The organism is Streptomyces xingningensis (genome assembly GCF_054957865.1).
Genome location: NZ_JBDJPF010000046.1, coordinates 1 through 56,137, shown reverse-complemented (window position 1 = coordinate 56,137; position 56,137 = coordinate 1). Strand labels below are relative to the sequence as shown.

Below are 56,137 nucleotides of genomic sequence, written 5' to 3'. Positions count from 1 at the left end.
GAACCAGTGACCTCTTCCGTGTCAGGGAAGCGCTCTCCCGCTGAGCTAATCGTCCTTGGAGGTGGAGACGGGATTTGAACCCGTGTAGACGGCTTTGCAGGCCGTTGCCTCGCCTCTCGGCCACTCCACCAACGGAGCGGGGGTTCGGGAAGATCCCCCACAGAGCGGACGACGAGATTCGAACTCGCGACCCTCACCTTGGCAAGGTGATGCTCTACCAACTGAGCCACGTCCGCATGCCTCCCTCGGACCCGGTCCGAGAGGTGCCTTTGCCGTTTCGCTTCCGCGTCCCGGCGACGTGTTGAACTCTAGCGGATTCCAGCGCCAGCTCAAATTCCGTTTCCGCAGCGTGCTGCCCTGTTCTCCGGCGTTCTTCGGCGTTCTTCGGCCCGGTCCACCCCTGATGGCCGCGCCATAGACTCTTTGACGTGCACTACCTTCCCTCGATGGCCCGCTTCCGCGGCCTCCTCGCCACCGATCTACGCGATGTCACCAGCGACCCGGCAGCTCTGGAGTCCAGGGGCTGGTGGGCGGTGGTCGTGGATTTCGAGGGAGGCATCACCTGCGCCCGCTTCGGTGACGTGCGCCCCGCCCCGCCCACTGCCGCGGATGGATGGCGGGGGCCTGCCCCCGAGACCTGGATCAGCTCCCTCGACCACGGCGCCTACACCGCGGGCGTGCGGCGCATACGCGAGCACATAGCCGCCGGTGACGTATACCAGGCCAATCTCTGCAGGGTGCTGAGCGCGCCGTTGCCCGACCCACCCACCGCCGATGTGGACGCCCTCGGCGCGCTGCTCGCCGTCGGCAACCCCGCCCCCTACGCCGGCACGGTCCGGCTGCCCGCTCATGGTGTGGAAGTGGCCACCGCCTCCCCCGAGCTGTTCCTGCGCCGAGCCGGTGACACCGTGGAATCCGGACCGATCAAGGGCACCGGCCGCATCGCCGCCGACCTGCTGGAAAAGGACCACGCCGAGAACGTGATGATCGTGGACCTGGTCCGCAACGACCTGGGGCGCGTCTGCGCCACCGGTTCGGTGACCGTCCCTGGACTCTGTGTGGTCGAGCAGCATCCCGGCCTGGTTCATCTCGTCTCCACCGTGCGGGGCGACATAGCCGATGGCGTCGGCTGGGCAGAGCTTTTCGCCGCCGCCTTCCCACCGGGCTCGGTGACCGGTGCACCCAAAACCAGCGCGCTGCGGATCATCGAATCCCTGGAGACCATGCCCCGCGGGCCCTATTGTGGGGGAATCGGCTGGGTCGACGCCGACCGGGGCACGGGCGAGCTGGCGGTGGGTATCCGCACCTTCTGGATCGACCGCACCGCACCCGGTGGTGCCGCGCTGAGATTCGGCACCGGAGCAGGTATCACCTGGGGCTCCGATCCGGAGCAGGAATGGGCCGAGACCGAACTCAAGGCGGCCCGGCTGCTCGCGATAGCTTCGGGCACACACCGGCTGCTGGGAAGGACGAAACGGTGACGACGATCTGGCTCGATGGCGCGCTCCATGACGAGCGCAGTGCTCGAGTCTCGGTGTTCGATCACGGGCTCACGGTCGGCGACGGGGTTTTCGAGACCATCAAGACCGTGCATGGCCGTCCCTTCGCCATGACCCGTCATCTCGCCAGACTCGGCAACTCCGCTCGCGGCCTGGGGCTGCCCGAGCCGGACCTCGAAGAGGTACGCCGGGCCTGCACGGCGGTACTCGAGGCCCGCCCCATGCCGCTGGGCCGACTGCGGATCACCTACACCGGCGGCGTCTCCCCACTGGGTTCCGACCGCGGCACCACCGGTCCCACCCTCCTCGTCGCTCTCGGCGAGGTCCGGCGCAGGCCCGACACGACGGCCGCCATCACCGTCCCTTGGACCCGCAACGAGCGCGGCGCCCTCGCCGGTCTCAAGTCCACGTCATATGCCGAGAACGTCGTCGCCCTTGCCAGAGCGAAGGAGCACGGCGCCACCGAGGCGCTGTTCTCCAACACCGTGGGCGAGCTCTGTGAGGGCACCGGTTCCAATGTCTTTGTTGTCGTCGACGGGGAGCTGCACACTCCGCCGATTGCCTCGGGTTGCCTGCCCGGGATCACCCGCGCACTCGTCCTGGAATGGGCCGACGTCAAGGAGACCGAGCTGCCGATGGAGGTGCTGGACCGGGCCGATGAGGTCTTCCTGACCTCCAGTCTTCGCGACGTCCAAGCCGTCCAAGCCGTCGACGGCCGTCGGCTCTCCGGTGCACCGGGCCCGGTGACCGCGAAGGCCATGCGGATCTTCGACGAGCACGCCGCGGCCGATCTCGATCCGTAGACCCGATCCGACAAAGCCCATGACGTGGCGGGCATGGGGCAGGTACAACACCAACGTGACCACTACCCTGCGGCCCACCGCACCCGAGCAGCGCACCGACGACGGCGGCAGGTCTCGTTCGTACGACGTCTGTGTCAACGGAAGGCCCGTCGGGCGGGTCGACCTCGCCGCGAGCACCGCTTTCGGGCCACGAACCGGCCGGATAGCGCGGCTCGACATCGACGAGCAGGACCGGCACCGAGGGCGTGGCACGGTTGCCGCCCTCGCCGCCGAGGAAGTACTGCGCGACTGGGGCTGCGGCCGGGTGGAAGTGAGCATCCCGGCCGCCGCGGAGCCCGCGCTGGAGCTCGCCGCGACGCTTGGCTACACCGAGAGCAGTCGCGAGCTGGCGAAGTCGCTCACCACCTCGCCCGACCTGCCCGCGGGCAGTGTCGTACGGCCCATGAGCCAGGCCGAGTTCCCGGCCTGGCAGACGGCCGTGAAAGCCGGCTATGTGCAGGCCTGGCTGGACCGCGGGGTGGCCCGGATGGACGCCGAGGCCAAGGCGGAGCGGGACCACGCCACCTTCCTGCCGCTCGGCCTCGCCACGGCCGGCACCGCCCTGCGTATCCTGGCCCACCATGGCACGGACGTCGGCACGCTCTGGCTGGCGCAAACGGACCGTGGCGGCTACGTGATGTACGTCGAAGTCACCCCCGGGCACCGCGGCCACGGGCACGGCCGGACCCTGATGCTCGCCGCCGAGCGCGAGATCCTGGCGGCCGGAGCGCCCACCCTCGCCCTGAATGTCTTCGCCGGCAACACCCCGGCCCTGCGGTTGTATGCGTCACTCGGCTACGAGCCGACGCACCACTATCTGCACAAGGTTCTGCTCTAACCGTCCAGCAGCCGGTCGGCGATCTCCTCGATCCGCTCGCGCAGTCCCTCCTGGCTCTTGCCGCCGTCCAGCCGCTCCCCGTCGATGACATAGGTGGGCGTGCCCGTCACGCCGATTGCCTTGCCTTCGGCCTGGTCCGCGTCGACGATCAGCAGATGCCGGCCGTCGATCAGCGCGGTGTCCACTTCCTCGGGGTCCAGCCCCAGCTCGCCTGCCACCTGGACGAGCAGTTGCTCGCCCCGGGTGTCCAGCTCCTCGGTGCGAGCCAGGACCGCCTCGATGTACGGCCACCCCTGCCCCTGCTCGGCAGCCTCCTCGGCGGCCTGGGCGGCGGCGTACGCGTGCCGGTGCTTCTCCAGCGGAAAGTGCCGCAGCCGGATCTCCAGCCGCGCCCCATAGCGGGCGCGCAGCGCACGGAGGTCTTCGAGGGCCGCACGGCAGTCGGGGCACTGCAGCTCGCACCAGACGTCGAGTACGGCACGGGAGGTGTTGGTGTCGCTCATGGGGTCAGTCTCCCAGTCCGTACGGAGGAACGGGATCTAGGCCCAGGGGAGGAGAGAGCCCCTTACTCGACCCGGAGTTCTCCCTGAGCTCCCATCTGATCGTGGCATGTATGGCTCCGGCAGGTGCAGGATGGAGGAGGAGACCAACATCGGCAGGAGGATCGGATGCTGACCGAGACCGTATGCGCCGCGGTGTCCGCGGGCGGCCTGGGCATCGCCCTGCTGACGGCGTACCGCAAGCGCTTTCTCACCGCGACCCGGATAGCGGCCTACTCCCTCATCCCCATCGGGCTGGTCATGACGGGGATCGTCAAGGCGGTCACCAAGCTGGCCTTTGACCCGGTGGCCTGGGTGGGCGTCGGTATCCTGGCGCTCTCCGCCTTGCTGTTCCTGGCGAGCAAGGCAGCCGGGCGCCGTGGCACCGGCAGCCGGAAGGAGCGCAAGGCGATGGCCGCCGCACGCGACGATGCCGTGGCACCCGCGGCCTCCGCGGCCTTGCCGGGGTCGGCCCAAACGCCGGAGCGCTCGAAGAGCAAGGCTCGGCCCAAGTCCGGCGGCGAGGACTTCTCGGACATCGAGGCCATCCTCAAGAAGCACGGGATCTGACGAACTCCCGCGCACAGCTGGCGTGTTGGTAAAACGGTCGCGGCGCGCTGCGCCATGATCTGCCGGAGATGAACGACGAACCAGCAGACACGGCCGAGGAATCGCGCGGCTGTCTCTTCGCCTTGTCCCAGCCGCCGTTGATGTTCTTCCTCGCCTTTGTGGCCACGCTGATCCTGCTGACCGCCGTCCATGACCTGTACCGCTGGTGACGCGCACGCTCAGTCCGCGGCCTCCCGTTGGCGTGCCCGGTATGCGGCGACGTGGAGTCGGTTGCCGCATATGCGGCCATCGCAGTAGCGGCGCGAGCGATTGCGGGACAGATCGACGAAGGCGCGCCCGCAGCCCGGTGCCTCACAGCGCCGCAGTCGTTCACGCTCGCCCGCGACGACGAGGAACGCCAGCGCCATGCCACCGTCCGCCGCGAGGTGCTGGGCGAGGGAAGCGCCGGGCGCGAAGTAGTGCACATGCCAGTCGTAGCCATCGTGGTCGGTCAGCCGAGGTGTGGTCCCTGCCTCGGCGACCAGGGAATTGAGCAGCGCAGCGGTGGCGGGGGTGTCAGCAGCATCGAAAACTTGAGCGAACCTGGTGCGGATCGATCGCACGGCGAGCAGATCCGCATCCCGGAGGTCATCGATGCCGCTTATGGCGTTGCGCTCGATGAACGCCCGCAGCGCGGCGAGATCCACCAGGCTGTCACCGTTGGGATCTCCCGGAGCTCGAGGAGTTTTGGGTGCGGTGTTCAGGAGGTCGACGACGGCGTCGAGCGCGCACCGGGTGTCGTGGTTGATCAGCACGGTTCGTTCGCTCCCTGGCCGGACGGATAGGGCGGCAATTGTTCGACTGCGAGCCACTGACCTTACTGGTTCCGGCCGTGCCACCACGCGAAGGTGCCGTCACCGCGACGGATTCCGCGGTGACGGCACTGGTGGGATGCCCTTATGCGAGACGAGTGCGTGTGCTGGGTGCGGGCCGCCTCCCCGAGTGGGCGGCGCGCTGTGAACTGTTTCGCCCGGTTTCAGCTCTCGGCCAGAATGTGCGAGAGCTCGGTGTCCAGATCGAAGTGCCGGTGCTCGGTGCCGGGTGGGACGGCTGCGTCGGTTCGCTTCAGAAACGACTCCAGGGCTCGCGCCGGAGCCTCCAGCAGGGCCTCGCCCTCGGGGGAGCTGAGCGCGATGCACACGACGCCCTGGCCGTGGCTGCGGGACGGCCATACACGGACGTCGCCGGTGCCGGTGGGCCGGTGCAGGCCCTCGGCGAGCAGATCCCGGGCGAAGACCCACTCGACCGTCTCTTCGGCTCCGGTATGGAAGGTGGCGTGCACGGCATACGGATCGGAAGTGTCGTACCGCAGGCCTGCGGGTACAGGCAGTGACGATTCACTCGACACAACGAGGCGCAGGTGCAGCTCACAGCTGACCGTGGTGTTCATAAGCGCCAGGGCCTTTCGCTCAGTGTGCGCTCGGGGGTTCGCACGTCGGCGAAATCGACATGCCACCTACGGTGCCGTTGTAAACCCCTCTGCCCGTTTTGGGGCTCTTCGTATACCCCGGACGGCCGACCGTCTCCATCGCGAATGCACCCATTCCGGTGAGATCGCAGAGCTCCACCGCATTGACCCCCCGGACACGGAGAGTGATGGCTGCTGGTTTGCGCCCGGAGCGGATGGTTCTGGGCATCGCCTGACATGCGGTAATGTTTGCGATGCGCCCGGGTGATTAGCTCAGCGGGAGAGCGCTTCGTTCACACCGAAGAGGTCACTGGTTCGATCCCAGTATCGCCCACACCAATGGACCGAGGGTCCGACAAGGGCAACTTCCTTGCGGACTCTCGGTTTTTCGTATGCGCTGGCACGCATGGTCCGGCATCCGAAAATCGCGCTCAACCACTACCGCTTCCGTGACGATTGGCCGCTCGACGTGCCGCCGGACACCGTCTACGCGGCCCTGGAAGCGGTGGCCGGCTATCCCTCCTGGTGGCCGCAGGTTCTGGAGGTGGCCCAGGTGGACGAGAAGAGCGGTCTGGTGCGCTTCCGCTCCTTCCTGCCGTACGAGCTGGCCGTCACCGTTCGAGAGAGCCGCCGCGATCCACGCACCCGGGTACTGGAGATCACCCTGTGCGGCGATCTGGAGGGGTGGGTGCGCTGGACGGTGCTGCCGTGCGGTGCCACCGGAGCCCTGGCCCGGTTCGAGCAAGAGGTGGACGTACGCAAACCGTTGATGCGGCGCCTGGCAATGCCGGGGCGGCCGCTCTTCATCGCCAACCATGCCTGGATGATGCGGGGCGGGCGGCGCGGACTGCGGGCGCTGTTGGGCCGCGGCCCCCGGGAGATTTGATGGGGAGCCGCCGCGCCCTGTATTGTTCAGTGCGTTCCGAGGGCTGGCGAAAGCTTCCAGGACCCGGCGGAAATCCGGGCGATTAGCTCAGCGGGAGAGCGCTTCGTTCACACCGAAGAGGTCACTGGTTCGATCCCAGTATCGCCCACCCCGGGAGGCCGGTCCGTCAATTGACGGACCGGCCTTGTGCGTTGCCGTCACCTCAGGCGGCCGCAGGCAGCCGTGGCCGTAGCGGCCAGGCCGGATCGCACTCCTCGTTCGAGCCGTTCCGTGCGAACCAGGCCTGCAGGCCACGAGCCTGCGCCGCATGCCAGACCATCTGCCGTGAGTGCAGCTCGGCCGGGCTCAGCCGCTCCAGACGCGACGCGAACCGGCGGCCTATGGTCCGTACGACCTCCAGAGCCGCCGTTGCATCGGCGGCGGCATCGTGTGCCCCCGTCAGTTCCACGCCGTAGTGCGCGCACAGATCCGTCAAGGTGCGATGGCCCTTGCGATAGCGGTCGAGGTGTTTGTCGAGCACCCAGGGATCCAGGACGCATAGCGCGATGCTCCCGAGATAGCCGGCCAGCGGCTGGGCCCGGTGCCGCCGCAACTCGCGGTCCAGCAGGGTCAGATCGAACGGCGCGTTCATCACGACCAGGGGAACGCCACCGGCCGCCTGGTCGGCCACCGCCCGGGCCAGCTCCTCCATCACCGGTGCGGGCCACCGTCCGTACCGCTGCAGATGGGTGTCGGTCAGACCGTGTATCGCGGTCGCCCCCTCGGGGACCGGAACTCCCGGATTGATCAGCCAGCGGGTGGCCACCGGCGAGGCCCCTGCCTGTGACTGCATCACGACGGCCGCCGACACGATCCGGTCGTGCTCGACATCGACCCCGGTCGTCTCGGTGTCGAAGGCGGCGAGTGGTCCCTCGAACCAGCACGGCATGTCACAACTCCTCGCGCTTGCCCGGCAAATGGCGTGTTTCCCCCTCCCCGCGAGGTGATACCCGGTCATCCGGCGAGTCGAACCGCCCCCGTTTGCCGGGGAGTTCGGGTGGAGACAACACACTTGTACGGACCAATGGACCGGTGAGCCCGGAAGGTGTTTCGGACATGGCGCTCGCGCAGCCCGACCCGGCCGCGCCGGCGAGGAGGCTGCCGACCGGGCGGCCCGCACCACGGCGCGGCGCTCTCGCCACCACCGCGTGCATGGAGACCCTGCAGGTCGGCTATTTGCACGCGGTCGCCGCGGCGGCGGGCTGCTCCCTCGCGCAGCCCTTCCCCGACTACGGCATCGACTGGCACGTCAGCCACAGCGCCCCCGGCCACACCATGGACGACGAGGTCACCATCAAGGTGCAGCTCAAGTGCACCTACCAGCTGAGTCCTCGGCTGCCCGGCCGGTCCTTCCCGTTCACTCTCGACAACGATCACCTCGCCAAGCTGGCCCGCACCCCGGTATCGGTGCACAAGATCCTGGTGGTGATGGTGGTGCCGCGTACCCGGGACGACTGGCTGCTGGTCGGGCACGACCGGCTTGAACTGCGGCACTGCTGCTACTGGGCCAATCTGGCGGGGCGTCCGGTGACCGGCCGGCGCAGAACCACGGTGCGCATCCCCACCTCGCACGTCTTCGACGACCACGCCCTCTGCGAGATCATGACGCGGGTCGGGGCGGGAGGGAGACCCTGATGCCACGGCCCGCTGCCGACCCGGTGGACCCCGCCGTCCTGGGCGCCCTGCTCGCCCGTCATGGCTGGCGACGGCGCGGGGGAGCCGCCCGGCACTACAGCCGCTGGACACCGCCCGAATCCACCGGGACCAGCGTGCTCGTCCCGGAGAGCCATGCCTTTCCCGACAGTGCCGATCTGCTCACCGAGGCCCTCACCGCCCTGGAGCGCAGCGCCTCTCCGTCGGCCCGTCAGATCCTCGTTGCACTGCGCGTGCCCAGCGATGAGATCCGCTGGTGCCGAGACATCCCCGAGCCCCAGGCCCCGGCCGTCGCGTGGACCGCGCAGGAACGGTTACGGGCCGGTGCCCGCGCGATGCTGCTCGCCGGGGCGCTGGCCGCCGAGGGCCGGGCCGGCTACCACGGCGCCCGGCACCGCCACCGGGCCGAGGCCGTGCTGGACCGGCTGCGGGCGGGTCCCGTCCGTTCCGGCCGTGAGCTGGCCGTCTTCCTGCCGATCGGGCCCGACGACCCGGATGGGCGCCCGGCCGTCGCCGCCCTGCTGCGCGCGCTGCACGCGGCCCGCGACGCCACCGACTACCAGCGGGCCACCGGGCGGTCGGAGGCGTTCGACGCGGCGGTGGAGGCAGGGGTGTGCCAGGAACTGACCGAGGCCATTGCCATGCTGGTCAGCGGCTCGGAGGGGATCCGGGTCAGGGTGGACTGGGCCCCGGCCGCCGGACCACCCCGGGGTTTCGCGGCCCGGCCCGAGCCGGTGGAGTTCTCTCCGGGCGATCTTCAGGCGCTGCGGGAGGCCGGGGCCCGGTACATACGGGACGAACCATCGGTGCCTGTACGGCTCACCGGAACCGTGGTGCGCATGGGGCGTGAAGCCCCGTGTGGGGCTGGAGTGGTCCGATTGCGGGTGCTCTCGGGGGCGGAGGTGACCGAGGTGCGCGTGGAGCTCGGCGAGGACGACTACCGGATCGCGGGCCAGGCCCATCTGGTGGGCCTGCCGGTCAGGATCAGCGGCAGACTCCAGAGCCGGGGCGGCTTCCGGAGGCTGACCGAAGGAGGTGAGGTGACGCCCGTACAGGTCGATGAGGCGGAGCGGGACCGGCTGCTCAAGTCGCTCCAGGCGAGCTTCGACGTCTTCGGGGAGCGGAACGACGGCGTCTGACCGCTTCGCGACCACGGCACCGGGCTCGGTACGATTCAGGCGCGCAGCATCCGCTGCCGCATCCCATGAGTCAGGAGAGTCCGGTGTCAGACGTCCGTGTGATCATCCAACGCGATTCCGAGCGGGAAGAACGCGTGGTGACCACGGGCACCACGGCGGCCGATCTCTTCGCCGGCGAGCGCACCATCGTCGCCGCACGCGTGGCGGGCGAGCTGAAGGACCTGGCCCACGAGCTCGCCGAGGGCGATGAGGTCGAGCCCGTGGAGATCTCCTCCACGGACGGTCTCGATATCCTGCGGCATTCCGCCGCGCACGTCATGGCCCAGGCCGTGCAGGAGCTGTTCCCCGAGGCCAAGCTGGGCATCGGCCCGCCGGTCAAGGACGGCTTCTACTACGACTTCGACGTCGAGAAGCCTTTCCATCCCGATGACCTCAAGCTCATCGAGAAGAAGATGCAGGAGATCATCAAGCGGGGGCAGAAGTTCTCCCGCCGTGTGGTGACCGACGAGGCGGCGCGCGAAGAGCTGGCCGACGAGCCGTACAAGCTGGAGCTGATCGGGCTCAAGGGCTCGGCCTCGCACGACGACGGGGCGGACGTCGAGGTGGGGGCCGGAGAGCTCACCATCTACGACAACCTGGACGCCAAGACCGGGGAGCTGTGCTGGAAGGACCTCTGCCGGGGGCCGCACCTGCCGACGACCCGGGTGATTCCGGCGTTCAAGCTGATGCGCAACGCGGCCGCGTATTGGCGTGGCAGCGAGAAGAACCCCATGCTGCAGCGCATCTACGGCACCGCGTGGCCGTCGAAGGACGAGCTGAAGGCGCACCTGGAGTTCCTGGCGGAGGCGGAGAAGCGGGATCACCGCAAGCTCGGTGCCGAACTCGACCTGTTCTCCATCCCGGAGCAGATCGGCTCGGGCCTGGCGGTCTTCCACCCCAAGGGCGGCATCGTCCGCCGGGTCATGGAGGACTACTCACGCCGCCGGCACGAGGAGGAGGGGTATGAGTTCGTCTACACCCCGCACGCCACCAAGGGGAAGCTCTTCGAGCAGAGCGGCCACTTGGAGTGGTACGCGGACGGTATGTACCCGCCCATGCAGCTCGACGAGGGCGTGGATTACTACCTGAAGCCCATGAACTGCCCCATGCACAACCTGATTTTCGACGCGCGGGGGCGGTCGTACCGCGAACTGCCTTTGAGGCTGTTTGAGTTCGGGACCGTCTACCGGTACGAGAAGTCGGGCGTGGTGCACGGCCTGACCCGGGCCCGCGGCTTCACCCAGGACGACGCGCACATCTACTGCACTCGCGAGCAGATGGCGGACGAGATCGACCGGGCGCTCAACTTTGTGCTGGGTCTGCTCCGCGACTACGGCCTGAACGACTTCTACCTGGAGCTGTCCACCAAGGACCCGGAGAAGTTCATCGGCTCGGACGAGGTCTGGGAAGAGGCCACCGAGACGCTGCGCAAGGTGGCGGAGAAGCAGGGCCTCGAGCTGGTCGCCGACCCCGGTGGCGCGGCCTTCTACGGCCCCAAGATCTCGGTGCAGGCGCGGGACGCGATCGGCCGCACCTGGCAGATGTCCACCATTCAGCTGGACTTCAATGTGCCGGAGCGCTTTGACCTGGAGTACACCGCGGCGGACGGCTCCAAGCAGCGTCCGGTCATGATCCACCGTGCGCTGTTCGGATCGATCGAGCGGTTCTTCGCGGTGCTGCTGGAGCACTACGCGGGCGCGTTCCCGGCGTGGCTGGCGCCGGTGCAGGCGGTCGGCATCCCGATCGGTGACTCGCATGTGCCGTACCTCCAGGAGTTCGCGGCCATGGCGAAGGCCAAGGGGCTGCGGGTGGACGTCGACGCGTCGGACGACCGGATGCAGAAGAAGATCAGGAATGCCCAGCGCAGCAAGATCCCGTTCATGATCATCGCTGGCGATGAGGACATGGCCAACGGCGCCGTGTCCTTCCGCTACCGCGACGGTTCGCAGAAGAACGGGATTCCGCGTGACGAGGCGTTGCAGGAGATCATGGATGCGGTGGAGCGGCGGATCCAGGTGTGACCTCGGCTCCGCGCCGGCGGAGAGGATCCGTTGAGGGGCGGCCCAAGGCGGGCCGCCCCTCTCTGCACCCACCCCCACCCGGGCGAATATGCTGCTCAACATGACGAGTGAGCCGGAGCAGCAGATCGGAGTAGGGTCCCCGGACGCCTTTCAGCGCCTGTGGACGCCCCACCGGATGGCGTACATCCAGGGGGAGAACAAGCCGACCGGCCCGGGGGCCGATGACGGCTGCCCGTTCTGCGCGATCCCGGCCAAGTCCGATGAGGACGGGCTGATCATCGCCCGAGGTCAGCGGGTGTATGCGGTGCTCAATCTCTATCCGTACAACGGCGGCCACTGCATGATCGTGCCGTTCCGCCATGTCGCCGACTACACGGACCTCGACGAGGCCGAGACCGCCGAGCTCGCCGGATTCACCAAGCGGGCGATGACCGCGCTGCGTGCCGCTTCCGGGGCGCACGGCTTCAACATCGGTATGAACCAGGGCGTGGAGGCCGGTGCCGGCATCGCCGCCCACCTGCACCAGCACATCGTGCCCCGCTGGGGCGGTGACACCAACTTCATGCCCGTCGTGGGCCACACCAAGGTGCTGCCCCAACTCCTCGCGGACACCCGGAAGATGCTGGCCGACGTCTGGCCGGCGGCCTAGGCATCCTCCGAGCCCGCAAAGGACACGAATTATAGCCAAACCGAGAAAATCGCTTAAAAACTGGACATAAACGCTCTAATGGTGCGGTGACCTTCCTTCACCGCCGTACCGTGCTGCGTGCAGCCGCGAGCGGTGTCCTCGCCGGAGCGGCGGGGGCACCGCTCGCGGGCTGTGACGAGGAACAGCAGGCCCGGCCCGTTCGGACCGGCCGGGTACGGGCGCCCGTTTCGCCGGTACCGGCAGTGCCGCCCCGGCTGCCTCCACTGCCCGCCGGGCTTCCCGCGCAGATCGACCACGGTTCCCGCCGGAGCAAGGCGGTGGCGCTCACCTTTCACGGCCGCGGAGACCCGGGATCGGCCACCAGCCTGCTGACGGAGGCGGAACGGGCCGGGGCGCGCATCACCGTGCTGGCCGTCGGCGACTGGCTGGACGCGCAGCCGCAGCTGGCGCGCCGGATCCTCGACGGCGGGCATGAGCTGGGCAATCACACCATGCGCCACCTCGACATCTGCTCGATGAGCGGCAAGGCCGCCTACGCCGAGATCACCGAGTGCGCCGACCGGCTGCGGCGGCTCACGGGTGGCATCGGGCGCTGGTTTCGCCCTTCGCGCGCTCGGCGCGCCACCGATCAGGTGCTCCGGCTGGCGCGCAAGGCCGGTTACCCGCACGTCCTCTCGTACGACGTGGATTCCCTCGACTTCACCGACCCGGGTGCGACCGCGGTCCGGCGTACCGTCCTGAACGCGGTACGGCCCGGGTCGGTCGTGAGCCTGCACTTCGGGCACGCCGGCACGGTCGCCGCGCTGCCCGCGATCCTCGACGGCCTGCACCGCCGCGGTCTGCGTGCGGTGACGACTACGGAGCTGCTGACCCGATGATCCCGTTCTCGCACGTTCGTCCCCGTCCACGTCGGGTCCGCCAGGCCGTGCTGCTGGCCCTCGCCGGCGCGCTGTTGGCCGTCTCCGGCTGTGGTGATCACGACAGCGGTTCCGAGGCGGCCGACCGGCAGTCGCGTCAGCACCCCAGTCAGGGAGCGGCGCGGGGCATGCCGCAGGGGCTGCCGGGGATGCCGCCGCTGCTCGATCCGAACGACCTCTATGCCGCCGACCGGCCGAACGCCCTGTCGCCGGTGGTCAGGAATTTCCCGTCCCGGGTCTATGTACCCAACACCGAGTCGGACACGGTCAGTGTCATCGATCCCAGGACCTACAAGGTGGTGGAGACGATTCCGGTCGGCTCCCAGCCGCAGCACGTGGTGCCGTCCTGGGATCTGAAGACGCTCTGGGTCAACAACGACCGCGGCCATACGCTCACTCCGATCGATCCGGCCACCGGCAAGGCGGGCAAACCGGTCGACGTCCATGATCCGTACAACCTCTACTTCACCCCGGACGGCAAGTATGCGGTGGTGATGGCCTCGATGGACCGTGAGCTGGTGTTCCGGGACGCGCACACCATGAAGCGGATGAAGACGGAGCCGGTGAGCTGTCTGGGGGTCAACCACGCGGATTTCTCGCCGGACGGGCGGTACTTCATCGTCTCCTGTGAGTTCTCCGGGGAACTGCTCAAGGTCGACACGGCCCGGATGAAGGTCATCGGGCAGCGGAAGCTGCCGTTCGACGGCGCGATGCCCCAGGATGTGAAGATCTCCTCGGACGGCAAGACCTGGTATGTCGCCGACATGATGGCCGACGGGGTGTGGGTGCTGGACGGCGACAGATTCACCGAGCCCTGGCTGATGCCGACGGGCAAGGGCGCGCACGGACTCTATGTGAGCCGGGACTCCAAGTCGATGTACATCTCCAACCGGGGCGAGGGCTCGATTTCCGTACTCGACCTGGCCAGCCGCAAGTTGGTGCACAAGTGGGAGCTGCCGGAGGGGGGAAGCCCGGACATGGGCGGTGTCTCGGCGGACGGCAAGGAGCTGTGGCTGTCGGGTCGTTACAACAGCGAGGTGTATGTGATCGACACCAGGGACGGGCATCAGATCGCCCGGATCCCGGTGGGAGCCGGTCCGCACGGACTCGCCGTCTATCCACAGCCGGGCCGCTACTCGCTGGGCCACACCGGGATCTTCCGATAGGCCCAACTCGACTCCTGCTCCGGGCAGGCCAGGACACCGGCTCCGATCCGCGATGCCTGACCGAGGGCATCGGCCACCGGGACAAGCTCCGCCACGGTTCCGCTATGCGTTGTAGACGTCGGCCTGGCGCGGTGCGGGGTCCTGGACGGCACCGCTGAGGAAGTTCGCCCGGTTGCCGAAGCGTTCGATGTTCACGCCGTGGTCGCCGAGCACACGCAGTGCCGCTTCGTGCACCACGCGCAGGACCGGGGTGGCGGCGCGCAGCGCGTCATCGGCCATGAACCGGTGGCGCCAGGGCTTGTCGGCCCAGGAGTGGCGCAGGCCGAAGGGCTCGGGAAGGACCAGCTTGCCTCCCCAGTGTTCGAGCAGGGGCGGGAACCAGGTGAGGGGCGCTCGTGCGGCGAGACGGACGACCTCGCGGGCCTCCACGACGGGGAGGGTGCGCTCCCAGGTCTCCCAGAACTTGATGCCCTTGCGAAAGGACTTGGTGCGGTTCTTGGGCTTGCCGTTGAAGACAGGGTGGATGGGGCCCAGAGCGTGGCCGGTGACCTCGATGCGCAGGGTTTTGTGGAGGACGGTGACATTGATGAGCAGGGTGATCACCAACTGTCCGTCCCAGAGTACGAATTGGACGCCGAGGTAGTGGCGGTCGCCGCTGCCGAAGTGCTGTTCATTGCAGATCTTCTGGAGCTCGGCGCCGCGTATCTGGTAGGAGCCCTCCTCGGTGCCGGCCGGGCGGGACACCGCGCCGGCGCCCTCGCCGATGGGGGAGACCACCCAGTGCTCCACGAACGGCGGGGTGAGGCCGCCGGTGTTGACGGGGGTGCGTTCCAGCAGTCGCAGCTGGTCATGGACGGCGCGCATGATGTCCCAGCTGCGGAAGGGATTGATCTCCTTCTCGGGGTCGGCGGGCACCAGTTCCTCGGCGAGCTGCCAGCTGCCCCACCGGGTGCCCATGCCGAGTATGCCCTTGGGCCCGGCGTAGAAGACGACATTGCTCTTCTGCTCGGCGGAGAGCCGCTCCAGGCCCTGGCGCAGCTGCTCGGCGGCGCTCTCGCCGGGGGCCTGTGGCACGGCCTCGGGGATCTTCGCGCCGACGCCGCCGCCCTCGAGCAGCCCGGTCCAGCGCTCGCGCAGGTCCCGGGCGGTGCGTTCGCAGATGATCTTGGCCCAGGCCCAGCCGATGACGGGGGCGACCAGCATGGCGCGCAGATAGATGCCCAGGAAGCCGGTGAACGGCAGCTTGATCATAAAGATGACGGCGAGTACCGCGAGGACGCCCAGCAGGGCGATGCCGAAGGCGCCGACGCGCTTGTTCTGTGCTCCGGCGATCCAGCGGCGCAGCTGGAAGGCGGCGAGCCAGAGCAGTACGCCGGGCAGGAAGAGCAGCCCGAACAGGACCATGAGCAGGGTGAGGCGGACGTCGCGCAGTTTGCGGATGCGGGTGGCGGCCAGGCAGTGCTCGACGATGACCTGGGGTTCGGTGCCGAAGGACTGGATCAGCGGTTTGCGGCCGCTGCCGAGCATGCGGGTCTGCACGGCGCGGGAGAAGGCCTCGCCCAGGTTGGGTTCGAAGAGCGATATGCGGGGTGCCTTGACGGAGGAGGTGGCCCAGTCGGAGTTGGCCTTGAGGAGTTCATCCATCGGGCCGTCGCGGTAGGCGGCCGAGGCCAGTGCCTGGGTCGCCGCGGTCTGGCCGGCGCCGCCCGCGATCGGGACCTGTGCACCCGGGCTGAAGTCAAAGCCGTCTGCCACTGCTGCCCCCCAATGCCGCGTGCACCCACTGCGGCGGCGTGCTCCCGTCCGCCGTCCGCGGCAGATGCCGCGGGCCGCCTGCTCAGCGTAATGGCGTGAGCGGCCGTCTGTCGTCGGAGATCGGAAAGCCGCCCACCTCGACCCGGCCGGGGTGGGCGGCTTGTGAACTATGCGCCGTTCTCGGCTTGTTCACGGATGCGGTCCGCGAGCTGTGGCGGCATCGGTTCGTGCCGGGCGTACGAGCGGCTGAACCGCCCGGTGCCGTGCGACAGGGAACGCAGGTCCACCGCATACCGGCCGATCTCGATCTCCGGGACCTCGGCCCGTACCAGGGTGCGGCCGCCCGCGGACTGCTCGGTGCCGACCACTCGGCCGCGCCGCCCGGACAGGTCGCTCATGATCGGGCCGACGTATTCGTCGGCCACCAGCACCCGTACCTCGGCGACCGGTTCGAGGAGGTGGATGCGGGTCTCGGCGGCGGCTTCGCGCAGGGCGAGGGCGCCGGCGGTCTGGAAGGCGGCGTCCGAGGAGTCCACGGAGTGCGCCTTGCCGTCGAGGAGGGTGACCCGCACGTCGACCAGGGGGTGGCCCGCGGCGACACCCCGGGCCGCCTGGGCCCGTACGCCCTTCTCCACGGAGGGGATGAACTGCCGGGGCACGGCGCCGCCGACGACTTTGTCGACGAATTCGATGCCGGATCCGCCGGGCAACGGCTCGACTTCGATCTCACAGATGGCGTACTGGCCATGGCCGCCGGACTGTTTGACGTGCCGTCCCCGCCCGGACGCCTTGGAACCGAAGGTCTCGCGCAGCGAGACCAGGTGGGGCACCACATCGACCTGTACGCCGTAGCGGGTGCGCAGCCGCTCGAGTGCCACTTCCCGGTGCGCCTCGCCGAGGCACCACAGGACCACCTGGTGGGTGTACTGGTTGTGTTCGAGCCGCATGGTGGGATCTTCGGCGACCAGCCGGGCCAGGCCCTGGGACAGTTTGTCCTCGTCGGCCTTGCTGTGTGCCTGGATGGCGACGGGCAGCAGCGGGTCGGGCATGGCCCAGGGATCCATGCGCAGCGGGTTGCCGGTCGCGGACAGGGTGTCGCCCGTCTCGGCCTGGCCGAGTTTGGCGACGCACACGATGTCGCCGGCGATGGCCTGGCCGAGCAGCCGCTGGTGTTTGCCGAAGGGTGAGGACAGGGCGCCGATCCGTTCGTCGGCGTCGTGGTTCTCGTGCCCGCGCTCCTCCAGGCCGTGTCCGGAGACATGGACGGTCTCGTCGGGGCGCAGGGTGCCGGAGAAGACCCGCACCAGGGAGATCCGGCCGACATACGGGTCCGATGAGGTCTTGATCACCTCTGCGCCGAGCGGGCCCGCCGGATCGCAGGTCAGCGGGGGGCGTGGGGTGCCGTCCAGGGTGGTGACGGCCGGGGCCTCGCGCTCGGTCGGGGTGGGGAAGCCGCCGGTGACCAGCTCCAGCAGTTCGACGGTGCCCAGGCCCTGGCGGGCGCCCTCCGGCGCGGGGGCGGCGGCCAGCACGGGGTGGAAGGTGCCGCGGGCCACGGCGCGCTCCAGGTCCTCGATCAGGGTTTTGACGTCGATCGCCTCGCCGCCGAGGTAGCGGTCCATCAGGGTCTCGTCCTCGCTCTCGGCGATGATTCCCTCGATGAGCCGGTTGCGGGCCTCCTCGAGCAGCGGCAACTGTCCGTCGTCGGGCGCGCTCTCGGTTCGTTCGCCCGAGGAGTAGTCGAAGATCCGCTGGGTGAGCAGTCCGATGAGACCGGCCACGGGACGGTGTCCGTCGGGGCCCTCCGGGCCGTGCAGGGGAAGGTAGAGCGGCAGCACACTGTCGGGGGAGTCGCCACCGAAGGCGGTACGGCAGGTCTCCGTCATCTGTTCGAAGTCCGCCCGTGCCGCTTCCAGATGCGTCACCACGATGGCGCGCGGCATGCCCACTGCCGCGCACTCCTCCCAGAGCATGCGCGTGGCACCGGTGACGCCCTCGGTGCCCTCCGCCGCCGAGACGACGAAGAGTGCCGCGTCCGCCGCGCGCAGCCCGGCCCTCAGCTCGCCGACGAAGTCGGCGTAGCCGGGGGTGTCGAGCAGGTTGACCTTGATGCCGGCCCAGTCCACCGGAACCACGGCCAGCTGTACCGAGCGTTGTTGACGGTGTTCGATCTCGTCGTAGTCGGACAGTGCCCCGCCGTCCTCGACGCGGCCCGCCCGGTTCACCGCGCCGGTGGCCAGCGCCAGCGCCTCGACCAGGGTGGTCTTGCCGGATCCGCTGTGGCCGACCAGCACCACATTCCGTATGCTGCCGGGCCGGTCGGCCGTCACTGCTCTGCCGGCGGCCCCTGGGTGGGTAGTCGTCTTCTCGCCCATGTGTCTCGCCTCCCGGTTGACACCTGCGGTCCTTCGAGCTTTCCACCACGGTCACGCTGCGTCCATACGTCGAACACGGAGGCGCAACCATCCGCCCCCGGCGTGAGCTGCCGACGGGCTCCGGCGGGCGGTGCGGCCATGGGCGTGACCTGCGCCATGGCGTGCGGGAGCGGAGTGTGCGCGGAGCGCCGTGGCGGCCTGGCTACGATGGGCCAGCCGGTGGCCCACCGACCACCCGGCCCGCACACGACCCTCCGGGAAGGCCATGCTGAACAAGTACGCGCGTGCGTTCTTCACGCGTGTTCTCACGCCGTTCGCCGCCCTGCTCATCCGAATCGGCGTCAGCCCCGACGCGGTGACCCTCATCGGTACCGGTGGTGTGGTGGCGGGTGCGCTGGTCTTCTACCCCCAGGGGGAGTTCTTCTGGGGCACCGTTGTCATCACCCTGTTTGTGTTCTCGGACCTGGTGGACGGCAACATGGCCCGCCAGCTGGGCCGTTCCAGCCGATGGGGGGCGTTCCTCGACTCCACCCTCGACCGGGTCGCCGACTCGGCGATCTTCGGTGGGCTCGCCCTCTGGTACGCGGGGCGCGGTGACAGTCTCCTGCTGTGCGCGGTGGCGATCTTCTGCCTCGCCAGTGGCCAGGTGGTCTCGTACACCAAGGCGCGCGGTGAGAGCATCGGGCTGCCGGTCAAGGTCAACGGCCTGGTCGAGCGGGCCGAGCGGCTGGTGATCTCGCTGGTGGCCTGTGGCTTCTCCGGACTGCACAAGTTCGGCGTGCCGGGCATTCAGGTGCTGCTGCCCATCGCGCTGTGGATCGTGGCCGTCGGCAGCCTCATCACCCTGATCCAGCGCGTGGTCACCGTGCGCCGAGAGGCCGCCGAGCTGGACGCCGGACCGGGTGGTGGGGGATCCGCCGACCAGGGCGGTGGAGGAGGGACAGCGTGAGGGAGGGGCTGACCGACGCGTTGTACGGGCTCGGCTGGGGGGCGGTCAAAAGGCTCCCCGAGCCGGCGGCGACGGGGCTGGGACAGCTGGTCGCCGACCTCGCCTGGCGACGGCGCGGCAAGGGTGTGCTGCGGCTGGAGGCCAATCTCGCCCGGGTGGTCCCCGATGCCGGGCCCGGCCGGCTGGCCGAGCTGTCCAGGGCGGGCATGCGCTCCTACCTGCGCTACTGGATGGAGTCCTTCCGGCTGCCCGCCTGGAGCAGGGACCGGGTCCGCGGCGGCTTCGCGCCGCAGGATGTGCACCATCTGGTGGACGGCCTGGCGAGCGGGCGCGGTGTGGTGCTGGCCCTGCCGCACATGGCCAACTACGACCTGGCCGGGGCCTGGGTCACCACCAGACTGGGGGTGCCCTTCACGACCGTGGCCGAGCGACTGAAGCCCGAGACGCTCTACGACCGGTTCGTGGCCTACCGCGAGGGGCTGGGCATGGAGGTCCTGCCGCACTCGGGGGGCAGTGCCTTCGGCACGCTCTCCCGGCGGCTGAGGGCCGGGGGGCTGGTCTGCCTGGTCGCCGACCGCGATCTGTCGGCGTCCGGGGTGGAGGTCACCTTCTTCGGCGAGGCAGCCAAGATGCCGGCCGGCCCGGCCCGGCTCGCCCTGCAGACGGGGGCACTGCTGCTGCCGGTCACCCTCTGGTACGACCGGTCACCGGTGCTGCAGGGCCGCGTCCACCCGCCCGTCGAGGCGCCCGGCACCGGCACCCGGGCGGAGCAGGCCGCGGTGATGACGCAGCGGCTGGCGGATGTCTTCGCCGAGGGCATTGCCGCCCACCCGCAGGACTGGCACATGCTGCAGCGACTCTGGCTCGCCGATCTCGAACCGCGGGCCGGACGCCACCCCGACCAGAGCTCCGGAACGGAGAAACCTTGAGGATCGGGATCGTCTGTCCGTATTCGTGGGACGTCCCCGGCGGCGTCCAGTTCCACATCAGGGACCTTGCCGAGCACCTCATCCGGCTGGGCCACCAGGTGTCGGTGCTCGCCCCGGCCGACGACGAGACGCCGCTGCCGCCCTTTGTGGTCTCGGCGGGCCGGGCGGTGCCCGTCCCGTACAACGGCTCGGTGGCCCGGCTCAACTTCGGCTTCCTCTCCGCCGCACGCGTCCGCCGCTGGCTGCACGAGGGCGACTTCGACGTCATCCACATCCATGAGCCCACCTCACCCTCGCTCGGGCTGCTGTCGTGCTGGGCCGCCCAGGGACCCATCGTGGCGACCTTCCACACCTCCAATCCCCGCTCCCGGGCGATGATCGCGGCCTATCCGATCCTGCAGCCCGCGCTGGAGAAGATCAGCGCCCGGATCGCGGTGAGCGAATACGCGCGAAGGACCCTGGTCGAGCACCTCGGGGGCGATGCCGTCGTCATCCCCAACGGTGTCGACGTCGGGTTCTTCGCCCAGGCGGAGCCCAAGCCCGAGTGGACGGGCGGTGCGGGCACCCCCGGGGACGGCCGGCCGGGGACGATCGGCTTCATCGGCCGGATCGACGAGCCGCGCAAGGGCCTGCCCGTCCTGATGCGGGCCATACCCAAGATCCTCGCGGCCCGCCCCGGAACCCGGCTGCTGGTCGCCGGGCGGGGCGACGAGGAGGAGGCCGTCGCCGGGCTGCCCGCCGGGATGCGCGACCGCGTCGAGTTCCTCGGCATGGTCAGTGACGAGGACAAGGCGCGGCTGCTGCGCAGCGTCGATCTCTATGTGGCTCCCAACACCGGTGGCGAGTCCTTCGGCATCGTCCTCGTCGAGGCGATGTCGGCGGGTGTGCCCGTACTCGCCAGCGACCTGGACGCCTTCGCTCAGGTGCTCGACCAGGGCGCGGCGGGCGAGCTGTTCGCCAACGAGGACGCCGACGCGCTCGCGGCGGCCGCCGTACGGCTCCTCGGCGACCCCGCCCGCCGGGCCGAGCTCAGCGAGCGGGGCAGCAAGCATGTCCGCCGTTTCGACTGGTCCACGGTCGGGGCGGACATTCTCGCCGTCTATGAGACGGTGGCGGCCGGGGCGGCCTCGGTGGCCGCCGACGAACGCATCGGGCTGCTGGCCCGGTTGGGGCTTGCCCGGGACTAGCGGGCGGTTCGGGGCCGGTTCAGCCCGTCGGTCCGATGGGCTGATGGGCTGAACCGGCCCCGAACAGAGGTATTCCGTGCTGCTCCCGGAAGCGGCGGCTGCGGCGCACCGTGATCACCGCGACCAGGCCGATCAGTGCGAAGGACTGGAACCGGCCGATCACCGGGACCGAGTCGACGGGAAGCGCCAGTGCCTCGACGGTACTCAGACCGGCGTCCAGGAACTGACCGCAGGCCCACAGCAGGGTGAGCGAGCGCAGCGCCGTCCTGAACGCGGGTGCGCCCAGCCAGTGTTGCTCGGCCGACTCGGAGGCGGCCCCGGAACGGAGCTGCCGGCCGAGCCGGAAGGCGAAGGGCCGCTCGGCGAACAGCGTGCCCGCCATCCACAGCCCCAGCGCGGCCGGGATCGCGGCGTCCTTCAGCAGCAGCGTCCTCGGGTCGCCACCGATCGGCGAGGTCGCCGCCGACACCGCGAGCAGTACCGGGACGAAGAGCCCGAAGAACTCGGCGCGGCGCTGGGTGACGGCCGTGACCAGCGCGTGCACCGCGGGTGGCGCACTGCTCAGCAGCAGTGCCTGCCACTGGGGAGTGCCCTGACCGCGGAGCAGGTAGTACAGCATGAGCGGCAGCAGGATGTTGACGGTCAGTGCGGTGAGGAGAGCGCGTCCGGCGCGCGCCCGGCCGCCCTCGTGGTGTTCTTGCCTTTCCATGGAGTGCTTCCCCTGCCTGGGTGGATCCGGTAGCTCGTTGCCCCACCGACGCTAGGTGCCGGGCGGGTGCAGATGGATCGGAGCACGGGCCGAGGCCGGCCCGGGTACCGCTCCACCCGGGCCTCCACCCCCGGGTGGAGCGGCACCCGGGGGAGATCCCGGTACTGTGGCCCGGCGTGACTGGTTCTCTGTGGGGTCTCATCTGGATCGCGGCCGCCCTCGTCGTCATCGGCCTCTACCTGAGCTGGACCGCGGGCCGTCTGGACCGGCTGCACAGCCGCATCGACGCGGCCCGGGCGGCCCTCGACGCCCAGCTGCTGCGGCGCGCCTCGGTGGCCCAGGAACTCGCCACCGCCGGTGTCCTCGATCCGGCCGCCTCGATCGTCCTCTACCAGGCCGCGCACGCCGCCCGCCAGGCCGAGGAGGAGCAACGGGAAGTCGCCGAGAGCGAGTTGAGCCAGGCGCTGCGGGCGGTCCTCGCCGAGTCCCCGCAGGTCGAGGCCGTCCGGCAGGCACCGGGAGGCGAGGAGTCGCTGGGGGAGCTCAACCAGGCCGTGCGCCGGGTACCGATGGCCCGGCGGTTCCACAACGACGCGGTGCGTGCCGCGCGTGCGGTGCGCACCCACCGGGTGGTGCGCTGGTTCCGGCTGGCGGGCCATGCCCCGTTCCCGCTGGCCTTCGAGATGGACGACGAACCACCGGTGGCGCTGGCCGAACCGACAAGCCACTGACCTCGGATTGGCTCTTTTTCCCTCACTCGCGGGATGGGTTTGATGACGCTGCAGCATCGCCGCCCTTGATAGTGAGGTCACATCGTGTCCAGCCCCTCCACCCAGACCCCTGAGACCGGTACCGCGCGCGTCAAGCGCGGCATGGCCGAGCAGCTCAAGGGTGGCGTGATCATGGACGTTGTCACGCCCGAGCAGGCCAAGATCGCCGAGGACGCCGGTGCGGTCGCGGTGATGGCCCTGGAGCGGGTGCCCGCGGACATCCGCAAGGACGGCGGGGTGGCCCGCATGTCCGACCCGGACATGATCGAGGGCATCATCGACGCCGTCTCCATCCCCGTGATGGCCAAGTCCCGCATCGGCCACTTCGTCGAGGCCCAGGTCCTGCAGTCGCTCGGGGTCGACTACATCGACGAGTCCGAGGTCCTCACCCCCGCCGACGAGGTCAACCACAGTGACAAGTGGGCCTTCACCACCCCCTTCGTCTGTGGCGCCACCAACCTGGGCGAGGCGCTGCGCCGCATCGCCGAGGGCGCGGCCATGATCCGTTCCAAGGGCGAGGCGGGCACCGGCAACGTGGTCGAGGCCGTGCGCCACCTGCGCCAGATCAAGAACGAGATCGGCCGGCTGCGGGCCTTCGACAACAACGAACTCTACGCCGCGGCCAAGGAGCTGCGGGCCCCGTACGAGCTGGTCAAGGAGGTCGCCGGGCTCGGCAAGCTGCCGGTCGTGCTGTTCTCCGCCGGCGGCGTCGCCACGCCCGCCGATGCTGCGCTGATGCGCCAGCTCGGTGCCGAGGGCGTGTTCGTCGGCTCCGGCATCTTCAAGTCCGGCGACCCGGCCAAGCGCGCCGCCGCCATTGTGAAGGCCACCACCTTCTACGACGACCCGAAGATCATCGCCGATGCCTCCCGCAACCTGGGCGAGGCCATGGTCGGCATCAACTGCGACACCCTCCCCGAGGCCGAGCGCTACGCCAACCGCGGTTGGTGACCCACGCCTTCACGGATGGGCGGCCCGCCCGGCGGCGGCCCGCCCGGCGGCGGGCCGCCCGCCGGCGTCCACCAGCCAACTCCGAAAGGCAGTACCCGTGTCCACCCCCACCATCGGCGTCCTCGCCCTCCAGGGCGACGTCCGCGAGCACCTGGCCGCCCTCGCGGCGGCCGACGCGGTGGCCCGCCCGGTCCGCCGTCCCGAGGAACTCGCCGCGGTCGACGGGCTGGTGATACCCGGTGGCGAGTCCACCACCATGTCCAAGCTCGCGGTCGCCTTCGGAATGCTGGAACCGCTGCGCGAGCGGATCCGGGCCGGCCTGCCGGTCTACGGCACCTGCGCCGGCATGATCATGCTGGCCGGCAAACTGCTGGACGGCCGGGACGACCAGCAGACCCTCGGCGCCATCGACATGATCGTCCGCCGCAATGCCTTCGGCCGCCAGAACGAGTCCTTCGAGGCCGCGGTCGAGATGACCGGTGTCAACGGCGGCCCGGTGGAAGGGGTCTTCATCCGCGCGCCCTGGGTCGAGTCCACCGGCGCGGCGGTCGAGGTGCTCGCGGCGCACGACGGCCACACGGTCGCCGTGCGCCAGGGAAACGTGCTGGCCACGTCCTTCCATCCGGAGCTCACCGGCGATCACCGGGTGCACGGCCTGTTCGTGGAGATGGTGCGCGCCGCGCACCCGGAAGGCGCGCGTGCCGGCACTCCATGAGGAGAGGCGGCCGGGCGACGGGTGGGCCGGATCCCGGTAGGATCACACGCGTTCGTACAGAAACATGGTTACGCGAAGGAGACAGGCGGATGTCCGGCCACTCTAAATGGGCTACGACGAAGCACAAGAAGGCCGTGATCGACGCCAAGCGCGGCAAGCTCTTCGCGAAGCTGATCAAGAACATCGAGGTCGCGGCCCGCACCGGCGGCGCCGACCCGGACGGCAACCCGACGCTCTACGACGCCATCCAGAAGGCGAAGAAGAGCTCGGTCCCCAACAAGAACATCGACAGCGCCGTCAAGCGCGGCGCCGGTCTCGAGGCGGGTGGCGCCGACTACGAGACGATCATGTACGAGGGCTACGGCCCCAACGGTGTCGCGGTGCTCATCGAGTGCCTCACCGACAACCGCAACCGCGCCGCCTCCGACGTCCGCGTCGCCATGACCCGCAACGGCGGCTCGATGGCCGACCCCGGCTCGGTGTCGTACCTCTTCAACCGCAAGGGTGTGGTGATCGTCCCCAAGGGCGGGCTCACCGAGGACGACGTGCTCGGCGCGGTCCTGGACGCCGGTGCGGAAGAGGTCAACGACCTCGGCGAGAGCTTCGAGGTCCTCAGCGAGGCCACCGATCTGGTCGCGGTCCGCACCGCGCTGCAGAAGGAGGGCATCGACTACGACTCGGCCGAGGCCAACTTCGTGCCCACCATGCAGGTGGAGCTCGACGAGGAAGGCGCCCGCAAGATCTTCAAGCTGATCGACGCGCTGGAGGACAGCGACGACGTCCAGAACGTCTTCGCCAACTTCGACGTCTCCGACGAGGTCATGGCCAAGGTCGACGTCTGAGAGTGACCTGGGCGAACGGGCCGACGGGAACACATCCCCGTCGGCCCGTCGGCGTCCTGAGCCATTGTCAGTGGCAGCCGCTAGCCTGCGAGAGCAGACGACCGAAGGGAGGGGCGCAGTGCGCGTGCTGGGAGTGGACCCGGGGCTGACCCGCTGCGGGGTGGGAGTGGTGGAGGGCGTTCCCGGCCGCCCCCTGCGCATGGTCGGCGTCGGAGTGGTACGGACCCCGGCGGAGGCCGACACCGCCGAGCGGCTCGTCCTCATCGAGCGCGGCATGGAGCAGTGGCTCGACGAGCACCGGCCCGAACGCGTCGCCGTGGAGCGGGTGTTCAGCCAGCACAATGTGCGTACGGTCATGGGCACCGCCCAGGCCAGCGCCGTCGCCATGCTCTGCGCCGCCCGCCGCGGGCTGCCCGTCGCCCTGCACACCCCCAGTGAGGTCAAGGCCGCCGTCACCGGCTCCGGCCGGGCCGACAAGGCCCAGGTCGGCGCCATGGTCACCCGGGTGCTGCGGCTCGACGCACCCCCCCGGCCCGCGGACGCCGCGGACGCACTCGCCCTGGCCATCTGCCACATCTGGCGCGCCCCGGCCGCCGGCCGGCTGCAAGAGGCGGTCGCCGCCCATCGCCGCGCCACCGCTCCCGCACGACTTCCGAAGGGCACCCGATGATCGCGTTCGTCTCCGGCCCCGTAGCGGCCCTCGGCCCGGACACCGCCGTCGTCGAGGTCGGCGGCATCGGCATGGCCGTCCAGTGCGCGCCGAACACCCTCTCCGGCCTGCGGGTCGGCCAGCCGGCCCGACTCGCCACCTCCCTCGTCGTCCGCGAGGACTCCCTGACGCTCTATGGCTTCGCCGACGATGACGAGCGGCAGACCTTTGAACTGCTGCAGACCGCCAGCGGCGTCGGCCCCCGGCTGGCCCAGGCCATGCTCGCCGTGCACTCTCCGGACGCGCTGCGCCGGGCCTTCGCCTCCGGCGACGAGAAGGCGCTCATCGCCGTGCCCGGCATCGGGAAGAAGGGGGCGCAGAAGCTGCTCCTGGAGCTGAAGGACCGCCTGGGCGCGCCGCTTGCCGCCGCCGTGCCGTCGGCCAGGCCCGCGGCCGGCGCGGCCTGGCGGGAGCAGCTGCACACGGCACTCGTCGGCCTCGGCTATGCCGCCCGCGAGGCGGACACGGCCGTCGACGCCGTGGCCCCCCGGGCCGAGGCGGCCCTGGCGGAAGGCACCCAACCGCAGGTCGCCCAGCTGCTGCGGGCCGCATTGCAGACCCTGAACCGGGCCCGCTGAGATGGACACCGAGACCGGCGGACCGACCGCCACCGACCGTGAGGCTTCCCCCGTGCACCGGGATGACGAGTCCGTACCCACGACCACCACCGGCCTGTCCGCGGGCGAGCGGCTCGTCGGGTCCGACGCCGATGGGGAGGACCAGGCCGTCGAGGCCGCGCTGCGGCCCAAGGACCTCGGGGAGTTCGTCGGGCAGGAGCGGGTCCGCGAGCAGCTCGACCTCGTCCTGAAGGCCGCCCGCCGCCGTGGCGCCACCGCCGACCACGTCCTGTTGTCCGGCGCCCCGGGGCTCGGCAAGACCACCCTGTCGATGATCATCGCCGCCGAGATGGCGGCCCCCATCCGCATCACCTCGGGCCCCGCCATCCAGCACGCAGGCGATCTGGCCGCGATCCTCTCCTCGCTCACCGAGGGAGAGGTGCTCTTCCTCGACGAGATCCACCGCATGTCCCGGCCCGCCGAGGAGATGCTCTACATGGCCATGGAGGACTTCCGGGTCGATGTCGTCGTCGGCAAGGGCCCCGGCGCCACCGCCATCCCCCTGGAACTTCCGCCCTTCACGCTCGTCGGCGCCACCACCCGCGCCGGACTGCTGCCGCCCCCGCTGCGCGACCGGTTCGGCTTCACCGGGCACATGGAGTTCTACAGCCCGGCCGAACTCCAGCGCGTGATCAACCGCTCGGCCCGGCTGCTGGACGTCGAGACGGCGGACGAAGGCGCGGCCGAGATCGCCGGCCGGTCCCGCGGCACCCCGCGCATCGCCAACCGTCTGCTGCGCCGGGTCCGCGACTACGCCCAGGTCAAGGCCGACGGAGTCGTCACCCGTGCGGTGGCCGCCCAGGCACTCCAGGTCTACGAGGTGGACGGCCGCGGCCTCGACCGCCTGGACCGCGCCGTGCTCACGGCACTGCTCAAGCTCTTCGGCGGCGGGCCGGTCGGGCTGTCCACCCTCGCCGTGGCCGTCGGCGAGGAGCGTGAGACGGTGGAGGAGGTCGCCGAGCCCTTCCTGGTGCGGGAGGGGCTGCTGGCGCGTACCCCCAGGGGCCGGGTCGCCACCCCGGCGGCCTGGTCACACCTCGGACTGGCGCCCCCCCAGCAGGTCATGGGCGGTCCCGGCCGGCGGGAACTCTTCGGCGAGTGACGGCGCGGGGGCTGGTCGGGTCAGGAACCCGGGTGCCATGCTGGGCGTTGTTCCATAGGCGCGGACTCGCTTAGACTCCGCCGATGCCGTCCATATCGTGCGGCATACCACCCCGTAGACCAGGCCGCGTCCCCCCTGCGGTCGTGTGAAGGAAATCCCGTCCCGTGAATATCATGACTCTCCTGCCGTTCATCGTGCTTATCGGGGCCATGTTCCTGATGACCCGCTCGGCCAAGAACAAGCAGCGCCAGGCTGCGAATATGCGCGAGCAGATGCAGCCGGGCACCGGTGTGCGGACGATTGGCGGCATGTACGCCACCGTCAAGGAGGTCAGCGAGGACTCGGTCCTCCTCGAGGTCGCCCCGGGCGTCCACGCGATCTATGCCAAGAACTCCATCGGCGCCGTGCTGGAGGACGAGGAGTACAACCGCATTCTCCACGGGATCGAGGCGGCGGAGTCCGGCGCCCCGGTCGTTCCGGACGATGTCTCCTCGCTGACCGAGGACGAGGCCCCGGCCGGTGAGAAGGCCGAGGACAAGAAGATCGACCTCGGCAAGGACACCACGGAGAAGGCCGCCGAGGACACCTCGGAGCGGGCCGGCAAGGCCGGTGAGGCGGAGCAGGCGGAGACCAAGGACGCCCAGCGGAACGGCAAGGGCGACGGCGGCACCGACGCCAAGTAGTCCCTTGCGGGAACCGCGGCGCACCCACCGCTCGGTGCGCCGCGGTTCCCTGACGGTCTAGGCTCCGGCGGGGGCAGTCCCCACAAATTTCGTGGCCGCCCGGCGAACAACCCGATGCCCGGCGGTTGGACAGGGAGAAACGACAAGGTGGCAGCACCGAAGAAGGGCCGCAGGTCCCCGGGCGGCCAGGGCAGGCCGGGCAGAGTCCTGGCGCTGATCCTGATCGCGATGGTGGCGCTCACCGGGGGAATGTTCGCCTCCGGACACGTCACACCGCGGTTGGGCATCGACCTCGCGGGCGGCACCAGCTTCACGCTTGAGGCCAAGAATGATCCGGGCAAGCCCAATGCGATCAATTCGACCAATATGAACACCGCCGTCGGCATCATCAACCGGCGTGTCAACGGGCTCGGTGTTTCCGAGTCCGAGGTCCAGACGCAGGGCAAGAACCACATCATCGTGAACATCCCCAAGGGGACCAACCCGGACCAGGCGCGCCAGCAGGTCGGTACCACCGCCCTGCTCACATTCCGGCCGGTGCTGACCTCCGCTCCCGGCGGCAAGATGCCCGAGCCCGCACCGAGCAGCTCGGCGGGCGACAAGGGCAAGAAGGGCGACGACAAGAAGGGCAAGGACGACAAGAACAAGCCGTCCGGCACGCCCAGCGCGTCCGCGCCCGGGTCCTCGGCCGGCCCGTCGGCACAGGGCCGGGCCGTCACCGACGCCCTGAAGGCGCCCCAGGCTCCCAAGCCGCCCGCGCCCTCCGACGACCTGCAGAAGCAGTTCGCGGCCCTCGACTGCTCCACCCCCAAGGCGCGTTCCGAGGCGGCGAAGAAGGCCGGCCTCGCCAAGGCGACCGACAATGTGGTGGTCTGCGAGAAGGACGGCCGGGAGAAGCTCCTGCTGGGCCCGGTCGGCATCGAGGGCAAGACCGTCACCGGCGCCAAGGCGGTCCTCGACACCCAGCGGGGTGCGGGCTGGATCGTCACGCTGAAGTTCAACAGCAGCGGCGCCAAGAAGTTCGCCGACATCACCGGCCAGCTCGCCACCAAGACCGACCCGCAGAACCGCTTCGCGATCGTCCTCGACGGCGAGTCGGTCTCCTCTCCCCGGGTGAGTTCCTCCATCGCCGGCGGCAGCGCGGAAATCAGCGGCAGCTTCACCCAGTCCAGCGCCGAAGACCTGGCCAACGTCCTGGCCTATGGCGCCCTGCCGCTGTCGTTCAAGATCGTCACCGAGACCACCGTCAGCGCCGCACTCGGCGGCGAGCAGCTGCACGCGGGCCTGATCGCCGGTGCCATCGGCCTCGGTCTCGTGATCATCTACCTGGTGGCCTACTACCGCGGCCTCGCGCTCGTCGCCCTCGCCAGCCTCGCCTGCTCGGCGGTGCTCACCTACACGATCATGGTCCTGCTGGGCCCGGCCATCGGCTTCGCGCTGAACCTCCCGGCCGTCTGCGGTGCCATCGTGGCGATCGGCATCACAGCCGACTCGTTCATCGTCTACTTCGAACGGATCCGGGACGAGATCCGCGAGGGCCGCACGCTGCGCCCCTCCGTCGAGCGAGCCTGGCCGCGGGCCCGCCGCACCATCCTGGTCTCCGACTTCGTATCCTTCCTGGCGGCCGCGGTGCTCTTCATCGTCACCGTCGGCAAGGTGCAGGGCTTCGCCTTCACCCTGGGACTGACCACGCTCCTCGACGTGGTGGTGGTCTTCCTGTTCACCAAGCCGCTGATGACGCTCCTCGCCCGCCGCAAGTTCTTCGCCAGCGGCCACCCGTGGTCCGGCCTCGACCCCAAGCGGCTCGGTGCCAGGCCCCCGCTGCGGGCCTCCCGCCGCCGTCCTTCCGCTCCCGTCGACCCGAAGGAGGCGTGAGATGTCGCGACTCGGCACTCTCGGCGCCCGGCTCTACCGAGGCGAGGTCGGCTATGACTTCGTCGGCAAGCGGAAGATCTGGTACGGCATCTCGATCCTCATCACCATCACGGCCATCGTCGGCCTGGCGGTGCGCGGCCTGAACATGGGCATCGAGTTCTCCGGCGGCGCGTCCTTCACCACGCCCAAGACCTCGGTCAGCGCCGACCAGGCCAAGCGGGTGGCGGAGGATGCCTCGGGCCACACCGCCACGGCCCAGAAGCGCGGGAACGGCACGCTCATGATCCAGGTGAGCGAGCTGGAAACCAAGGATTCCCTCAAGACCCAGGCGGCCCTGGCCAAGAAGCTCGACGTCCCGACCAAGGACATCAACACCGACATCGTCGGCCCGAGCTGGGGTGACGAGATCGCCAACAAGGCCTGGACCGGCCTGGTGATCTTTATGATCCTGGTGGTGGTCTACCTCGCTGTCGCCTTCGAATGGCGGATGGCACTCGCCGCCCTGATCGCCCTGATCCACGACCTCACCATCACCGTCGGCATCTATGCGCTGGTCGGCTTCGAGGTCACCCCCGGCACCGTCATCGGTCTGCTGACCATCCTCGGCTACTCGCTCTACGACACCGTGGTCGTCTTTGACGGCCTCAAGGAGAGCGCCAAGGACATCACCAAGCAGACCCGCTGGACCTATGGCGAGATCGCCAACCGCAGCCTCAACGGCACCCTGGTGCGCTCCATCAACACCACGGTCGTGGCGCTGCTCCCGGTCGCCGGTCTGCTGTTCATCGGCGGCGGCTTCCTCGGCGCCGGCATGCTCAACGACATCTCCCTGGCGCTGTTCGTCGGCCTCGCGGCCGGCGCCTACTCCTCGATCTTCATCGCCACCCCGCTGGTCGCCGACCTCAAGGAGCGCGACCCGCAGATGAAGGCCCTGGCCAAGCGGGTGCGCGCACGGCGCGCCGCCCAGGCGGCCAAGGCCGACTCCGGTCCGGAGGACGCCGTACCGGAGGAGGCGCCGGACGCGGACGACGAGCCGGACGACGCATCCCCGGCCGGAGTCGTCGGCCAGCGCCGTCAGCCGGCGAGCCGCAGCCGCGGTGGCCGCGGCCGTACCCAGGGGAAGCGCCGATGAGCGTCAAAAACGCCGACCACACCCTTCGTGACCTGCTGCTCAGCCGAATCCACGATGTGCCCGACTACCCCAGGCCGGGGGTGGTCTTCAAGGACATCACCCCGCTGCTCGCCGACGCCCAGGCGTTCGCCGCACTCACCGACGCCCTCGCCGAGCTGTGCGAGCGCCACCACGCCGACAAGATCGTCGGCCTGGAGGCCCGCGGTTTCATCCTGGCGGCCCCGGTGGCGGTCCGCGCCGGAGTCGGCTTTGTACCCGTGCGCAAGGCGGGCAAGCTCCCGGGCGCGACGCTGTCCCAGGCGTATGAGCTGGAGTACGGCACGGCCGAGATAGAGATCCACGCCGAGGCGCTGGGAGCGGGCGAGCGGGTGCTCGTCATCGACGACGTACTGGCCACCGGCGGCACGGCCGAAGCGTCGCTGAAGCTGATCCGCCGGGCCGGTGCCGAAGTGGCGGGCGTCGCCGTGCTGATGGAGCTCGGTTTTCTGAACGGCCGCCGACGGCTGGAAAACGTCCTCGACGGGGCGCCGCTGGACGCACTGATCCAGATCTGACCGGCCCCACGACGGACAGGCGGGCCCCGGGAGAGAACCCCGGGGCCCGCCTGCTGCGTCCTTACCGGTTGCCGGGCAGGCGGCAGTCCGGTGGCCGGGATCGATACCATGGCAGTCCGGACCTGTTCGGGGGACCGGACCCCGCATGAGGAGTGCTCTTGCCAGACAAGGCCCAGCCGCTCACCGCCGCACAACCGGAAAAGCAGACGTCCCAGGCCGCGGCGGTCACGGGCACGCCCAGCGGACCGGGCGAGCCGCAGGCCGCACCCACGGCCGAGAAGCCCACGGCCGAACCGAAGGACAAGCCCGTCCCGCAGCCCCCCGCGTCCGCCGGCCCGGCCCGGCCGACCCCCTCGGGCTCCCCGTCCCGCTCCGGCTCCTCCAGCCGGGTACGGGCCCGCCTCGCCCGCCTCGGCGTCCAGCGCCAGAGCCCGTACAACCCGGTCCTCGAGCCGCTGCTGCGCATCGTCCGCGGAAACGATCCCAAGGCCGACGCCACCACCCTGCGCCAGATCGAGCGGGCCTACCAGGTCGCCGAGCGCTGGCACCGCGGCCAGAAGCGCAAGAGCGGCGATCCGTACATCACCCACCCGCTCGCCGTCACCACGATCCTCGCCGAGCTGGGCATGGATCCGGCCACCCTGATGGCGGGCCTGCTGCACGACACGGTCGAGGACACCGAGTACGGCCTGGACACGCTGCGCCGCGACTTCGGCGACCAGGTCGCCCTGCTGGTGGACGGCGTCACCAAGCTCGACAAGGTCAAGTTCGGCGAGGCCGCCCAGGCCGAGACCGTGCGCAAGATGGTCGTCGCCATGGCCAAGGACCCGCGGGTCCTGGTCATCAAGCTCGCCGACCGGCTGCACAACATGCGCACCATGCGCTACCTCAAGCGGGAGAAGCAGGAGAAGAAGGCCCGCGAGACCCTCGAGATCTACGCCCCGCTGGCGCACCGGCTGGGCATGAACACCATCAAGTGGGAGCTGGAGGACCTCGCCTTCGCGATCCTCTACCCCAAGATGTACGACGAGATCGTGCGGCTGGTCGCCGAGCGGGCCCCCAAGCGGGACGAGTACCTGGCCATTGTCACCGACGAGGTCCAGGCCGATCTGCGCGCCGCCCGGATCAAGGCCACCGTCACCGGCCGCCCGAAGCACTACTACAGCGTCTACCAGAAGATGATCGTGCGGGGCCGGGACTTCGCGGAGATCTACGACCTGGTGGGCATCCGCGTCCTGGTCGACACCGTCCGCGACTGCTATGCGGCACTCGGCACCGTCCACGCCCGGTGGAACCCGGTGCCCGGGCGGTTCAAGGACTACATCGCGATGCCCAAGTTCAACATGTACCAGTCGCTGCACACCACGGTCATAGGTCCCAGCGGCAAGCCCGTCGAACTGCAGATCCGCACCTTCGACATGCACCGCCGCGCCGAGTACGGCATCGCCGCACACTGGAAGTACAAGCAGGAGGCCGTGGCCGGTGCCTCCAAGATCCGTACGGATGTGCCGAAGAACGCCGGCAAGAACCAGGACACCGTCAATGACATGGCCTGGCTGCGGCAGTTGCTCGACTGGCAGAAGGAGACCGAGGACCCGGGCGAGTTCCTGGAGTCCCTGCGCTTTGACCTCTCGCGCAACGAGGTCTTCGTCTTCACGCCGAAGGGCGATGTCATAGCACTCCCGGCCGGTGCCACCCCGGTCGACTTCGCCTATGCGGTGCACACCGAGGTCGGCCACCGCACCATAGGCGCCCGGGTCAACGGGCGGCTGGTACCGCTCGAATCGACCCTGGACAACGGCGACTTGGTGGAGGTCTTCACCTCCAAGGCGCCCGGTGCCGCCCCGTCGCGGGACTGGCTGGGCTTCGTCAAGTCCCCCCGCGCCCGCAACAAGATCCGCGCCTGGTTCTCCAAGGAGCGCCGCGACGAGGCTATCGAGCAGGGCAAGGACGCCATCGCCCGGGCGATGCGCAAGCAGAACCTGCCGATCCAGCGGATCCTGACGGGCGACTCGCTGGTCACCCTCGCGCACGAGATGCGCTACCCCGACATCTCCTCGCTCTACGCGGCCATTGGTGAGGGCCATGTCGCGGCCCAGGGCGTGGTGCAGAAGCTGGTCCAGGCCCTGGGCGGCGAGGACGCGGCGACCGAGGACATCGAGGAGTCCGCCCCGATCCGCACCCGCTCCAAGCGGCGCTCCAGTGCCGACCCGGGCGTGGTGGTCAAGGGCGTGGACGATGTGTGGGTCAAGCTGGCCCGCTGCTGTACGCCCGTGCCCGGCGACCCCATCATCGGCTTTGTCACCCGGGGCAACGGCATCTCCGTCCACCGGGCCGACTGCGTCAATGTCGACTCGCTCTCCCAGCAGCCCGAGCGCATCATCGACGTCGAGTGGGCGCCCACCCAGTCGTCCGTCTTCCTGGTGGCCATCCAGGTGGAGGCCCTGGACCGGTCCCGGCTGCTGTCGGACGTCACCCGAGTGCTGTCTGACCAGCATGTCAACATCCTCTCCGCCGCCGTACAGACCTCCCGCGACCGGGTCGCCACCTCGCGCTTCACCTTCGAGATGGGGGACCCCAAGCACCTGGGGCACGTTCTCAAGGCGGTGCGCGGTGTGGAGGGCGTCTATGACGTCTACCGCGTGACGTCGGCGCGCAGGCCGTAGGCCACAGGACAGCGCAAGCGGGCCCCGGTGCACACCGGGGCCCGCTTTTTTTGTGACGGCTCGTCAGCCGCCGAACTCCTCAAGGCCCTTCAGCGCCTGGTCCAGCAGCGCCCTGCGGCCCTCCAGCTCTCTGGCCAGCTTGTCGGCCTTGGCGGCGTTGCCCGCGGCGCGCGCCTTGTCGGCCTGCTCCTGCAGCTTGTCGACCGCCGCCTGGAGCTGCCCGGTCAGCCCGGCCGCACGGGCCCGTGCCTCCGGGTTGGTCCGCCGCCACTCGGTCTCCTCGGCGTCCTGGATGGCGCGCTCGACCGTGTGCATCCGGCCCTCGATCTTCGGCCGGGCGTCCCTCGGCACATGCCCGATGGCCTCCCAGCGCTCGTTGATCGAACGGAAGGCCGCCCGCGCCGCCTTCAGGTCGGTGACCGGGAGCAGCTTCTCGGCCTCGGCGACCAGCCCCTCCTTGAGCGTGAGGTTGCCCTGCTGCTCGGCGTCCCGCTCGGCGAACACCTCGCCGCGCGCCTGGAAGAAGACGTCCTGGGCGCCGCGGAAGCGGCCCCACAGCTCGTCCTCCGCCTCGCGCTGGGCCCGGCCCGCGGCCTTCCACTCGGTCATCAGATCGCGGTAACGCGCGGCGGTGGCGCCCCAGTCCGTGGATCCGGACAGCGCTTCGGCCTCGGCGACCAGCTTCTCCTTGGCCTTGCGGGCCTCCTCGCGCTGGGAGTCGAGCGAGGCGAAGTGCGCCTTGCGCCGCTTGGAAAACGCCGAGCGGGCGTGCGAGAAGCGGTGCCACAACTCGTCATCGGTCTTGCGGTCCAGCCGGGGCAGGCCCTTCCAGGTGTCGACCAGTGCACGCAACCGCTCGCCCGCCGACCGCCATTGCTCGCTGGCGGCCAGCTCCTCGGCCTCGGCGACCAGGGCCTCTTTGGCCGTGCGGGCCTCCTCGCCCTGCTTCGCCTTCGCGGCCTTGCGCTCCTCGCGGCGGGCGTCGACCACGGACACCAGCTTGTCCAACCGCCCCCGCAGCGCGTCCAGATCGCCGACCGCGTGGTGCTCGTCGACCTGGCCGCGCAGATGCTCGATGGCGGTCATCGCGTCCTTGGCGGACAGGTCGGTGGTCCTGACCCGGCGCTCGAGGAGGCCGATCTCGACGACCAGGCCCTCGTACTTGCGCTCGAAGTAAGCGAGGGCTTCCTCGGGACTCCCCGCCTGCCACGAGCCGACGACCTTCTCGCCGTCGGCCGTACGCACGTACACCGTCCCCGTCTCGTCGACGCGGCCCCATGGGTCGCTGCTCACAGCGCCTCCTCCACATGATGCCGGGGCCGGTGTACGGCCCACGCGCATCGTCCACAGTTGTCCCGGCAGGGCCGTGCCCCAGCCGGTCCGGCGGCTTGATCAATTGAGTACTGATTCGCGTGTTGACCGGGTGCCCGCAGCCGTCGGACCAGGCACCCCACACAACGCCAACATAGGCGACCGGCGGCCCGGCTGTCCGTATCCCGCGCGACCGAAATTTCTCGGTGCGGGATCCGGACGCCGGGGTTCAGGACTTGGCGACGGTCGCCTTGTCGATCACCACGGTGGCGTTGGGCGGACCGTCGGGGGCACCGCCCTGCACACCCGCGTCGGCGACCTTCTGCAGCGCCTTCATGCCCTCGGTGCCGATGGTGCCGACCGGTGTGTAGTCCGGCTTCAGCGGGCTGTCCCGGTAGACCAGGAAGAACTGGCTGCCGGTGGAGTGGGGTTGCTGGGTCTTGGCCATGGCGATGGTGCCGGCCGGATAGATCTTGAACCCCTCCTTCTTCATCGCCGGGTCCGTGGGCTCCTTGAGCCGCGCGTCCTTGAGGTTCTCCTCGGCGAGCGTGTAGCCCGGGCCGCCCTCGCCGGTGCCCTTGGGGTCGCCGCACTGGAGGACGAAGATGCCCGCGCCCTCACCGGTGAGCCGGTGGCACCTGGTGTGGTCCAGATATCCCTGGCCGGCCAGGAAGTTCAGGGAGTTGACCGTGTGCGGTGCGGCCTTGGCGTCCAGTTTGAGGTCGATGTCCCCGCAGGTCGTCCGGAGGTTCATCGCATACGAGGCCGAGGTGTCGATGCCCATCGCCGGTTCCGACTTCCACGTCTTCGCGGCGGGGGAGCCGGGTGCCGGCTTCTTGCAGGGGTCCGGCCCCTTGCCGGGGGTGGACGGGTCGCTGGGCGCGGCGTCGGCGCTGTCCTTCTTGTCCTTGTCGCCGCCCAGGGCTCCCGTGGCGTACGCCGTGGCGCCGCCCGCGAGCACCACGGCGAGGCCGGCGGCGATCACCGCGTTCCGGAGGCGGGCCTTGCGCCGCGCGGCCTCCCGGCGCTGCTGCTGCCGCTCGAACTTCTCCCGGGCGAGCTGCCGCCGCCGCTGCTCGTTATTGACCACCGGGTCGTCTCCTCGTGCCGTCTCGTCTGTCGTGGGCCCTGTGTTGCGAGTGTGCCCGTACCGTATACGGGTTCGCGACGGCGGGACCGCCGCCGGTAGGCTCTGAACCGGCCGGTCCGGCACAACCGGGACCATGCCTTGCCGATATCTGATCCGACCTTTAAGGACGAATGTGCTCATTGCCGGGTTCCCCGCCGGGGCCTGGGGCACCAACTGCTACCTGGTGGCCCCCGCCGCAGGCGAGGAGTGCGTGATCATCGACCCGGGCCACCAGGCCGCCCAGGGCGTCGAGGAAACGCTCAGGAAGCATCGGCTCAAGCCCGTCGCCGTCGTCCTCACCCATGGCCACATCGACCATGTCGCCTCGGTCGTCCCGGTGTGCGGTGCCCATGACGTCCCCGCCTGGATCCACCCCGCCGACCGCTACATGATGAGCGACCCGGAGAAGGCGCTCGGCCGCTCCATCGGCGCGCAGCTGCTGGGCGAGCTGACGGTCGGGGAGCCGGACGACGTCAAGGAGCTCTCGGACGGCAGCCGGCTGCAGCTCGCGGGGCTGGAGTTCACCGTCGCGCACGCGCCCGGCCATACCAAGGGGTCGGTGACCTTCCGGATGCCCGGGACACCGGAGATCCCCCAGGTGTTCTTCTCGGGCGACCTGCTGTTCGCCGGCTCCATCGGACGCACCGACCTGCCCGGTGGCGACCACGCCGAGATGCTCCGGTCGCTGGCCCGGGTGTGCCTGCCACTCGACGACTCGACCGTGGTGCTGTCCGGCCACGGCGCCCAGACCAGCATCGGCCGCGAGCGCGCCACCAACCCCTACCTGCGGGAAGTCGCGCAGGCGCAGCACGGCCCCGGAGACGGCACCGCCGCTCCGCGACGAGGAATGTGACGAGAGACCCCCAGTGAGCACCTTCAAGGCCCCCAAGGGCACCTACGACCTGACCCCGCCGGAGTCCGCGGTCTACCTCGCAGTGCGCGAGGCCATCGCCGCGCCGGCCAGGCGCGCCGGATACGGCTATGTGGAAACCCCCGGCTTCGAGCACGTCGAGCTGTTCTCCCGGGGTGTCGGCGAGTCCACCGACATCGTCAGCAAGGAGATGTACACCCTCACCACGCGCGGTGGCGACGAGCTGGCGCTGCGTCCCGAGGGCACCGCCTCGGTGCTGCGCGCGGCACTGGAGGCCAACCTCCACAAGTCCGGGAACCTGCCGGTCAAGCTCTGGTACTCCGGCTCGTACTACCGCTATGAGCGCCCGCAGGCCGGCCGGTACCGCCACTTCTCCCAGGTCGGCGCGGAGGCCATCGGTGCCGAGGACCCGGTGCTCGACGCCGAGTTGATCATCCTGGCCGTGGACGCCTACCGGTCGCTGGGCCTGAAGAACTTCCGGCTGCTGCTCAACTCGCTGGGCGACAAGGAGTGCCGCCCCGTCTACCGGGCCGCCCTGCAGGACTTCCTGCGCGGGCTCGACCTCGACGAGGACACCCGGCGGCGCGTGGAGATCAACCCGCTGCGGGTCCTCGACGACAAGCGTGCGGCCGTGCAGAAGCAGCTCGTCGATGCTCCCCTGCTCCGCGACCACCTGTGCGAGGCGTGCAAGGAGTACCACGAGCAGGTGCGCGAGCTGCTGACCGCGGCCGGCGTCGGGTTCCAGGACGACGAGAAGCTGGTGCGCGGCCTGGACTACTACACCCGCACCACCTTCGAGTTCGTCCACGACGGCCTGGGCTCGCAGTCCGCTGTCGGCGGCGGCGGCCGCTACGACGGCCTGTCCGAGATGATCGGCGGCCCGGCGCTGCCGTCCGTCGGCTGGGCGCTGGGCGTGGACCGTACGGTGCTGGCGCTCAAGGCCGAGGGGATCGAGCTCGAACTGCCGCGCCCCACCGAGGTCTTCGCCGTGCCGCTCGGCGAGGAGGCCCGCCGGGCGCTGTTCGGCCTGGTGACGCAGCTGCGCCGGGCGGGCGTGGCGGCGGACTTCGCGTTCGGCGGCAAGGGGCTGAAGAACGCCATGAAATCGGCCAACCGCTCGGGCGCCCGCTATGCGCTCGTCGCGGGCGAGCGGGACCTGGCCGAGGGCGTGGTGCAGCTCAAGGATCTGGAGAGCGGGGAGCAGACGGCTGTCGCATTCGACACTGTCGTGAGTGAACTGCTCACCAGGCAGGGCTGATTGCCGGGGCCTTGAGGCAAAATGAGCGGCACCGACCGACTGATGGGATGCACGGCGCTATGACCACCTCGGCACTTGACCGGTCCGACACCGACGGCGCGGAGCGGGACGGCCCCGCCACGGGTGCCGTGGGCGGCAGCCGGGCGTTCGGCCTGATGCTGGTGATCACCGGCGCGATGGGGCTGCTCGCCTCCTGGGTCATCACCCTGGACAAGTTCAAGCTGCTGGAGAACCCGGACTTCGTGCCGGGCTGCAGCCTGAACCCGGTGGTCTCCTGCGGCAACATCATGAAGAGCGAGCAGGCCCATGCCTTTGGGTTCCCCAACCCGATGCTGGGCCTGGTCTGCTACGGCGCGATCATCGCGATCGGGCTGGGGCTGCTCGCCGGGGCCCGCTACCACCGCTGGTACTGGCTGGGCATGGAGGCCGGCTGCCTCTTCGGTGTCGGCTTCGTCAGCTGGCTCCAGTACCAGTCGCTGTATGTCATCGGCTCGCTCTGCCTGTGGTGCTGCCTGGCCTGGGTCGCCACCATTGTGATGTTCTGCTACGTCACCGTGCAGAACGTCCGGCATGGCTTCATTCCGCTGCCGGGCGGGCTGCGGCGCGGGCTGCTCGAGTTCCACTGGGTGCTGCCCGTGCTCTGGATCGGTGTCATCGGCATGCTGATCCTCACCCGCTGGTGGTCCTTCTGGACGGGCGGCACTGCGTAACGCGGCCCGGGCCGCGTTGTCAGTGGAGTGGCATAGGGTTTCGGCGTGGAACCCGACTTGTTCACCGCCGCAGCAGAGGACCGCCAGGAGAAGGATCCGGCAGCCAGTCCGCTGGCTGTGCGCATGCGCCCCCGCACCCTCGACGAAGTCGTGGGGCAGGGGCATCTGCTCAAGCCCGGTTCTCCGATGCGCCGACTTGTCGAGAAGGGCGCGGAGGGGAGCGGTGGCCCCGCCGGGCCGTCCTCGGTGATCCTCTGGGGCCCGCCCGGCATCGGGAAGACGACGTTGGCCCATGTCGTCAGCCAGGCCACCAACAAGCGCTTTGTCGAGCTGTCCGCGATCACCGCCGGGGTGAAGGAGGTGCGGGCCGTCATCGACGGCGCCCGCCGCGCCTCCGGTGGGTACGGCAAGGAGACCGTGCTCTTCCTCGACGAGATCCACCGCTTCAGCAAGGCCCAGCAGGACTCCCTGCTGCCCGCCGTCGAGAACCGCTGGGTCACGCTCATCGCGGCCACCACGGAGAACCCCTACTTCTCGATCATCTCCCCGTTGCTGTCGCGCTCCCTGCTGCTGACCCTGCAGGCGCTGACCGACGACGACCTGCGCGGCCTGCTGCGGCGGGCGCTCACCGACGAGCGAGGGCTCGGCGGCGCGGTCACCCTGCCCGAGGACGCCGAGGCCCATCTGCTGCGCATCGCCGGAGGTGATGCGCGGCGCGCCCTCACCGCGCTGGAGGCCGGGGCCGGTTCGGCCATCGCCAAGGGCGAGGCCGAGATCAGCCTGGAGACCCTGGAGGCCGCGGTCGACCGGGCGGCCGTGCGGTACGACCGGGCCGGCGACCAGCACTATGACGTGGCCAGTGCGCTCATCAAGTCGATCCGCGGCTCGGATGTGGACGCCACGCTGCACTATCTCGCCCGGATGATCGAGGCGGGGGAGGACCCGCGGTTCATCGCCCGGCGGCTGATGATCTCGGCGAGCGAGGACGTCGGCCTGGCCGATCCGACCGCGCTGCAGACGGCGGTCGCCGGGGCCCAGGCCGTGGCGCTGATCGGCTTTCCGGAGGCCCGGATCGTGCTGAGCCAGGTGGCCGTGGCGCTGGCCCTCGCGCCCAAGTCCAACGCCGCCTATCTGGCGATAGACGCGGCCCTCGCGGATGTCCGGGCGGGGCTCGCCGGTCCGGTGCCGCCGCAGCTGCGCGACGGTCACTACAAGGGTGCCGAGAAGCTCGGCCATGCGCAGGGCTATCTCTATCCGCACGACCTGCCGGGCGGGATCGCCGCCCAGCAGTACGCTCCGGACGTCATCCACGGCAAGCGGTATTACGAGCCGACGCGGTACGGCGCGGAGGCGCGCTATGCGGATGTGGTGGAGCGGGTGCGGGCCCGGCTGCGCGGTGAGCAGCCGTCCGCGGAGTAGTCCGCTCAGCCGGCCGCCGACTCGAAGAGCCGGTGCATCGCCCCGCGCAGCTGCGCGATGTCCCGCACCGGTTCGGGGAACTCGAAGCGGGCGTCGAAGGAGCGCTCGGCCGGGGTGCCCCGGCCGTGCTCCCGGGTGAAGCGCACCCGCAGCCCGTACCGGTCCAGTGCCAGCGGAACGGCCCGGTCGCCCGCCGTCCGTACCCCGTTCTCCCGCTCGCCCAGCAGCCCCCACAGGGTGCGCACCTGGTCGCCGTGGCCGGAGTGCAGATGCTGGAGCAGCTCCGTCTCGTACGCCACCAGGGGGTCGGCCTGGGCGTGCGCGAATGCGGCGGGCTCGACATGTTCCGCGCCCCACAGATCGTCCAGGCTCAGCTCGCCGAGCTCCAGGCGCAGCATCATGCGGCCGGGCTCGGCCACCCCGGGCACGCAGGTCAGCCAGCCGCTGAGCCAGGCGCGGCCCCGGATGCGGTTGGGCACGGAGACCGGTGCGACATCGGTGATCTCCAGCACGGCGGGCACCTCGTCGTCCTGGGCGTGGGTGGCCGCGCGCACCGCGGGTGATTCCGCGGGGAAGACCAGGAACACCTCGCCGTCGGGCCCCACGCTGCGCGCCTCGGGGGAGGGCTGCTGTCCGGGGTGGTCCAGACCGGGGATCAGCAGTACCGCCGAGCATGTACTCTGTACGAGAGTTCGTGTGCGCTCGGCTGCTGACGGCATCCGGGCGGTTTCAAGCCCGCTGGGACGCGGCTGACCACGATCTGATCGGACCTCCGTCGAATCGACGCCTTGTGCTGCGTCGGCGTTGTCTGTGACGTGTGTGGTGTTCCCAGGGCGAGACATGCGATCTCCTTGAGTAAGGTGAGCCTAACCTAACCTACAACGGAGGTCTGGAGAACGTGCCTAACCAGTCGCGTCCCAAGGTCAAGAAGTCTCGTGCGCTCGGCATCGCCCTGACGCCGAAGGCCGTCAAGTACTTCGAGGCCCGTCCCTACCCGCCGGGCGAGCACGGCCGCGGCCGCAAGCAGAACAGCGACTACAAGGTCCGGCTGCTCGAGAAGCAGCGCCTGCGCGCCCAGTACGACATCAGCGAGCGCCAGATGGCCCGCGCCTACGACCGCGCCAAGAAGGCCGAGGGCAAGACGGGCGAGGCGCTGGTCGTCGAGCTCGAGCGCCGTCTCGACGCGCTGGTCCTGCGTTCGGGCATCGCCCGCACCATCTACCAGGCCCGCCAGATGGTCGTCCACGGCCACATCGAGGTCAACGGCAAGAAGGTCGACAAGCCGTCCTTCCGTGTCCGTCCCGACGACGTCGTGATGGTCCGTGAGCGCAGCCGCGCCAAGCACCCCTTCCAGGTCGCCATGGCCGGTGGCTACGACACCGAGGGCGAGACCCCGCGCTACCTGCAGGTCAACCTGCAGGCGCTGGCCTTCCGCCTGGACCGGGAGCCGAACCGCAAGGAGATCCCGGTGATCTGCGACGAGCAGCTCGTCGTCGAGTACTACGCCCGCTGATCCGGTCGTAGGACTCCTCTTCGCCCAGCCCGTCGACTGCCCGGCCCCCGTGGCCGGGAAGCCGGCGGGCTCGCGCGTTTCCAGCCCCCGCCAACGCACGGAAAACGCGGTACGGGCGCCGGTGCCCGGCGCGATAAGGTCGGTATCCGACGTCCAACGACCAGCGACGATCTGACGATCAGCAGGGAGCGGTGCAGCGTGTCCGGTGGAGAGGTGGCCGGGATCCTCGTGGCCGTCTTCTGGGCGATCCTGGTGTCCTTCATCGCCCTGGTGCTGGTGCGCCTCGCGCAGACCCTGAAGGCGGCCACCACACTGGTCGCCGAGGTCACCGAGCAGGCCGTGCCGCTCCTCGCCGACGCCTCCGCGACCGTGCGCTCCGCCAACACCCAGCTCGCCCGCGTCGATTCGATCGCCGCGGATGTCCAGGAGGTGACGGCCAATGCCTCCGCGCTCTCCTCGACCGTCTCCTCCGCCTTCGGCGGGCCGCTGGTCAAGGTCGCCGCGTTCGGCTACGGAGTGCGGCGCGCCATCGGCCGCAAGGCAGAGCCGGCGGAGCGGCGGAGCACCGTGATCGTCGGCAAGAAACTGCCGTCCGCCCGGCGCGGCAGCCGCCGTACCCGTGGGAAGGGTTGACCCAGAAATGTTCCGCCGTGCTTTTTGGTTCACCTCCGGTGTAGCAGCCGGTGTCTGGGCCACCACCAAGGTCAACCGCACACTGAACAAGCTCACCCCGGAGAGCCTGGCGCTCCAGGCGGCGGACCGCGCGGTGCTCGCGGGCCGCCGGGTCAAGCTCTTCGCCCTGGACGTCCGCGACGGCATGGCGCATCGCGAAGCGGCGCTCAAGGACGCGCTCGGTCTCACCACCACCGGGCCGGACGCCGAGCGCCCGGAGCTTCCCGAGCAGCGCCGGCTGATCGCGCTCGAACAGCCCTCACCCCACCATTCGCTCACCCGGAAAGAGGACCACTGATGGAGTCGGCCGAAATCCGCCGCCGCTGGCTGCGCTTCTTCGAGGACCGCGGGCACACCGTCGTCCCGTCGGCGTCGGTCATCGCGGACGACCCGACCCTGCTGCTGGTCAACGCGGGCATGGTGCCCTTCAAGCCGTACTTCCTGGGCGAGGTCAAGCCGTCCTTCTCGCGTGCCACCAGCGTGCAGAAGTGCATCCGCACCCCGGACATCGAAGAGGTCGGCAAGACCACCCGGCACGGCACGTTCTTCCAGATGTGCGGCAACTTCTCCTTCGGCGACTACTTCAAGGAAGGCGCCATCAAGTACGCCTGGGAGCTGCTGACCTCTCCCGTGGCGGACGGCGGCTACGGGCTGGAGCCGGAGAAGCTCTGGATCACCGTCTACCTCGACGACGACGAGGCCGAGCGGATCTGGCGGGAGGTCATCGGGGTCCCCGCCGAGCGCATCCAACGGCTGGGCAAGCAGGAGAACTTCTGGTCCATGGGGGTGCCCGGCCCCTGCGGTCCGTGCTCCGAGATCAACTATGACCGGGGCCCCGAGTTCGGTGCCGAGGGCGGCCCGGCCGTCAACGACGAGCGCTATGTGGAGATCTGGAACCTGGTCTTCATGCAGTACGAGCGCGGTGCCGGCGAGGGCAAGGAGGACTTCCCGATCGTCGGCGACCTGCCCGCCAAGAACATCGACACCGGTCTCGGCCTCGAGCGCCTGGCGATGATCCTGCAGGGCGTGCAGAACATGTACGAGACCGACACCCTGCGCGTCGTCATCGACAAGGCCACCGAGCTGACCGGGATCCGCTACGGCGCCGGCCAGGAGACCGACGTTTCGCTGCGGGTGGTCGCCGACCACATGCGCACCTCCGTGATGCTCATCGGCGACGGTGTCACCCCCGGCAACGAGGGCCGCGGCTATGTGCTGCGCCGCATCATGCGCCGCGCCATCCGCAACATGCGCATGCTGGGCGCCACCGGCCCGGTCGTCGCCGAACTGCTCGACGTGGTCATCGAGAAGATGGGCCGGCAGTACCCGGAGCTGGAGACGGACCGCAAGCGCATCGAGACCGTCGCGCTCGCCGAGGAGGCCGCCTTCCTCAAGACCCTGAGGGCCGGCACCAACATCCTCGACACCGCCGTCACCGAGACCAAGGCCGCCGGCGGCAAGGTCCTCGCCGGTGACCAGGCGTTCCTGCTCCATGACACCTGGGGCTTCCCGATCGACCTCACCCTGGAGATGGCCGCCGAGCAGGGCCTGTCCGTGGACGAGGACGGCTTCCGCCGTCTGATGAGGGAACAGCGGGAGCGCGCCAAGGCCGATGCCAGGGCCAAGAAGACCGGCCATGCCGACCTGTCCGCCTACCGCGAGGTGGCCGACAGCGCCGGTGCCACGGACTTCACCGGCTACACCCTCACCGAGAACGAGGCCACCGTCGTCGGCCTGCTGGTCGACGGGGTGCCCTCGCCCGCCGCCTCCGAAGGCGACGAGGTCGAGGTCGTCCTGGACCGTACGCCCTTCTATGCCGAGGGCGGCGGCCAGCTCGCCGACCAGGGCCGGATCAGGTTCGACAGCGGTGCCGTGGTCGAGGTCCGCGATGTGCAGAAGCCCGTTCCGGGCGTCCATGTGCACAAGGGCGTCGTCCAGGTCGGCGAGGTCACCGTGGGGGCCTCCGCCTATGCCGCCATCGACGTCCGGCGCCGCCGGGCCATCGCCCGCGCCCACAGCGCCACCCACCTCACCCACCAGGCGCTGCGCGACGCCCTGGGCCCGACGGCCGCCCAGGCCGGTTCGGAGAACTCGCCGGGCCGCTTCCGCTTCGACTTCGGTTCGCCGACCGCCGTACCGGGCACCGTCCTGACCGATGTCGAGCAGCGCATCAACGAGGTGCTCTCGCATGAGCTCGACGTCCACGCCGAGATCATGAGTCTGGACGAGGCCAAAAAGCAGGGCGCCATCGCCGAGTTCGGCGAGAAGTACGGTGAGCGGGTACGCGTAGTGACCATCGGCGACTTCTCCAAGGAGCTGTGCGGCGGTACGCATGTGCACAACACCGCCCAGCTGGGTCTGGTGAAGCTGCTCGGTGAATCCTCCATCGGCTCCGGTGTGCGCCGGGTCGAGGCGCTGGTCGGTGCCGACGCCTACAACTTCCTGGCCAAGGAGCACACGGTCGTCGCCCAGCTGACCGAGCTGGTCAAGGGCCGTCCGGAGGAGCTGCCGGAGAAGATCTCCGGGATGCTCGCCAAGCTCAAGGACGCCGAGAAGGAGATCGAGCGGTTCCGTGCCGAGAAGGTGCTCCAGGCCGCCGCCGGTCTCGCCGAGGGCGCCCAGGACATCCGGGGCGTGGCCCTGGCCATCGGCCGGGTGCCGGACGGTACGGGCGCCGACGACCTGCGCAAGCTGGTGCTGGACGTCCGCGGCCGGATCAATGGCGGCCGCCCGGCCGTGGTCGCCCTGTTCGCCGTGGCCAACGGCCGTCCGCTGACCGTCATCGCCACCAATGAGGCGGCTCGTGAGCGCGGGCTCAAGGCCGGTGACCTGGTGCGCACGGCCGCCAAGACACTCGGCGGCGGAGGCGGCGGCAAGCCGGACGTCGCCCAGGGCGGCGGCCAGAACCCGGACGCCGTGAGCGAGGCCATCGCCGCCGTCGAGCGGCTCGTCGTGGAAGCGGCCTGACGCGTGCGACGGGGCAGACGCATCGCCGTGGATGTCGGGGACGCCCGGATCGGGGTCGCCTCCTGCGACCCCGACGGGGTCCTCGCCACCCCGGTCGAGACGGTGCCGGGGCGGGACATCCCCGCGGCGCACAAACGGCTGGCGGCCATCGTCGAGGAGTACCAGCCCATCGAGGTCGTCGTCGGCCTGCCCCGCTCGCTCAGCGGGCGGGAGGGCCCGGCGGCGGCCAAAGTGCGCACCTTCGCCAGGGAACTGGCCCGGCGCGTCGCCCCGGTGGGGGTGCGACTGGTGGACGAGCGCATGACAACCGTCACAGCCGCCCATGGACTGCGCGCCTCCGGCGTCAGCTCCAGGAAGGGCCGCTCGGTGGTCGATCAGGCGGCAGCGGTGATCATTCTGCAGAGCGCCCTCGAAGCGGAGAAGACCTCCGGCCGCCCCCCCGGCGAACCTGTCGAAGCGGTCATCTAATCGCGATACGGTAACCTTCCGCGCGACATGGCAGCTGTTCGAACGCCATCCGTACAGGACCAGACGCTCGGACCCGTGCTCCTCGGAGTGCCCACCGGCTGCCGCTGTGCGGCTCTAGGGGATTGATGACTGAGTATGGCCGGGGCTCCGGCTCCCAACCGTGGCATCCCGGCGACCCCCACCAGGGGGAACAGGGGTACGACGGACAGCAGTACCCGCAGCAGCCGCAGCAGCCCTACTACGGTCAGCAGCAGTACCCCGCCGAGCAGCAGTACCCCGGACAACAGCACTACCCCGCCGAGCAGCAGCAGTACGGCTGGGATCCCGCGCAGGGCGCGGGATCCGGGTATGGCACCGCTCCCGGCGGGCAGTACGCCGGGGCGGGCGATCCCTATGCGGGCGGCTCGCCCGACTACTACGGTGCGCCCGGTTCGTATCCGCCGCCCCAGCAGGGCCCGCCGCCGCAGCACCAGCAGCCTCAGCAGCCGCACCAGGAGTGGCACGGCGAGCCCGACACCGGTGAACTCTCCTTCTTCTCCGGCCTCTCGGGCACGGCGGAGGCGTCGCCCGGGCCCCCCGCGGGGGTGGACGACGAGCCGGCCGAGGAGGCCCCCCGCGGCCGCGAGCGGCGCGGCAAGGAGAAGAAGAGCAAGCGCCGCAGCGGAACCGCCTGTCTGGTGGCCGCCGTGGCGCTCGTCGGCGCCGTGGGCGGCGTCGGCTACCTCGGCTACGACTACTGGCAGAGCCACTATGGCCCCGCGCCCGACTACCAGGGCGAGGGTTCCGGCCAGGTGCGGATCGAGGTTCCCAAGGGTGCCGGTCTCACCCAGATCGGTGATCTTCTCCAGCAGAACGACGTGGTCAAGAGCGCCCGCGCCTTCTCCGAGGCGGCGAACGGCAAGACCATCCAGCCGGGCCCCTACACCCTGCACAAGCAGATGTCGGGCGAGGCGGCGGTCGGGATGATGACCAACTCCGCGAATTTCCTCACCCTTCCCGAGGGGCTGCGGGCCGGCCAGGTCTATGACGCGATCGACAAGAAGCTCACCCTCAAGCCGGGTACCACCAAGGACATCGCCAGGAGCCAGGCGAAGAACCTCGGGCTGCCCGACTGGGCGGGCGGCGATCCGCAGATCAAGGACCCGCTTGAGGGCTTCCTCTTCCCGTCCCAGTACGCCGCGGGCAAGGGCACCAAGCCGGAGGACCTGCTGCGGCAGATGGTCGACCGGGCGAAGCGGACCTACGAACAGCAGGACCTGGCGGGCAAGGCCAGGGAACTGGGCCTGAAGTCGCCGCTCCAGGTGATCACGGTCGCCAGCCTGGTCCAGAAGGAGGGCAAGTACCAGCACGACTTCGACAAGATCGCCCGGGTCATCTACAACCGGCTCAAGCCGGACAACAAGGAGACCTATGGCCTGCTGGACTTCGACTCCACGGTCAACTACGCGAAGAGCCGGAGCACGCTGGACACCGGTGCCGTCAACGATCTGCGGAAGTTCAAGGACCCGTACAACACCTACAACGTCAAGGGCCTGCCACCCGGTCCGATCAGCAACCCCGGCAAGGACGCCCTCCAGTCGGCGCTGAAGCCCGCCTCCGGGCCCTGGTACTACTTCGTCTCGGTCAACGAGAACGAGACACTCTTCGCCGTGACCAATGAAGAGCAGAACAAGAACCGGCAGAAGTACGAGCAGGAGCACAAGAAGGCCGGCCAATGACCACCCGTCACCGTGCGGCCGTGCTCGGCTCGCCCATCGCCCACTCGCTCTCCCCGGTCCTGCACCGAGCCGCCTACGCCCAACTGGGGCTGCGGGAGTGGACATACGACCGGTACGAGATGGACGAGGCGGGGCTGCCCGGCTTCTTCGACGGGCTCGACGGCAGCTGGGCGGGGGTCTCGCTGACCATGCCGCTCAAGCGCGCAGTCATCCCGCTGCTGGACGAGGTCAGCGCCACCGCCCGGTCGGTCGAAGCGGTCAACACCGTCCTCCTCGCCGCCGACGGCCGCCGCGTCGGCGACAACACCGACATCCCCGGCCTGGTGGCGGCGCTGCGCGAGCGCGGCGTCGGCACGGTCGGCTCGGCGGCCGTGCTCGGCGCCGGGGCGACCGCCTCCTCGGCACTCGCCGCGCTCGCGGTGATCTGCACCGGAGAGGTCACCGCCTATGTCCGCGGCGCCGGGCGGGCCGCCGAGATGCGTGGCTGGGGGGAACGGCTCGGGGTGACCGTCCGTACCGCCGACTGGGCGCGGGCCGCCGAGGCCCTGGCCGCGCCGCTGGTCATCGCCACCACCCCGGCCGGCGCCACGGACGCGCTCGCGGCGGCCGTGCCGGACCGGCCGGGCACGCTCTTCGATGTGCTCTACGAGCCGTGGCCGACCCCGCTGGCCGCCGCCTGGGCGGCGCGCGGCGGAGCCCTGCTGGGCGGCCTCGACCTGCTGGTGCACCAGGCGGTGCTGCAGGTCGAGCGGATGACCGGCCACCTGCCCGGCCCGCTCGCCGCGATGCGCGCGGCGGGTGAGGCGGCGCTGGCGGCTCGCCGCGGGTGAACCGGCCCGGCGGTCCGCACCCGTCTCACCCTTGCGTCCGTACTCTGGACCCGGCCCCGGTCCCACCGGCGGCCCATGGGAGGATCGGAACCAGCATTTCGCAGGCCAAGGCTACTGAGGAGCACCGTTGAGCAGGTTGCGCTGGCTGACTGCGGGGGAGTCGCACGGCCCCGCACTGGTGGCGACGCTGGAAGGCCTTCCGGCCGGCGTGCCGGTCACCACGGAGATGGTGGCGGATCACCTGGCCAGGCGGCGCCTCGGCTATGGGCGCGGTGCGCGCATGAAGTTCGAGCGCGACGAGGTCACCTTCCTCGGCGGTGTGCGACACGGTCTCACCCTGGGTTCCCCGGTCGCGGTCATGGTGGGGAACACCGAGTGGCCCAAGTGGGAAAAGGTCATGGCGGCCGACCCGGTGGACCCGGCGGAGCTGGCCGAGCTGGCCCGCAACGCCCCGCTGACCCGGCCGCGCCCGGGCCATGCCGACCTGGCGGGGATGCAGAAGTACGGCGTGGCCGATGCCCGGCCCATCCTCGAGCGCGCCTCCGCCCGGGAGACCGCGGCCCGGGTGGCCCTCGGCGCGGTGGCCCGCTCCTTCCTCAAGGAGGCCGCCGGGATCGAGATCGTCTCCCATGTGGTCGAACTGGCCTCGGCCAGGGCGCCCTACGGCGTGCTGCCCGTGCCCTCCGACGTCGAGCGCCTCGACGCCGATCCGGTGCGCTGCCTGGACGAGGCCACGAGCCGGGCGATGGTCGCGGAGATCGACCAGGCGCACAAGGACGGCGACACCCTCGGCGGCGTGGTCGAGGTGCTGGCCTACGGGGTGCCGGTGGGCCTGGGCTCGCATGTGCACTGGGACCGGCGGCTGGACGCCCGGCTGGCGGCGGCGCTGATGGGCATTCAGGCGATCAAGGGCGTCGAGGTCGGCGACGGCTTCGAGCTGGCCCGGGTGCCGGGATCGAAGGCACACGACGAGATCGTGCTGACCGAGGACGGCATCCGCCGCAGCTCGGGCCGGTCCGGCGGCACCGAGGGCGGCCTGACCACGGGTGAACTCCTGCGGGTGCGGGCCGCGATGAAGCCGATCGCCACCGTGCCCCGCGCGCTGGCGACCGTGGACGTCGCCACCGGCGAGCCGACCCGGGCACACCACCAGCGCTCGGATGTGTGCGCGGTGCCGGCCGCGGGCATCGTGGCCGAGGCCATGGTCGCGATGGTGCTGGCCGACGCGGTGGTGGAGAAGTTCGGCGGCGACAGCGTCCCGGAGACCCGCCGCAACCTCCGGGGCTACCTCGACAACCTGGCCGTCAAGTGACCGGGCCCCGGGTGGTGCTGGTGGGCCCGCCGGGAGCCGGCAAGTCCACCATCGGCACCCTGCTCGCCCGGCGGCTGGGCGCCGGCTACCGCGACACCGACGCCGATGTCGAGCGCACCGCGGGCAAGCCGATCCCGGAGATCTTCATCGACGACGGCGAGCCGCACTTCCGTGAGCTGGAGCGGCAGGCCGTCCGGGCCGCGGTGGCGGAACACGACGGGGTGCTGGCCCTGGGCGGCGGCGCGGTCCTGGACGCCGGGACCCGCGCCCTGCTCACCGGGCTGCCGGTGGTCTTCCTCGAGGTCGAACTCGCCGACGCCGTCCGCCGGGTGGGCCTGGACAAGCCCCGCCCGCTGCTCGCGGTGAACCCGCGGCAGCGGTGGCGGGAGCTGATGGACGCGCGCCGTCCGCTCTACACCGAGGTCGCCCGGGTCACCGTCGCCACCGGCGGCCGTACCCCGGCCCAGGTCGCCGATGCGGTGATCGAGGCGCTGGGCTTGTCCCAGGGCACCCCCGAGACCACGCAGTGAGGAACGCATGACCGACGCCCCCACCCGTATCCATGTCGCAGGCAGCGCGGGCACCGCACCGTATGAGGTCCTGGTCGGCCACCAACTGCTGGGCGAACTGCCCGAGTTGATCGGCGGGGCCGCGAAGCGGGTGGCCGTGGTGCACCCCGAGGCGCTCGCCGCGACCGGTGAGGCGCTGCGCGAGGACCTGGCCGCGCAGGGCTTCGAGGCCGTCGCGATCCAGGTGCCCAACGCGGAGGAGGCCAAGACCGCCGAGGTCGCCGCCTACTGCTGGAAGGCGCTGGGGCAGAGCGGCTTCACCCGCACCGATGTGATCGTCGGCGTCGGCGGGGGAGCGACCACCGATCTCGCGGGCTTCGTCGCCGCCACCTGGCTGCGCGGGGTGCGCTGGGTCGCGGTGCCCACCACCGTGCTGGCCATGGTGGACGCGGCGGTCGGCGGCAAGACCGGCATCAACACCGCCGAGGGCAAGAACCTGGTCGGCGCCTTCCACCCGCCGGCCGGGGTGCTGTGCGACCTGGCGGCGTTGGAGTCGCTGCCGGTCAACGACTATGTCAGCGGTCTCGCCGAGGTCATCAAGGCCGGTTTCATCGCCGACCCGGCGATCCTGGACCTCATCGAGGCCGACCCGCAGGCGGCCCGCACCCCGGCCGGCCCGCACACCGCGGAGCTGCTGGGGCGGGCGATCCGGGTCAAGGCCGAGGTCGTCTCGCAGGACCTGAGGGAATCGGGGCTGCGGGAGATCCTCAACTACGGCCACACCCTCGCCCACGCCATCGAGAAGAACGAGCGCTACAACTGGCGCCATGGCGCGGCGGTCTCCGTCGGGATGGTCTTCGCGGCCGAACTCGGCCGGATCGCCGGCCGGCTGGACGACGCGACCGCGGACCGGCACCGCGCGATCCTCACCTCGGTGGGCCTGCCGGTGACCTACCGGGGCGACCAGTGGCCCAAGCTGTTGGAGACCATGAAGGTCGACAAGAAGACCCGCGGCGACCGGCTGCGCTTCATCGTCCTGGACGGGCCGGCCAAGCCGGTGGTGCTGGAGGCACCGGATCCGGCCATGCTGCTGGCGGCGCATGCGGAGATCGCCTCATGACGCGGCGGGTGCTCGTGCTCAACGGCCCCAACCTCGGACGGCTCGGCTCACGCGAGCCCGATGTGTACGGATCCACGTCCTATGCCGGACTCGTCAGGGAGTGCACCGCGCTCGGCGCGGAGCTCGGCCTCGCCGTCGAGGTCCGGGAGACGAACGACGAGGGCGAGCTGGTCCGCTGGCTGCACGAGGCCGCCGACGGCGCCGTACCCGTGGTCATCAACCCCGGGGCGTTCACGCACTACTCGTATGCGATGCGGGACGCGGCCGCGCAGCGCACCGCACCGCTGATCGAGGTGCACATCTCCAATCCGTACGCCCGGGAGGAGTTCCGGCACACCTCCGTCATCGCGCCCGTCGCGAGCGGCACGATCGCCGGGTTCGGCATCGGCTCCTACCGGCTGGCGCTGCGCGCCCTGGCGGACGAACTCGCAGGCTGACGCCGGGCGTCGGGCACTTTCCGCCCGCACCGGCCGTTCAGGGCCGGTGAGGGCGCTCGGGTACCCTCCGTTCCGGTCGGCCGCACGGGCCGGCCGCGACGCACCAGCCGACAGCACGGGACGGAGTGGCACCGGATGCAGCACACAGGGCAGGGACCGGGGCCGGGCGGTGGCCATCGCCCCGTGCCGACCGCCCCGGGATGGGCGGCGCCTGCCCCCCGGCCGGCCGTGCCCCCGCCGCCCGGCCCGGCCGGGCCGCGGGCCACGGCGGTCGCCGATGCCGCACAGGCGGCCGTCGCGGTGCTCCTCATCGGCCCGGCGGGCGCCGGCAAGACGACCGTGGCCCGGCACTGGGCCGGCACCCGCCGGGTGCCCACCGCCCACATCAGCCTGGACGACGTCCGCGAATGGGTGCGCGCCGGCTTCGCGGACCCCCAGTCCGGATGGAACGACCACTCCGAGGCCCAGTACCGCCTCGCCCGTCGCACCTGTGGTTTCGCCGCCCGCAACTTCCTCGCCAACGGCATCTCCTGCATCATCGACGACGCCGTCTTCCCCGACTGGCCCGCGGTCGGCCTCGGCGGCTGGCAGCGGCACATCGGCCCCGGCCTGCTGCCCGTCGTCCTGCTGCCGGGCCTGGAGGTCGTGCTGGAGCGCAATGCCGGGCGCAGCGGAAACCGCCGCCTCGGGGACGAGGAGGTCGCCGCCATCCACGGCCGGATGGCCGGCTGGTACGGCTCCGGCCTGCCCATCATCGACAACTCCCAGCAGGACGTCGCGACCACCGCCCGGCTCCTCGACGAATGCGTCGCCCGCTCCCTGACCGGCTGGTAGCGCGGGATCGGCGGGAGCGCAGCGCCCGGTCGGAGGTACTGGAACAGACGGTTCCGGCTGCCGTACGTACGCTCGGAAGCATGTCCGACGTGTACGCGGCACGGCGCTCAGGGCTCCTCGAGCGGTGCGTGCTGGGCGGCAGCGAGGCCGCCCTGGTGACCGGTGGCGCCAATGTCCGCTATCTGGCGGGCGGCGTGCCGACCGGTTCCGCACTGCTCGTCGGGCCCGTTCACGATGTGCTGCTGTGCACGGCCGACCCCTTCGCCGATGCCGCCGCCTCCGCGGCCGGCCGGCCCGCGGAGGGCCTCAGGGTGCAGCTTCTGCCCGCGGCCGAGGGCGACCCGGCCGTGGCGGGCGCGGAACGCGCCGTCACCTCCGGAGCGGGGTCGCTCGCCGTGGAGGAGCACCACCTGACCGTGCTGCGGCACCGCGCCCTGCGCTCCGTCGCCCCGCGGCTGCGGCTGGACGACCTGGGCCCGGCCGTGGAGCAGCAGCGGATCGTCAAGGACGACGACGAGATCTCCGCCCTGCGCATCGCCGCCGAGATCGCCGACCAGGCCCTGGGCGAGCTGCTGGAGTCGATCCTGGTGGGCCGCACCGAGCGCCATCTCGCACTGGAGCTGGAGCGGCGGCTGGTCGACCACGGCGCCACCGGCCCTGCCTTCGCCACCTCGGTGGGTGCCGGACCCCACTCGGGGCTGTCCGGGCACGCACCGACCGACCGCAGGGTCGAGGAGGGCGACTTCCTGAGCGTCTGCCTGGGCGCCGACTACCGCGGCTATCACAGCGAGGTCGCCCGCACCTTTGTCATCGGCACCTCTCCGGCGCCCTGGCAGATCGAGCTGTACGACCAGGTCTTCGCGGCCCAGCGGGCCGGCCGGGAGACGCTGGCGCCCGGTACGCCGTACCGTGAAGTGGACCGTGCGGCACGCCGGGTGCTCGAGGCCGCGGGCCATGGGGAGCGGGTCGGGCCATGGATCGGCCACGGGGTGGGACTCGAAAACGGCGAGGACCCTCGGCTCACCCCCTCGGCCATGGGTAAACTGGACGCTTGCGTGCCGGTCACCGTAGATCCGGGAGTCCACCTCCCGGGGCGGGGCGGCGTCCGGATCGATGACACGCTCGTCGTCCGCCCCGAGGCGGACGGCGGACCCGAGCTACTCACCATTACGACCAAGGAGCTGCTCGCGCTCTAGCGCGTGCCCTCTTCGGTCATCAGCTTCAGTCCAGGAGATTCCGCAACCGTGGCTTCCACGAACGACCTCAAGAACGGCATGGTGCTCAGGCTCGACGGAGGCCAGCTCTGGTCCGTCGTCGAGTTCCAGCACGTCAAGCCCGGCAAGGGCCCCGCCTTCGTCCGCACGAAGCTGAAGAACGTGCTCTCCGGCAAGGTGGTCGACAAGACCTTCAACGCCGGTGTGAAGGTCGAGACGGCCACCGTCGACAAGCGCGGTATGCAGTTCTCGTACATGGACGGCGAGTACTTCGTCTTCATGGACCTGGACACGTATGACCAGCTGCACATCGACCGCAAGGCCGTCGGCGACGCCGCCAACTTCCTGATCGAGGGCTTCGAGGCCGTCGTCGCGCAGCACGAGGGCAGCGTCCTGTACGTCGAGCTCCCGGCCGCCGTCGAGCTGACCATCGAGCACACCGACCCGGGCGTCCAGGGCGACCGCTCCACCGGTGGCACCAAGCCCGCCAAGCTGGAGACCGGCTACGAGATCCAGGTCCCGCTGTTCATCACGACCGGCGAGAAGATCAAGGTCGACACCCGCTCCGGTGAGTACCTCGGCCGGGTGAACAGCTAACCGTGGCCGCCCGTAGCAAGGCCCGTAAGCGTGCCTTCCAGATCCTTTTCGAGGCCGATCAGCGCGGTGCCGCCGTGCGGACCGTCCTCGCCGACTGGATCCGGCACTCGCGGAGCGACGACCGGCAGCCGCCGGTTACCGAGTACACGATGCAGCTGGTCGAGGGGTACGCGGAGCATGTGAACCGCATCGACGAGCTGATCGCCACGTATGCGGTCGACTGGGAGCTGGACCGGATGCCGGTCGTGGACCGGAACATCGTCCGGCTCGGGGCGTACGAGCTGATCTGGGAGGACGAGATCCCGGACGCGGTGGCGATCGACGAGGCCGTGCAGCTCGCGAAGGAGTTCTCGACCGACGACTCGCCCGCCTTCGTCAACGGTCTGCTCGGCCGTTTCAAGGAGCTCAAGCCGAACATTCGGCGCTCATAACGAACAACCGCCGTGGGGCGGGAAACCCGAAAGGGTTTCCCGCCCCACGGCGG

The 56,137-nt window shown here is 70.3% G+C and carries 56 protein-coding genes and 4 tRNA genes; 48 read left to right on the top strand and 12 right to left on the bottom strand.

Features of this window, described 5'->3' with window-relative positions; all coding sequences use genetic code 11:
* Window positions 1–56: 56 nt before the first annotated feature.
* A tRNA-Cys gene (locus tag ABCR83_RS22725) sits at window positions 57–130 on the bottom strand.
* A gap of 33 nt (window positions 131–163) precedes the next feature.
* Window positions 164–236: transfer RNA gene (locus ABCR83_RS22720), tRNA-Gly, on the bottom strand.
* A gap of 210 nt (window positions 237–446) precedes the next feature.
* Between ABCR83_RS22720 and ABCR83_RS22715 the strand changes: the two genes are divergently transcribed.
* From ABCR83_RS22715 to ABCR83_RS22705, 3 genes are read left to right on the top strand one after another with little or no spacing between them, the layout of a single operon-like run.
* Window positions 447–1,481 (top strand): chorismate-binding protein, encoded by a 1,035-nt coding sequence (locus tag ABCR83_RS22715; RefSeq protein ID WP_462696977.1) that lies wholly within the window; start codon window positions 447–449, stop codon window positions 1,479–1,481.
* Window positions 1,478–2,302 (top strand): aminotransferase class IV, encoded by an 825-nt coding sequence (locus ABCR83_RS22710; RefSeq protein ID WP_462696975.1) that lies wholly within the window; start codon window positions 1,478–1,480, stop codon window positions 2,300–2,302. Before ABCR83_RS22715 ends, ABCR83_RS22710 begins: the two co-directional genes overlap by 4 nt.
* A gap of 55 nt (window positions 2,303–2,357) precedes the next feature.
* Complete coding sequence (locus ABCR83_RS22705) at window positions 2,358–3,179, top strand: GNAT family N-acetyltransferase (RefSeq protein ID WP_462696974.1); 822 nt, start codon at window positions 2,358–2,360, stop codon at window positions 3,177–3,179.
* On the opposite strand, the gene ABCR83_RS22700 is transcribed toward ABCR83_RS22705, so the two are convergent.
* Complete coding sequence (locus ABCR83_RS22700; RefSeq protein ID WP_462696973.1) at window positions 3,176–3,682, bottom strand: DsbA family protein; 507 nt, start codon at window positions 3,680–3,682, stop codon at window positions 3,176–3,178. The genes ABCR83_RS22705 and ABCR83_RS22700 overlap by 4 nt on opposite strands.
* 165 nt (window positions 3,683–3,847) lie before the next feature.
* On the opposite strand from ABCR83_RS22700, the gene ABCR83_RS22695 reads away from it, so the two are divergent.
* Both ABCR83_RS22695 and ABCR83_RS22690 read left to right on the top strand, forming a co-directional pair.
* Window positions 3,848–4,288, top strand: coding sequence for a hypothetical protein (locus tag ABCR83_RS22695; protein WP_462696972.1), 441 nt, complete (start codon window positions 3,848–3,850; stop codon window positions 4,286–4,288).
* 68 nt (window positions 4,289–4,356) lie between these two features.
* Complete coding sequence (locus tag ABCR83_RS22690; RefSeq protein ID WP_462696971.1) at window positions 4,357–4,497, top strand: hypothetical protein; 141 nt, start codon at window positions 4,357–4,359, stop codon at window positions 4,495–4,497.
* A gap of 9 nt (window positions 4,498–4,506) precedes the next feature.
* Here ABCR83_RS22690 and ABCR83_RS22685 read toward each other — a convergent pair whose 3' ends face one another.
* Window positions 4,507–5,082 (bottom strand): CGNR zinc finger domain-containing protein, encoded by a 576-nt coding sequence (locus ABCR83_RS22685; protein WP_462696970.1) that lies wholly within the window; start codon window positions 5,080–5,082, stop codon window positions 4,507–4,509.
* A 221-nt stretch (window positions 5,083–5,303) separates the two neighbouring features.
* Window positions 5,304–5,717 carry an SsgA family sporulation/cell division regulator gene (locus ABCR83_RS22680; protein ID WP_004942301.1) on the bottom strand — a complete coding sequence of 138 codons (414 nt, stop codon included), beginning with the start codon at window positions 5,715–5,717 and terminating at the stop codon, window positions 5,304–5,306.
* A gap of 280 nt (window positions 5,718–5,997) precedes the next feature.
* Between ABCR83_RS22680 and ABCR83_RS22675 the strand changes: the two genes are divergently transcribed.
* The 3 genes from ABCR83_RS22675 (at window position 5,998) to ABCR83_RS22665 (ending at window position 6,769) form a co-directional block, all read left to right on the top strand.
* Window positions 5,998–6,069 (top strand) — tRNA-Val (locus ABCR83_RS22675).
* Window positions 6,070–6,141: 72 nt separating this feature from the next.
* Window positions 6,142–6,621: an SRPBCC family protein gene (locus ABCR83_RS22670; protein ID WP_462696969.1), complete on the top strand. Its 480-nt coding sequence runs from the start codon at window positions 6,142–6,144 to the stop codon at window positions 6,619–6,621.
* A 76-nt stretch (window positions 6,622–6,697) separates the two neighbouring features.
* Window positions 6,698–6,769: transfer RNA gene (locus ABCR83_RS22665), tRNA-Val, on the top strand.
* A 54-nt stretch (window positions 6,770–6,823) separates the two neighbouring features.
* Here ABCR83_RS22665 and ABCR83_RS22660 read toward each other — a convergent pair.
* Window positions 6,824–7,549, bottom strand: coding sequence for an exonuclease domain-containing protein (locus ABCR83_RS22660; protein ID WP_462696968.1), 726 nt, complete (start codon window positions 7,547–7,549; stop codon window positions 6,824–6,826).
* A gap of 167 nt (window positions 7,550–7,716) precedes the next feature.
* Here ABCR83_RS22660 and ABCR83_RS22655 point away from each other — a divergent pair, with 167 nt between their 5' ends.
* The 6 genes from ABCR83_RS22655 (at window position 7,717) to ABCR83_RS22630 (ending at window position 14,244) form a co-directional block, all read left to right on the top strand.
* Window positions 7,717–8,295 carry a DUF4365 domain-containing protein gene (locus tag ABCR83_RS22655; protein ID WP_462696967.1) on the top strand — a complete coding sequence of 193 codons (579 nt, stop codon included), beginning with the start codon at window positions 7,717–7,719 and terminating at the stop codon, window positions 8,293–8,295.
* Window positions 8,295–9,452, top strand: a complete 1,158-nt coding sequence (locus ABCR83_RS22650) for a hypothetical protein (protein WP_462696966.1) — start codon at window positions 8,295–8,297, stop codon at window positions 9,450–9,452. The genes ABCR83_RS22655 and ABCR83_RS22650 overlap by 1 nt, the downstream gene beginning before the upstream one ends.
* A gap of 83 nt (window positions 9,453–9,535) precedes the next feature.
* Entirely contained in the window at window positions 9,536–11,512 is a 1,977-nt protein-coding gene (gene thrS / locus ABCR83_RS22645; RefSeq protein ID WP_462696965.1) for a threonine--tRNA ligase, read from the top strand.
* 88 nt (window positions 11,513–11,600) lie between these two features.
* On the top strand, window positions 11,601–12,161 hold the full coding sequence (locus tag ABCR83_RS22640; protein ID WP_462696964.1) for an HIT family protein: 561 nt from the start codon (window positions 11,601–11,603) through the stop codon (window positions 12,159–12,161).
* An 86-nt stretch (window positions 12,162–12,247) separates the two neighbouring features.
* Entirely contained in the window at window positions 12,248–13,039 is a 792-nt protein-coding gene (locus tag ABCR83_RS22635) for a polysaccharide deacetylase family protein (protein WP_462696963.1), read from the top strand.
* Entirely contained in the window at window positions 13,036–14,244 is a 1,209-nt protein-coding gene (locus tag ABCR83_RS22630) for a YVTN family beta-propeller repeat protein (protein WP_462696962.1), read from the top strand. The genes ABCR83_RS22635 and ABCR83_RS22630 overlap by 4 nt, the downstream gene beginning before the upstream one ends.
* A 102-nt stretch (window positions 14,245–14,346) precedes the next feature.
* Here the strand turns inward: ABCR83_RS22630 and ABCR83_RS22625 are convergent, their stop codons facing one another.
* Together ABCR83_RS22625 and ABCR83_RS22620 are read right to left on the bottom strand one after the other, a co-directional pair.
* Window positions 14,347–15,999 carry a hypothetical protein gene (locus ABCR83_RS22625; RefSeq protein WP_462696961.1) on the bottom strand — a complete coding sequence of 551 codons (1,653 nt, stop codon included), beginning with the start codon at window positions 15,997–15,999 and terminating at the stop codon, window positions 14,347–14,349.
* A 167-nt stretch (window positions 16,000–16,166) separates the two neighbouring features.
* Complete coding sequence (locus ABCR83_RS22620) at window positions 16,167–18,374, bottom strand: elongation factor G-like protein EF-G2 (protein ID WP_462696960.1); 2,208 nt, start codon at window positions 18,372–18,374, stop codon at window positions 16,167–16,169.
* Window positions 18,375–18,639: 265 nt separating this feature from the next.
* Between ABCR83_RS22620 and pgsA the strand changes: the two genes are divergently transcribed.
* The 3 genes from pgsA to ABCR83_RS22605 are packed head-to-tail and all read left to right on the top strand — an operon-like array spanning window position 18,640 to window position 21,439.
* On the top strand, window positions 18,640–19,323 hold the full coding sequence (gene pgsA, locus ABCR83_RS22615; protein WP_462696959.1) for a phosphatidylinositol phosphate synthase: 684 nt from the start codon (window positions 18,640–18,642) through the stop codon (window positions 19,321–19,323).
* A complete protein-coding gene (locus ABCR83_RS22610; RefSeq protein WP_462696958.1) occupies window positions 19,320–20,252 on the top strand; it encodes a phosphatidylinositol mannoside acyltransferase in 933 nt (310 codons plus the stop codon). Before pgsA ends, ABCR83_RS22610 begins: the two co-directional genes overlap by 4 nt.
* The gene (locus tag ABCR83_RS22605) at window positions 20,249–21,439 is read left to right on the top strand and encodes a glycosyltransferase family 4 protein (RefSeq protein WP_462696957.1); all 1,191 of its coding nucleotides are present in this window, start codon (window positions 20,249–20,251) and stop codon (window positions 21,437–21,439) included. Before ABCR83_RS22610 ends, ABCR83_RS22605 begins: the two co-directional genes overlap by 4 nt.
* Window positions 21,440–21,458: 19 nt before the next feature.
* Here ABCR83_RS22605 and ABCR83_RS22600 read toward each other — a convergent pair whose 3' ends face one another.
* Window positions 21,459–22,148 carry a VC0807 family protein gene (locus ABCR83_RS22600; protein WP_462696956.1) on the bottom strand — a complete coding sequence of 230 codons (690 nt, stop codon included), beginning with the start codon at window positions 22,146–22,148 and terminating at the stop codon, window positions 21,459–21,461.
* 176 nt (window positions 22,149–22,324) lie between these two features.
* Here ABCR83_RS22600 and ABCR83_RS22595 point away from each other — a divergent pair, with 176 nt between their 5' ends.
* From ABCR83_RS22595 to ABCR83_RS22540, 12 genes are all read left to right on the top strand, one after another.
* Entirely contained in the window at window positions 22,325–22,879 is a 555-nt protein-coding gene (locus ABCR83_RS22595; protein WP_462696955.1) for a LemA family protein, read from the top strand.
* A gap of 81 nt (window positions 22,880–22,960) precedes the next feature.
* Window positions 22,961–23,869: a pyridoxal 5'-phosphate synthase lyase subunit PdxS gene (gene pdxS, locus ABCR83_RS22590; RefSeq protein WP_462696976.1), complete on the top strand. Its 909-nt coding sequence runs from the start codon at window positions 22,961–22,963 to the stop codon at window positions 23,867–23,869.
* A 97-nt stretch (window positions 23,870–23,966) separates the two neighbouring features.
* Window positions 23,967–24,584, top strand: a complete 618-nt coding sequence (gene pdxT / locus ABCR83_RS22585; protein WP_462696954.1) for a pyridoxal 5'-phosphate synthase glutaminase subunit PdxT — start codon at window positions 23,967–23,969, stop codon at window positions 24,582–24,584.
* Between the two features lie 89 nt (window positions 24,585–24,673).
* A complete protein-coding gene (locus ABCR83_RS22580; protein ID WP_462696953.1) occupies window positions 24,674–25,426 on the top strand; it encodes a YebC/PmpR family DNA-binding transcriptional regulator in 753 nt (250 codons plus the stop codon).
* A gap of 118 nt (window positions 25,427–25,544) precedes the next feature.
* Window positions 25,545–26,096 (top strand): crossover junction endodeoxyribonuclease RuvC, encoded by a 552-nt coding sequence (ruvC, locus tag ABCR83_RS22575; protein WP_462696952.1) that lies wholly within the window; start codon window positions 25,545–25,547, stop codon window positions 26,094–26,096.
* Window positions 26,093–26,713, top strand: a complete 621-nt coding sequence (ruvA, locus tag ABCR83_RS22570) for a Holliday junction branch migration protein RuvA (RefSeq protein ID WP_462696951.1) — start codon at window positions 26,093–26,095, stop codon at window positions 26,711–26,713. Before ruvC ends, ruvA begins: the two co-directional genes overlap by 4 nt.
* 1 nt (window position 26,714) lies before the next feature.
* Window positions 26,715–27,854: a Holliday junction branch migration DNA helicase RuvB gene (gene ruvB / locus ABCR83_RS22565; protein WP_462696950.1), complete on the top strand. Its 1,140-nt coding sequence runs from the start codon at window positions 26,715–26,717 to the stop codon at window positions 27,852–27,854.
* 164 nt (window positions 27,855–28,018) lie between these two features.
* Window positions 28,019–28,537, top strand: coding sequence for a preprotein translocase subunit YajC (gene yajC, locus ABCR83_RS22560; RefSeq protein ID WP_462696949.1), 519 nt, complete (start codon window positions 28,019–28,021; stop codon window positions 28,535–28,537).
* 147 nt (window positions 28,538–28,684) lie between these two features.
* Entirely contained in the window at window positions 28,685–30,412 is a 1,728-nt protein-coding gene (secD, locus tag ABCR83_RS22555) for a protein translocase subunit SecD (RefSeq protein WP_462696948.1), read from the top strand.
* Window position 30,413: 1 nt separating this feature from the next.
* Window positions 30,414–31,544, top strand: a complete 1,131-nt coding sequence (gene secF / locus ABCR83_RS22550; RefSeq protein WP_462696947.1) for a protein translocase subunit SecF — start codon at window positions 30,414–30,416, stop codon at window positions 31,542–31,544.
* Window positions 31,541–32,098 carry an adenine phosphoribosyltransferase gene (locus ABCR83_RS22545; protein ID WP_462696946.1) on the top strand — a complete coding sequence of 186 codons (558 nt, stop codon included), beginning with the start codon at window positions 31,541–31,543 and terminating at the stop codon, window positions 32,096–32,098. The genes secF and ABCR83_RS22545 overlap by 4 nt, the downstream gene beginning before the upstream one ends.
* 158 nt (window positions 32,099–32,256) lie before the next feature.
* The gene (locus tag ABCR83_RS22540) at window positions 32,257–34,764 is read left to right on the top strand and encodes a RelA/SpoT family protein (RefSeq protein ID WP_462696945.1); all 2,508 of its coding nucleotides are present in this window, start codon (window positions 32,257–32,259) and stop codon (window positions 34,762–34,764) included.
* Window positions 34,765–34,827: 63 nt separating this feature from the next.
* Here ABCR83_RS22540 and ABCR83_RS22535 read toward each other — a convergent pair whose 3' ends face one another.
* Window positions 34,828–36,057 (bottom strand): DUF349 domain-containing protein, encoded by a 1,230-nt coding sequence (locus ABCR83_RS22535; RefSeq protein ID WP_462696944.1) that lies wholly within the window; start codon window positions 36,055–36,057, stop codon window positions 34,828–34,830.
* A 247-nt stretch (window positions 36,058–36,304) separates the two neighbouring features.
* A complete protein-coding gene (locus ABCR83_RS22530; RefSeq protein ID WP_462696943.1) occupies window positions 36,305–37,165 on the bottom strand; it encodes a peptidylprolyl isomerase in 861 nt (286 codons plus the stop codon).
* A 172-nt stretch (window positions 37,166–37,337) separates the two neighbouring features.
* On the opposite strand from ABCR83_RS22530, the gene ABCR83_RS22525 reads away from it, so the two are divergent.
* Genes ABCR83_RS22525 through ABCR83_RS22510 form a run of 4 tightly spaced genes read left to right on the top strand, consistent with a single transcriptional unit; the run spans window position 37,338 to window position 41,462 of the window.
* Window positions 37,338–38,057, top strand: coding sequence for an MBL fold metallo-hydrolase (locus ABCR83_RS22525; protein ID WP_462696942.1), 720 nt, complete (start codon window positions 37,338–37,340; stop codon window positions 38,055–38,057).
* Window positions 38,058–38,070: 13 nt separating this feature from the next.
* Window positions 38,071–39,333 (top strand): histidine--tRNA ligase, encoded by a 1,263-nt coding sequence (hisS, locus tag ABCR83_RS22520; protein ID WP_462696941.1) that lies wholly within the window; start codon window positions 38,071–38,073, stop codon window positions 39,331–39,333.
* 59 nt (window positions 39,334–39,392) lie between these two features.
* A complete protein-coding gene (locus tag ABCR83_RS22515; protein WP_462696940.1) occupies window positions 39,393–40,043 on the top strand; it encodes a vitamin K epoxide reductase family protein in 651 nt (216 codons plus the stop codon).
* Between the two features lie 45 nt (window positions 40,044–40,088).
* The gene (locus ABCR83_RS22510) at window positions 40,089–41,462 is read left to right on the top strand and encodes a replication-associated recombination protein A (protein ID WP_462696939.1); all 1,374 of its coding nucleotides are present in this window, start codon (window positions 40,089–40,091) and stop codon (window positions 41,460–41,462) included.
* 5 nt (window positions 41,463–41,467) lie between these two features.
* On the opposite strand, the gene ABCR83_RS22505 is transcribed toward ABCR83_RS22510, so the two are convergent.
* Complete coding sequence (locus ABCR83_RS22505) at window positions 41,468–42,181, bottom strand: DUF2470 domain-containing protein (protein WP_462696938.1); 714 nt, start codon at window positions 42,179–42,181, stop codon at window positions 41,468–41,470.
* Window positions 42,182–42,360: 179 nt separating this feature from the next.
* Between ABCR83_RS22505 and rpsD the strand changes: the two genes are divergently transcribed.
* The 15 genes from rpsD to nusB all read left to right on the top strand — a co-directional run bounded on the left by rpsD (window position 42,361) and on the right by nusB (window position 56,084).
* Window positions 42,361–42,975, top strand: coding sequence for a 30S ribosomal protein S4 (rpsD, locus tag ABCR83_RS22500; protein WP_462696937.1), 615 nt, complete (start codon window positions 42,361–42,363; stop codon window positions 42,973–42,975).
* Window positions 42,976–43,173: 198 nt separating this feature from the next.
* On the top strand, window positions 43,174–43,608 hold the full coding sequence (locus ABCR83_RS22495) for a DUF948 domain-containing protein (protein ID WP_462696936.1): 435 nt from the start codon (window positions 43,174–43,176) through the stop codon (window positions 43,606–43,608).
* A 7-nt stretch (window positions 43,609–43,615) separates the two neighbouring features.
* On the top strand, window positions 43,616–43,945 hold the full coding sequence (locus ABCR83_RS22490; protein WP_462696935.1) for a DUF6167 family protein: 330 nt from the start codon (window positions 43,616–43,618) through the stop codon (window positions 43,943–43,945).
* Window positions 43,945–46,614 (top strand): alanine--tRNA ligase, encoded by a 2,670-nt coding sequence (gene alaS / locus ABCR83_RS22485; RefSeq protein ID WP_462696934.1) that lies wholly within the window; start codon window positions 43,945–43,947, stop codon window positions 46,612–46,614. Before ABCR83_RS22490 ends, alaS begins: the two co-directional genes overlap by 1 nt.
* 3 nt (window positions 46,615–46,617) lie before the next feature.
* Window positions 46,618–47,082 carry a Holliday junction resolvase RuvX gene (gene ruvX, locus ABCR83_RS22480; protein WP_462696933.1) on the top strand — a complete coding sequence of 155 codons (465 nt, stop codon included), beginning with the start codon at window positions 46,618–46,620 and terminating at the stop codon, window positions 47,080–47,082.
* A 125-nt stretch (window positions 47,083–47,207) separates the two neighbouring features.
* The gene (gene mltG / locus ABCR83_RS22475) at window positions 47,208–48,800 is read left to right on the top strand and encodes an endolytic transglycosylase MltG (RefSeq protein ID WP_462696932.1); all 1,593 of its coding nucleotides are present in this window, start codon (window positions 47,208–47,210) and stop codon (window positions 48,798–48,800) included.
* Window positions 48,797–49,630, top strand: a complete 834-nt coding sequence (locus ABCR83_RS22470; RefSeq protein ID WP_462696931.1) for a shikimate dehydrogenase — start codon at window positions 48,797–48,799, stop codon at window positions 49,628–49,630. The genes mltG and ABCR83_RS22470 overlap by 4 nt, the downstream gene beginning before the upstream one ends.
* Window positions 49,631–49,757: 127 nt before the next feature.
* Window positions 49,758–50,942 (top strand): chorismate synthase, encoded by a 1,185-nt coding sequence (aroC, locus tag ABCR83_RS22465; RefSeq protein ID WP_462696930.1) that lies wholly within the window; start codon window positions 49,758–49,760, stop codon window positions 50,940–50,942.
* The gene (locus tag ABCR83_RS22460; RefSeq protein WP_462696929.1) at window positions 50,939–51,472 is read left to right on the top strand and encodes a shikimate kinase; all 534 of its coding nucleotides are present in this window, start codon (window positions 50,939–50,941) and stop codon (window positions 51,470–51,472) included. Before aroC ends, ABCR83_RS22460 begins: the two co-directional genes overlap by 4 nt.
* Window positions 51,473–51,479: 7 nt before the next feature.
* Entirely contained in the window at window positions 51,480–52,571 is a 1,092-nt protein-coding gene (gene aroB / locus ABCR83_RS22455) for a 3-dehydroquinate synthase (RefSeq protein WP_462696928.1), read from the top strand.
* Window positions 52,568–53,008 carry a type II 3-dehydroquinate dehydratase gene (aroQ, locus tag ABCR83_RS22450; RefSeq protein WP_462696927.1) on the top strand — a complete coding sequence of 147 codons (441 nt, stop codon included), beginning with the start codon at window positions 52,568–52,570 and terminating at the stop codon, window positions 53,006–53,008. Before aroB ends, aroQ begins: the two co-directional genes overlap by 4 nt.
* A 135-nt stretch (window positions 53,009–53,143) precedes the next feature.
* Window positions 53,144–53,842 carry an AAA family ATPase gene (locus tag ABCR83_RS22445; protein WP_462696926.1) on the top strand — a complete coding sequence of 233 codons (699 nt, stop codon included), beginning with the start codon at window positions 53,144–53,146 and terminating at the stop codon, window positions 53,840–53,842.
* Between the two features lie 80 nt (window positions 53,843–53,922).
* Window positions 53,923–55,038, top strand: a complete 1,116-nt coding sequence (locus ABCR83_RS22440; RefSeq protein WP_462696925.1) for a M24 family metallopeptidase — start codon at window positions 53,923–53,925, stop codon at window positions 55,036–55,038.
* A gap of 48 nt (window positions 55,039–55,086) precedes the next feature.
* Complete coding sequence (efp, locus tag ABCR83_RS22435) at window positions 55,087–55,653, top strand: elongation factor P (RefSeq protein ID WP_462696924.1); 567 nt, start codon at window positions 55,087–55,089, stop codon at window positions 55,651–55,653.
* 2 nt (window positions 55,654–55,655) lie between these two features.
* Window positions 55,656–56,084 carry a transcription antitermination factor NusB gene (gene nusB, locus ABCR83_RS22430; protein ID WP_462696923.1) on the top strand — a complete coding sequence of 143 codons (429 nt, stop codon included), beginning with the start codon at window positions 55,656–55,658 and terminating at the stop codon, window positions 56,082–56,084.
* Window positions 56,085–56,137: the final 53 nt, after the last annotated feature.

Coding starts and splice junctions, on each gene's coding strand:
- alaS (WP_462696934.1), top strand. CDS start 43,945: ATGGAGTCGGCCGAAATCCGCCGCCGCTGGCTGCGCTTCTTCGAGGAC.
- ABCR83_RS22440 (WP_462696925.1), top strand. CDS start 53,923: ATGTCCGACGTGTACGCGGCACGGCGCTCAGGGCTCCTCGAGCGGTGC.
- ABCR83_RS22695 (WP_462696972.1), top strand. CDS start 3,848: ATGCTGACCGAGACCGTATGCGCCGCGGTGTCCGCGGGCGGCCTGGGC.
- ABCR83_RS22600 (WP_462696956.1), bottom strand. CDS start 22,148: ATGGAAAGGCAAGAACACCACGAGGGCGGCCGGGCGCGCGCCGGACGC.
- ABCR83_RS22620 (WP_462696960.1), bottom strand. CDS start 18,374: ATGGGCGAGAAGACGACTACCCACCCAGGGGCCGCCGGCAGAGCAGTG.
- ABCR83_RS22470 (WP_462696931.1), top strand. CDS start 48,797: ATGACCACCCGTCACCGTGCGGCCGTGCTCGGCTCGCCCATCGCCCAC.
- ABCR83_RS22545 (WP_462696946.1), top strand. CDS start 31,541: ATGAGCGTCAAAAACGCCGACCACACCCTTCGTGACCTGCTGCTCAGC.
- ABCR83_RS22680 (WP_004942301.1), bottom strand. CDS start 5,717: ATGAACACCACGGTCAGCTGTGAGCTGCACCTGCGCCTCGTTGTGTCG.
- secF (WP_462696947.1), top strand. CDS start 30,414: ATGTCGCGACTCGGCACTCTCGGCGCCCGGCTCTACCGAGGCGAGGTC.
- ABCR83_RS22580 (WP_462696953.1), top strand. CDS start 24,674: ATGTCCGGCCACTCTAAATGGGCTACGACGAAGCACAAGAAGGCCGTG.
- ABCR83_RS22640 (WP_462696964.1), top strand. CDS start 11,601: ATGCTGCTCAACATGACGAGTGAGCCGGAGCAGCAGATCGGAGTAGGG.
- ruvA (WP_462696951.1), top strand. CDS start 26,093: ATGATCGCGTTCGTCTCCGGCCCCGTAGCGGCCCTCGGCCCGGACACC.
- ABCR83_RS22650 (WP_462696966.1), top strand. CDS start 8,295: ATGCCACGGCCCGCTGCCGACCCGGTGGACCCCGCCGTCCTGGGCGCC.
- ruvB (WP_462696950.1), top strand. CDS start 26,715: ATGGACACCGAGACCGGCGGACCGACCGCCACCGACCGTGAGGCTTCC.
- ABCR83_RS22670 (WP_462696969.1), top strand. CDS start 6,142: ATGGTCCGGCATCCGAAAATCGCGCTCAACCACTACCGCTTCCGTGAC.
- pgsA (WP_462696959.1), top strand. CDS start 18,640: ATGCTGAACAAGTACGCGCGTGCGTTCTTCACGCGTGTTCTCACGCCG.
- ABCR83_RS22505 (WP_462696938.1), bottom strand. CDS start 42,181: ATGCCGTCAGCAGCCGAGCGCACACGAACTCTCGTACAGAGTACATGC.
- ABCR83_RS22660 (WP_462696968.1), bottom strand. CDS start 7,549: ATGCCGTGCTGGTTCGAGGGACCACTCGCCGCCTTCGACACCGAGACG.
- ABCR83_RS22700 (WP_462696973.1), bottom strand. CDS start 3,682: ATGAGCGACACCAACACCTCCCGTGCCGTACTCGACGTCTGGTGCGAG.
- ABCR83_RS22715 (WP_462696977.1), top strand. CDS start 447: ATGGCCCGCTTCCGCGGCCTCCTCGCCACCGATCTACGCGATGTCACC.
- aroB (WP_462696928.1), top strand. CDS start 51,480: ATGACCGACGCCCCCACCCGTATCCATGTCGCAGGCAGCGCGGGCACC.
- aroQ (WP_462696927.1), top strand. CDS start 52,568: ATGACGCGGCGGGTGCTCGTGCTCAACGGCCCCAACCTCGGACGGCTC.
- ABCR83_RS22655 (WP_462696967.1), top strand. CDS start 7,717: ATGGCGCTCGCGCAGCCCGACCCGGCCGCGCCGGCGAGGAGGCTGCCG.
- ABCR83_RS22630 (WP_462696962.1), top strand. CDS start 13,036: ATGATCCCGTTCTCGCACGTTCGTCCCCGTCCACGTCGGGTCCGCCAG.
- ABCR83_RS22515 (WP_462696940.1), top strand. CDS start 39,393: ATGACCACCTCGGCACTTGACCGGTCCGACACCGACGGCGCGGAGCGG.
- mltG (WP_462696932.1), top strand. CDS start 47,208: ATGACTGAGTATGGCCGGGGCTCCGGCTCCCAACCGTGGCATCCCGGC.
- ABCR83_RS22490 (WP_462696935.1), top strand. CDS start 43,616: ATGTTCCGCCGTGCTTTTTGGTTCACCTCCGGTGTAGCAGCCGGTGTC.
- ABCR83_RS22690 (WP_462696971.1), top strand. CDS start 4,357: ATGAACGACGAACCAGCAGACACGGCCGAGGAATCGCGCGGCTGTCTC.
- ABCR83_RS22445 (WP_462696926.1), top strand. CDS start 53,144: ATGCAGCACACAGGGCAGGGACCGGGGCCGGGCGGTGGCCATCGCCCC.